General features: G+C 48.2%; 64 protein-coding genes, 14 tRNA genes, 4 rRNA genes and 1 other annotated feature (2 of these 83 running past the window's edge). Of the genes, 6 read left to right on the forward strand and 76 right to left on the reverse strand.

The window, feature by feature from the left end:
* From ppc to R70331_RS27110, 3 genes are all read right to left on the reverse strand, one after another.
* Positions 1-341 carry the start of a phosphoenolpyruvate carboxylase gene (ppc, locus tag R70331_RS27100; protein WP_042181025.1) on the reverse strand. The gene continues 2,452 nt to the left of window position 1, outside the view, so only the first 341 of its 2,793 coding nucleotides appear in the window; its start codon is at positions 339-341; its stop codon lies off the left edge, out of view.
* A 408-nt stretch (positions 342-749) separates the two neighbouring features.
* Positions 750-1,049: a hypothetical protein gene (locus R70331_RS27105; RefSeq protein WP_042181027.1), complete on the reverse strand. Its 300-nt coding sequence runs from the start codon at positions 1,047-1,049 to the stop codon at positions 750-752.
* Positions 1,050-1,307: 258 nt separating this feature from the next.
* Positions 1,308-1,808 (reverse strand): ArpU family phage packaging/lysis transcriptional regulator, encoded by a 501-nt coding sequence (locus R70331_RS27110; protein WP_042181030.1) that lies wholly within the window; start codon positions 1,806-1,808, stop codon positions 1,308-1,310.
* A gap of 295 nt (positions 1,809-2,103) precedes the next feature.
* Here R70331_RS27110 and R70331_RS27115 point away from each other — a divergent pair, with 295 nt between their 5' ends.
* A complete protein-coding gene (locus R70331_RS27115) occupies positions 2,104-2,568 on the forward strand; it encodes a helix-turn-helix domain-containing protein (RefSeq protein WP_042181032.1) in 465 nt (154 codons plus the stop codon).
* Between the two features lie 43 nt (positions 2,569-2,611).
* Positions 2,612-3,028, forward strand: coding sequence for an ImmA/IrrE family metallo-endopeptidase (locus tag R70331_RS27120; protein ID WP_042183326.1), 417 nt, complete (start codon positions 2,612-2,614; stop codon positions 3,026-3,028).
* Positions 3,029-3,131: 103 nt separating this feature from the next.
* Here the strand turns inward: R70331_RS27120 and R70331_RS27125 are convergent.
* The 20 genes from R70331_RS27125 to R70331_RS27220 all read right to left on the reverse strand — a co-directional run bounded on the left by R70331_RS27125 (position 3,132) and on the right by R70331_RS27220 (position 10,967).
* A tRNA-Pro gene (locus R70331_RS27125) sits at positions 3,132-3,205 on the reverse strand.
* Between the two features lie 16 nt (positions 3,206-3,221).
* Positions 3,222-3,295: transfer RNA gene (locus tag R70331_RS27130), tRNA-Gly, on the reverse strand.
* An 11-nt stretch (positions 3,296-3,306) separates the two neighbouring features.
* A tRNA-Pro gene (locus R70331_RS27135) sits at positions 3,307-3,380 on the reverse strand.
* A 4-nt stretch (positions 3,381-3,384) separates the two neighbouring features.
* Positions 3,385-3,461 (reverse strand) — tRNA-Arg (locus tag R70331_RS27140).
* A 7-nt stretch (positions 3,462-3,468) separates the two neighbouring features.
* Positions 3,469-3,543, reverse strand: a tRNA-Gly gene (locus R70331_RS27145).
* An 8-nt stretch (positions 3,544-3,551) separates the two neighbouring features.
* Positions 3,552-3,635: transfer RNA gene (locus R70331_RS27150), tRNA-Leu, on the reverse strand.
* A gap of 20 nt (positions 3,636-3,655) precedes the next feature.
* Positions 3,656-3,728, reverse strand: a tRNA-Lys gene (locus tag R70331_RS27155).
* Between the two features lie 5 nt (positions 3,729-3,733).
* A tRNA-Gln gene (locus R70331_RS27160) sits at positions 3,734-3,807 on the reverse strand.
* 46 nt (positions 3,808-3,853) lie between these two features.
* A tRNA-Val gene (locus tag R70331_RS27165) sits at positions 3,854-3,929 on the reverse strand.
* Between the two features lie 34 nt (positions 3,930-3,963).
* Positions 3,964-4,038, reverse strand: a tRNA-Glu gene (locus R70331_RS27170).
* An 11-nt stretch (positions 4,039-4,049) separates the two neighbouring features.
* A tRNA-Thr gene (locus tag R70331_RS27175) sits at positions 4,050-4,125 on the reverse strand.
* A gap of 1 nt (position 4,126) precedes the next feature.
* A tRNA-Asn gene (locus R70331_RS27180) sits at positions 4,127-4,202 on the reverse strand.
* Between the two features lie 9 nt (positions 4,203-4,211).
* Positions 4,212-4,328, reverse strand: a 5S ribosomal RNA gene (rrf, locus tag R70331_RS27185).
* A 75-nt stretch (positions 4,329-4,403) separates the two neighbouring features.
* Positions 4,404-7,331, reverse strand: a 23S ribosomal RNA gene (locus R70331_RS27190).
* 198 nt (positions 7,332-7,529) lie between these two features.
* Positions 7,530-7,605: transfer RNA gene (locus R70331_RS27195), tRNA-Ala, on the reverse strand.
* 27 nt (positions 7,606-7,632) lie between these two features.
* A tRNA-Ile gene (locus R70331_RS27200) sits at positions 7,633-7,709 on the reverse strand.
* A gap of 39 nt (positions 7,710-7,748) precedes the next feature.
* Positions 7,749-7,865, reverse strand: a 5S ribosomal RNA gene (rrf, locus tag R70331_RS27205).
* A 120-nt stretch (positions 7,866-7,985) separates the two neighbouring features.
* Positions 7,986-9,533: ribosomal RNA gene (locus R70331_RS27210) — 16S ribosomal RNA — on the reverse strand.
* Together the 16S, 23S and 5S rRNA genes with 14 tRNA genes alongside form the textbook arrangement of a ribosomal RNA operon.
* A 358-nt stretch (positions 9,534-9,891) precedes the next feature.
* On the reverse strand, positions 9,892-10,122 hold the full coding sequence (locus R70331_RS27215; RefSeq protein ID WP_025336637.1) for a hypothetical protein: 231 nt from the start codon (positions 10,120-10,122) through the stop codon (positions 9,892-9,894).
* Positions 10,123-10,370: 248 nt separating this feature from the next.
* A complete protein-coding gene (locus R70331_RS27220) occupies positions 10,371-10,967 on the reverse strand; it encodes a stage II sporulation protein M (RefSeq protein WP_042181034.1) in 597 nt (198 codons plus the stop codon).
* Positions 10,968-11,097: 130 nt separating this feature from the next.
* On the opposite strand from R70331_RS27220, the gene pdaB reads away from it, so the two are divergent.
* Positions 11,098-11,904 (forward strand): polysaccharide deacetylase family sporulation protein PdaB, encoded by an 807-nt coding sequence (gene pdaB / locus R70331_RS27225; protein ID WP_042181036.1) that lies wholly within the window; start codon positions 11,098-11,100, stop codon positions 11,902-11,904.
* A 45-nt stretch (positions 11,905-11,949) separates the two neighbouring features.
* Here pdaB and R70331_RS27230 read toward each other — a convergent pair whose 3' ends face one another.
* Together R70331_RS27230 and R70331_RS27235 are read right to left on the reverse strand one after the other, a co-directional pair.
* A complete protein-coding gene (locus R70331_RS27230) occupies positions 11,950-12,774 on the reverse strand; it encodes a PPK2 family polyphosphate kinase (RefSeq protein WP_042181038.1) in 825 nt (274 codons plus the stop codon).
* A gap of 169 nt (positions 12,775-12,943) precedes the next feature.
* Entirely contained in the window at positions 12,944-13,549 is a 606-nt protein-coding gene (locus R70331_RS27235) for a KinB-signaling pathway activation protein (RefSeq protein ID WP_331281491.1), read from the reverse strand.
* A gap of 121 nt (positions 13,550-13,670) precedes the next feature.
* On the opposite strand from R70331_RS27235, the gene gerD reads away from it, so the two are divergent.
* Positions 13,671-14,369: a spore germination lipoprotein GerD gene (gerD, locus tag R70331_RS27240; RefSeq protein WP_042181039.1), complete on the forward strand. Its 699-nt coding sequence runs from the start codon at positions 13,671-13,673 to the stop codon at positions 14,367-14,369.
* Between the two features lie 60 nt (positions 14,370-14,429).
* On the opposite strand, the gene R70331_RS27245 is transcribed toward gerD, so the two are convergent.
* The 40 genes from R70331_RS27245 to R70331_RS27435 form a co-directional block, all read right to left on the reverse strand.
* On the reverse strand, positions 14,430-15,539 hold the full coding sequence (locus tag R70331_RS27245) for an Mrp/NBP35 family ATP-binding protein (RefSeq protein WP_042181041.1): 1,110 nt from the start codon (positions 15,537-15,539) through the stop codon (positions 14,430-14,432).
* A 90-nt stretch (positions 15,540-15,629) separates the two neighbouring features.
* Positions 15,630-16,376, reverse strand: coding sequence for an N-acetylmuramoyl-L-alanine amidase CwlD (cwlD, locus tag R70331_RS27250; protein ID WP_042181043.1), 747 nt, complete (start codon positions 16,374-16,376; stop codon positions 15,630-15,632).
* Positions 16,377-16,453: 77 nt separating this feature from the next.
* Positions 16,454-17,623: a sulfate adenylyltransferase gene (sat, locus tag R70331_RS27255; protein ID WP_042181045.1), complete on the reverse strand. Its 1,170-nt coding sequence runs from the start codon at positions 17,621-17,623 to the stop codon at positions 16,454-16,456.
* A 45-nt stretch (positions 17,624-17,668) separates the two neighbouring features.
* Positions 17,669-18,361 carry a phosphoadenylyl-sulfate reductase gene (locus tag R70331_RS27260; protein WP_042181048.1) on the reverse strand — a complete coding sequence of 231 codons (693 nt, stop codon included), beginning with the start codon at positions 18,359-18,361 and terminating at the stop codon, positions 17,669-17,671.
* 218 nt (positions 18,362-18,579) lie between these two features.
* Positions 18,580-18,972 (reverse strand): 30S ribosomal protein S9, encoded by a 393-nt coding sequence (gene rpsI / locus R70331_RS27265; protein WP_036692433.1) that lies wholly within the window; start codon positions 18,970-18,972, stop codon positions 18,580-18,582.
* Positions 18,973-18,992: 20 nt separating this feature from the next.
* Complete coding sequence (gene rplM / locus R70331_RS27270; RefSeq protein WP_042181050.1) at positions 18,993-19,430, reverse strand: 50S ribosomal protein L13; 438 nt, start codon at positions 19,428-19,430, stop codon at positions 18,993-18,995.
* Between the two features lie 240 nt (positions 19,431-19,670).
* Positions 19,671-20,450, reverse strand: coding sequence for a tRNA pseudouridine(38-40) synthase TruA (gene truA, locus R70331_RS27275; RefSeq protein WP_042181052.1), 780 nt, complete (start codon positions 20,448-20,450; stop codon positions 19,671-19,673).
* 318 nt (positions 20,451-20,768) lie between these two features.
* Positions 20,769-21,134, reverse strand: coding sequence for a 50S ribosomal protein L17 (rplQ, locus tag R70331_RS27280; protein ID WP_019908254.1), 366 nt, complete (start codon positions 21,132-21,134; stop codon positions 20,769-20,771).
* 42 nt (positions 21,135-21,176) lie between these two features.
* Positions 21,177-22,121: a DNA-directed RNA polymerase subunit alpha gene (locus R70331_RS27285; RefSeq protein ID WP_042181054.1), complete on the reverse strand. Its 945-nt coding sequence runs from the start codon at positions 22,119-22,121 to the stop codon at positions 21,177-21,179.
* A gap of 131 nt (positions 22,122-22,252) precedes the next feature.
* Positions 22,253-22,648, reverse strand: a complete 396-nt coding sequence (rpsK, locus tag R70331_RS27290) for a 30S ribosomal protein S11 (protein ID WP_039877381.1) — start codon at positions 22,646-22,648, stop codon at positions 22,253-22,255.
* 19 nt (positions 22,649-22,667) lie between these two features.
* Positions 22,668-23,036 (reverse strand): 30S ribosomal protein S13, encoded by a 369-nt coding sequence (gene rpsM, locus R70331_RS27295; RefSeq protein WP_042181056.1) that lies wholly within the window; start codon positions 23,034-23,036, stop codon positions 22,668-22,670.
* A 19-nt stretch (positions 23,037-23,055) separates the two neighbouring features.
* On the reverse strand, positions 23,056-23,169 hold the full coding sequence (rpmJ, locus tag R70331_RS27300; protein WP_003322638.1) for a 50S ribosomal protein L36: 114 nt from the start codon (positions 23,167-23,169) through the stop codon (positions 23,056-23,058).
* Between the two features lie 53 nt (positions 23,170-23,222).
* Positions 23,223-23,438, reverse strand: coding sequence for a translation initiation factor IF-1 (infA, locus tag R70331_RS27305; RefSeq protein WP_018753971.1), 216 nt, complete (start codon positions 23,436-23,438; stop codon positions 23,223-23,225).
* A gap of 2 nt (positions 23,439-23,440) precedes the next feature.
* Positions 23,441-23,749: a KOW domain-containing RNA-binding protein gene (locus R70331_RS27310; protein WP_042181058.1), complete on the reverse strand. Its 309-nt coding sequence runs from the start codon at positions 23,747-23,749 to the stop codon at positions 23,441-23,443.
* A gap of 11 nt (positions 23,750-23,760) precedes the next feature.
* Positions 23,761-24,513, reverse strand: a complete 753-nt coding sequence (gene map, locus R70331_RS27315; protein WP_042181060.1) for a type I methionyl aminopeptidase — start codon at positions 24,511-24,513, stop codon at positions 23,761-23,763.
* 4 nt (positions 24,514-24,517) lie between these two features.
* Positions 24,518-25,162: an adenylate kinase gene (locus tag R70331_RS27320; RefSeq protein ID WP_042181062.1), complete on the reverse strand. Its 645-nt coding sequence runs from the start codon at positions 25,160-25,162 to the stop codon at positions 24,518-24,520.
* A 98-nt stretch (positions 25,163-25,260) separates the two neighbouring features.
* Positions 25,261-26,559: a preprotein translocase subunit SecY gene (gene secY, locus R70331_RS27325; protein WP_042181063.1), complete on the reverse strand. Its 1,299-nt coding sequence runs from the start codon at positions 26,557-26,559 to the stop codon at positions 25,261-25,263.
* Complete coding sequence (rplO, locus tag R70331_RS27330) at positions 26,559-26,999, reverse strand: 50S ribosomal protein L15 (RefSeq protein ID WP_020427058.1); 441 nt, start codon at positions 26,997-26,999, stop codon at positions 26,559-26,561. The genes secY and rplO overlap by 1 nt, the downstream gene beginning before the upstream one ends.
* A gap of 40 nt (positions 27,000-27,039) precedes the next feature.
* On the reverse strand, positions 27,040-27,225 hold the full coding sequence (rpmD, locus tag R70331_RS27335; protein ID WP_039877387.1) for a 50S ribosomal protein L30: 186 nt from the start codon (positions 27,223-27,225) through the stop codon (positions 27,040-27,042).
* A gap of 14 nt (positions 27,226-27,239) precedes the next feature.
* The gene (gene rpsE / locus R70331_RS27340; protein WP_036652980.1) at positions 27,240-27,737 is read right to left on the reverse strand and encodes a 30S ribosomal protein S5; all 498 of its coding nucleotides are present in this window, start codon (positions 27,735-27,737) and stop codon (positions 27,240-27,242) included.
* A gap of 26 nt (positions 27,738-27,763) precedes the next feature.
* Positions 27,764-28,132, reverse strand: a complete 369-nt coding sequence (rplR, locus tag R70331_RS27345; RefSeq protein ID WP_081947898.1) for a 50S ribosomal protein L18 — start codon at positions 28,130-28,132, stop codon at positions 27,764-27,766.
* 85 nt (positions 28,133-28,217) lie between these two features.
* Positions 28,218-28,760, reverse strand: coding sequence for a 50S ribosomal protein L6 (rplF, locus tag R70331_RS27350; protein ID WP_042181065.1), 543 nt, complete (start codon positions 28,758-28,760; stop codon positions 28,218-28,220).
* 30 nt (positions 28,761-28,790) lie between these two features.
* Entirely contained in the window at positions 28,791-29,189 is a 399-nt protein-coding gene (gene rpsH / locus R70331_RS27355; protein WP_042181067.1) for a 30S ribosomal protein S8, read from the reverse strand.
* Between the two features lie 32 nt (positions 29,190-29,221).
* Positions 29,222-29,407, reverse strand: coding sequence for a type Z 30S ribosomal protein S14 (locus tag R70331_RS31320; RefSeq protein WP_036589425.1), 186 nt, complete (start codon positions 29,405-29,407; stop codon positions 29,222-29,224).
* A gap of 46 nt (positions 29,408-29,453) precedes the next feature.
* Positions 29,454-29,996 (reverse strand): 50S ribosomal protein L5, encoded by a 543-nt coding sequence (rplE, locus tag R70331_RS27360; protein ID WP_042181069.1) that lies wholly within the window; start codon positions 29,994-29,996, stop codon positions 29,454-29,456.
* Between the two features lie 29 nt (positions 29,997-30,025).
* Positions 30,026-30,379 carry a 50S ribosomal protein L24 gene (gene rplX, locus R70331_RS27365; RefSeq protein ID WP_019908235.1) on the reverse strand — a complete coding sequence of 118 codons (354 nt, stop codon included), beginning with the start codon at positions 30,377-30,379 and terminating at the stop codon, positions 30,026-30,028.
* A gap of 114 nt (positions 30,380-30,493) precedes the next feature.
* Complete coding sequence (rplN, locus tag R70331_RS27370) at positions 30,494-30,862, reverse strand: 50S ribosomal protein L14 (protein WP_020427062.1); 369 nt, start codon at positions 30,860-30,862, stop codon at positions 30,494-30,496.
* A 38-nt stretch (positions 30,863-30,900) separates the two neighbouring features.
* Positions 30,901-31,167 (reverse strand): 30S ribosomal protein S17, encoded by a 267-nt coding sequence (gene rpsQ / locus R70331_RS27375; protein WP_039877393.1) that lies wholly within the window; start codon positions 31,165-31,167, stop codon positions 30,901-30,903.
* A 44-nt stretch (positions 31,168-31,211) separates the two neighbouring features.
* Positions 31,212-31,409: a 50S ribosomal protein L29 gene (gene rpmC / locus R70331_RS27380; RefSeq protein ID WP_019908232.1), complete on the reverse strand. Its 198-nt coding sequence runs from the start codon at positions 31,407-31,409 to the stop codon at positions 31,212-31,214.
* On the reverse strand, positions 31,399-31,833 hold the full coding sequence (gene rplP / locus R70331_RS27385) for a 50S ribosomal protein L16 (protein ID WP_039877394.1): 435 nt from the start codon (positions 31,831-31,833) through the stop codon (positions 31,399-31,401). Before rplP ends, rpmC begins: the two co-directional genes overlap by 11 nt.
* 2 nt (positions 31,834-31,835) lie before the next feature.
* Positions 31,836-32,501 (reverse strand): 30S ribosomal protein S3, encoded by a 666-nt coding sequence (gene rpsC, locus R70331_RS27390; protein WP_039877395.1) that lies wholly within the window; start codon positions 32,499-32,501, stop codon positions 31,836-31,838.
* Positions 32,502-32,514: 13 nt separating this feature from the next.
* Positions 32,515-32,847 carry a 50S ribosomal protein L22 gene (gene rplV / locus R70331_RS27395; protein ID WP_039877396.1) on the reverse strand — a complete coding sequence of 111 codons (333 nt, stop codon included), beginning with the start codon at positions 32,845-32,847 and terminating at the stop codon, positions 32,515-32,517.
* Positions 32,848-32,880: 33 nt separating this feature from the next.
* Positions 32,881-33,159, reverse strand: a complete 279-nt coding sequence (gene rpsS / locus R70331_RS27400; RefSeq protein ID WP_039877398.1) for a 30S ribosomal protein S19 — start codon at positions 33,157-33,159, stop codon at positions 32,881-32,883.
* Between the two features lie 75 nt (positions 33,160-33,234).
* The gene (rplB, locus tag R70331_RS27405) at positions 33,235-34,065 is read right to left on the reverse strand and encodes a 50S ribosomal protein L2 (protein ID WP_039877399.1); all 831 of its coding nucleotides are present in this window, start codon (positions 34,063-34,065) and stop codon (positions 33,235-33,237) included.
* Positions 34,066-34,092: 27 nt separating this feature from the next.
* On the reverse strand, positions 34,093-34,386 hold the full coding sequence (gene rplW / locus R70331_RS27410; protein ID WP_019908225.1) for a 50S ribosomal protein L23: 294 nt from the start codon (positions 34,384-34,386) through the stop codon (positions 34,093-34,095).
* On the reverse strand, positions 34,386-35,009 hold the full coding sequence (gene rplD, locus R70331_RS27415) for a 50S ribosomal protein L4 (protein ID WP_039877400.1): 624 nt from the start codon (positions 35,007-35,009) through the stop codon (positions 34,386-34,388). The genes rplW and rplD overlap by 1 nt, the downstream gene beginning before the upstream one ends.
* A 25-nt stretch (positions 35,010-35,034) precedes the next feature.
* Positions 35,035-35,658: a 50S ribosomal protein L3 gene (gene rplC, locus R70331_RS27420; protein ID WP_039877401.1), complete on the reverse strand. Its 624-nt coding sequence runs from the start codon at positions 35,656-35,658 to the stop codon at positions 35,035-35,037.
* A 41-nt stretch (positions 35,659-35,699) separates the two neighbouring features.
* Entirely contained in the window at positions 35,700-36,008 is a 309-nt protein-coding gene (rpsJ, locus tag R70331_RS27425) for a 30S ribosomal protein S10 (protein ID WP_017692074.1), read from the reverse strand.
* Between the two features lie 339 nt (positions 36,009-36,347).
* Positions 36,348-37,697 (reverse strand): globin-coupled sensor protein, encoded by a 1,350-nt coding sequence (locus R70331_RS32245; protein ID WP_042181073.1) that lies wholly within the window; start codon positions 37,695-37,697, stop codon positions 36,348-36,350.
* Positions 37,698-37,920: 223 nt separating this feature from the next.
* Complete coding sequence (locus tag R70331_RS27435) at positions 37,921-38,634, reverse strand: Crp/Fnr family transcriptional regulator (protein ID WP_042181075.1); 714 nt, start codon at positions 38,632-38,634, stop codon at positions 37,921-37,923.
* A 166-nt stretch (positions 38,635-38,800) separates the two neighbouring features.
* Between R70331_RS27435 and R70331_RS27440 the strand changes: the two genes are divergently transcribed.
* On the forward strand, positions 38,801-39,250 hold the full coding sequence (locus R70331_RS27440; protein WP_042181077.1) for a V4R domain-containing protein: 450 nt from the start codon (positions 38,801-38,803) through the stop codon (positions 39,248-39,250).
* A 37-nt stretch (positions 39,251-39,287) separates the two neighbouring features.
* Positions 39,288-39,629, forward strand: coding sequence for a cupin domain-containing protein (locus R70331_RS27445; protein ID WP_042181079.1), 342 nt, complete (start codon positions 39,288-39,290; stop codon positions 39,627-39,629).
* Positions 39,630-39,767: 138 nt separating this feature from the next.
* Here the strand turns inward: R70331_RS27445 and tuf are convergent, their stop codons facing one another.
* From tuf to rplA, 11 genes are all read right to left on the reverse strand, one after another.
* The gene (gene tuf / locus R70331_RS27450) at positions 39,768-40,958 is read right to left on the reverse strand and encodes an elongation factor Tu (protein WP_042181081.1); all 1,191 of its coding nucleotides are present in this window, start codon (positions 40,956-40,958) and stop codon (positions 39,768-39,770) included.
* Between the two features lie 109 nt (positions 40,959-41,067).
* On the reverse strand, positions 41,068-43,146 hold the full coding sequence (fusA, locus tag R70331_RS27455) for an elongation factor G (protein ID WP_042181083.1): 2,079 nt from the start codon (positions 43,144-43,146) through the stop codon (positions 41,068-41,070).
* Between the two features lie 47 nt (positions 43,147-43,193).
* Positions 43,194-43,664, reverse strand: a complete 471-nt coding sequence (gene rpsG / locus R70331_RS27460) for a 30S ribosomal protein S7 (RefSeq protein WP_020427074.1) — start codon at positions 43,662-43,664, stop codon at positions 43,194-43,196.
* Positions 43,665-43,709: 45 nt separating this feature from the next.
* Positions 43,710-44,129, reverse strand: coding sequence for a 30S ribosomal protein S12 (gene rpsL / locus R70331_RS27465; RefSeq protein ID WP_039877409.1), 420 nt, complete (start codon positions 44,127-44,129; stop codon positions 43,710-43,712).
* Between the two features lie 134 nt (positions 44,130-44,263).
* Positions 44,264-44,515 carry a ribosomal L7Ae/L30e/S12e/Gadd45 family protein gene (locus tag R70331_RS27470; protein WP_042181085.1) on the reverse strand — a complete coding sequence of 84 codons (252 nt, stop codon included), beginning with the start codon at positions 44,513-44,515 and terminating at the stop codon, positions 44,264-44,266.
* A gap of 180 nt (positions 44,516-44,695) precedes the next feature.
* Positions 44,696-48,307 (reverse strand): DNA-directed RNA polymerase subunit beta', encoded by a 3,612-nt coding sequence (gene rpoC / locus R70331_RS27475; RefSeq protein ID WP_042181087.1) that lies wholly within the window; start codon positions 48,305-48,307, stop codon positions 44,696-44,698.
* A gap of 112 nt (positions 48,308-48,419) precedes the next feature.
* On the reverse strand, positions 48,420-51,965 hold the full coding sequence (gene rpoB, locus R70331_RS27480; protein WP_042181089.1) for a DNA-directed RNA polymerase subunit beta: 3,546 nt from the start codon (positions 51,963-51,965) through the stop codon (positions 48,420-48,422).
* A gap of 412 nt (positions 51,966-52,377) precedes the next feature.
* Positions 52,378-52,983: a class I SAM-dependent methyltransferase gene (locus R70331_RS27485; protein WP_042183332.1), complete on the reverse strand. Its 606-nt coding sequence runs from the start codon at positions 52,981-52,983 to the stop codon at positions 52,378-52,380.
* 124 nt (positions 52,984-53,107) lie between these two features.
* Positions 53,108-53,467 (reverse strand): 50S ribosomal protein L7/L12, encoded by a 360-nt coding sequence (gene rplL, locus R70331_RS27490; RefSeq protein WP_042181090.1) that lies wholly within the window; start codon positions 53,465-53,467, stop codon positions 53,108-53,110.
* Positions 53,468-53,532: 65 nt separating this feature from the next.
* A complete protein-coding gene (gene rplJ / locus R70331_RS27495) occupies positions 53,533-54,036 on the reverse strand; it encodes a 50S ribosomal protein L10 (protein ID WP_042181092.1) in 504 nt (167 codons plus the stop codon).
* Between the two features lie 64 nt (positions 54,037-54,100).
* Positions 54,101-54,254 (reverse strand) — a sequence feature (ribosomal protein L10 leader region).
* A 68-nt stretch (positions 54,255-54,322) separates the two neighbouring features.
* Positions 54,323-54,878: the 3' portion of a 50S ribosomal protein L1 gene (gene rplA, locus R70331_RS27500; RefSeq protein ID WP_042181094.1), read on the reverse strand. 137 nt of this gene lie beyond the right edge of the window; 556 of the gene's 693 nt are visible here — the last part of the coding sequence; its start codon lies off the right edge, out of view — the gene reads right to left on this strand; it ends in the stop codon at positions 54,323-54,325.

The raw sequence follows: 54,878 nt of genomic DNA on the forward strand, positions 1-54,878 counted from the left end.
GTATCCCCGGCTGAGCGTTCATAATCGCGCTTACGGCGAATCCGGTGGTTCTGCTCAGCAATATTCACCAATTGAAAATAAATGGCGAACGCCCGTATCACCTGGTGGCGATTCTCAGGATCCAGTGAACTAATCAGCTCTTTAAATTCATTGTGCAGTTCAGGCAAAAATAATGAGCGCAGCGATTTACTGGTTTCGCGGATCTTCTCCACGACCTCCAGTAGTTCGTTACCGCCTTGATGTACCAAGACTTCGCCCAAGATGTTCCCCAGGAACCGTACGTCACGCCGCAGCAAGTTATTGGAATTGCTTTTGCTGACAGCTGTCGTAAGTTCGGTCATGCTGCTCCCTCCATCCTCTTCCGGATCAATGTCCTAACATTGTCTATTCGAAGCTTTCCTCATATCATACAGTAAAACCCATCGGAAATCTCCAACTTATTACGCTGTAAAGCGCTGCAGTAATTACGATTATACACCAAATTCATTCTTTATACAGTCACAAAATAGTAATGTAGCCTATTTTATTAGAATGGCTGGCTTAATACGTATTTATGTGCAAGCTTTACACGGCATGTAGGTATTGATTGCATTATACACGGATTGCGGAAGAATGGAAATTGGGGTTGCCGAAAATATTCTGTTATATATCGAAGGCCCGCTCAGGCGGGCAGGCCCATCCGACAACCCGATTACACCTGCCGCGAGGCCGGTACAGGGGTATAGACGCTAATATGCATACCCGGCAAGTTAGCTGCCCCTGCTCTCCCCGTTCCCCTCTCCCGCCTTGTGGTCAGCCTTCAACCGTTGCAGTACCTCCAAGGTCGGCGTCATAAAATCAGAGCGTTCTTTGTCCAGTATGCTCTGCAGCCGGTCCCTCTCCTCCTCAGCACGCTCCAGCAGCTCTCTAGGCACCAGATTCCCCTTTACAATCGACCTGAGCAGCACCAGAACAATCACCAGCAGCACCAAAGCTGCTATATAGGCCAGTCCATACTTGTCCGCAAGCGGCAGCAGCTTTTCGAGGTTTGCAATATCGTTACTATTCATTATCCCGCTCCTTTCTTCTGTCCTCTGAAATACAATGGGTACTAGCGGCTGTATGCAGCAGCTGATTAAATGTGCCTTCATCCTTTTGCCGCATAGGCCATGTTATAATCATACTCCCCTTCCTTTCACGTGAAGCCGATATTACACCTGATTTCAGGATGACTTTGAGCTGAGGCCGGGAGGTTAAAGGGAGGCTAAAAGCAGACGGCATGATCTTCAGCTTTTATTTGATCAGTTTCTATTAAGTATATCCGCTGGTCACTCTATACTCTCCGCTTGCCCGCTGTTAACAGCTGTCCCGCACTTCAGCAATGCTCCTAATGACAGCAGCTCCAGGTCCGCTAATGCAAGTGCCATTTTATAAAAAGCTTTGGAGCGGATCTTCACGTAGGTGTCCTTACTGACCGGAGGATCGAACACATGGTTATATATAGTGTAGTCGTAAACCCCGTCTCTTCTCATATAACGTTCATGTACAAGCTGCTGCTCTCTAGGCTCCAGCCTGTCCACCACACTCTCCAATGCAGTACAGTAGGCTCTTCTGGCAGCGGGCACATCAACGTTGTGTGCAGCAATCGGGGCGGTCTGGTCAGTAGTCCTATGTGTCGGGCCGTGGAACTTCTCTGTATTAGAGTAAGTAGAACCTGCTTCCTTCGCTTCAAAAGTTACCGTTTTAAAAATACGGTACCTCTCCAGCATATTTTCTATAGTCATCTGTGTCCGGCGGCGGTCCAGCTCAGGTAGCGTTGAAAGGTTCATTATTGTATGCACTCCTTTGATGGTAAAATGATTTTTCAATTAGCGGCAGCAATTTTCCGGAAAGTATGCTAAAATTCTTCTTGTTCGTATTTTGTTCGTATTTTTCTATAATATACCATCTTCGCATTCCAACGTAAAATCCCGTTTTCGTTCATATTCAGGTAATAGAATAAGCCAATCTCTATTTATCTTGCTCTTTGGCAATTAATTAGACATTAGTATTTACCTTTTGGCAACAATAGTTTATATTATTAGCAACGAGCTTGTGTATTTAGACGATAAGGAGTGGGTTACGATGACTGATACTTTCGGAGAATACCTGAAGCAAATCCGGGAGGCGAGAGGATTAAGCATTAATCAGCTGGCCTCCTTGGCCGGTATAAGCGGTTCACAGATCTCAAGGATCGAGAATGGGCTGCGGGGTGTGCCTAAGCCGGTGACACTTCGTAAGATTGCTGAGGCAACAGGAGTATCCTATGATCAGCTAATGGGCTATGCCGGCTATTTACCGGAGCAAGATAACAACCTCACAGAGAGTCCTGTTCCAGGATGGGCAACAAATAAGGATAAACGGGATTTTCGTAAAATGCTGGAGGATGACGGGGAGCTGATGTTCGACGGGATTCCGCTGAACAAAGAGGATAAACAGCGGATCAAGGATGTGCTGACCGGACTGTTCTGGGAAGCCAAGCAGATGAATAAGCGGAAGAAAAACAGCCCCCCTTCAGACAATACGGATCATTCGGTTACGAATAACTAGTCAGGAATAATAAACTTACTTTTACATGCTGCGGGTGAACAATATGAATGAGCTAATTAATAATCTGATTACAAAATATAAGACCAATAACCCGTTCGAGCTGGCCGATGCTATGGGCATACATATCCGGTTTATGGATCTGGGGACGGGCACAAAGGGATTATATTACCGTAAGCTGAGAAGAAGATTTATCGTCATTCATAACGGGCTTCCTGCGGAGTGGCAGCGGTTTGTTTGTGCGCATGAGCTGGGGCATGACCGTCTTCATAAAGGCATTAACCGTTTTTTTCTGGAGGAGCATTCCTTTTTCAGCCCAGGGAAGCTGGAACGCCAGGCTAATCTGTTTGCTGTAAAGCTTCTTTCAGCAGGTGCCTTGCCTGATCAGGACGAAGCCTTGAACAGCTATTATCTGCGAATCGGTATTCCCCCCGAGGTTCGCTTTTTTTTAGAGGACTATTAGGAACGTGTATTCCCATCTTTTCTTTTCTCTTAAAAGGTAAATATATGAGCATACAAAAAAACTCCTACCGAAGTAAGAGTTTCTGTCAGCCTAAGCTGAAGTATCGGGATGACACGATTTGAACATGCGACCCCCTGGTCCCAAACCAGGTGCTCTACCAAGCTGAGCTACATCCCGAAACAATATAAAATTATGGAGCGGGTGATGGGAATCGAACCCACGCTATTAGCTTGGAAGGCTAAAGTTCTACCATTGAACTACACCCGCAAAGGTGAAAATCGGGATGACACGATTTGAACATGCGACCCCCTGGTCCCAAACCAGGTGCTCTACCAAGCTGAGCTACATCCCGAAAATGGCGCGCCCTGAGAGATTCGAACTCCCGACCTTTTGATTCGTAGTCAAACGCTCTATCCAGCTGAGCTAAGGGCGCAAAATTATGGAGCGGACGACGGGAATCGAACCCGCGACCCTCGCCTTGGCAAGGCGATGCTCTACCGCTGAGCCACGTCCGCATATTAAGTGGTGCGCGTGAAGGGACTTGAACCCCCACGTCTTACGACGCCAGATCCTAAGTCTGGTGCGTCTGCCATTCCGCCACACGCGCAAGGAACTTTATAATCAAAGTGAGCCATGAAGGACTCGAACCTTCGACACCCTGATTAAAAGTCAGGTGCTCTACCAACTGAGCTAATGGCTCGCAATTGGCAGGGGATATAGGATTCGAACCTATGATGACGGAGTCAGAGTCCGTTGCCTTACCACTTGGCGAATCCCCTATAATGTAACATATCTACCACGTTCGCTTCAATAAAAAACGATTTATGGTGGAGGCTGAGGGGATCGAACCCCCGACCCTCTGCTTGTAAGGCAGATGCTCTCCCAGCTGAGCTAAGCCTCCATATGTATAACCAAAAGCATTAAAGCTAAATAAGTGGTGACCCGTAGGGGATTCGAACCCCTGTTACCTCCGTGAAAGGGAGGTGTCTTAACCCCTTGACCAACGGGCCTAAAAAATTTGTGGAGCTCTCAACCGGATTCGAACCGGTGACCTCTTCCTTACCATGGAAGCACTCTACCTGCTGAGCTATGAGAGCATGGCTCCCCGAACAGGACTCGAACCTGTGACAACTCGATTAACAGTCGAGTGCTCTACCAACTGAGCTATCAGGGAATATTATCCGCTTGGCAGCGTCCTACTCTCCCAGGACCCTTCGGTCCAAGTACCATTGGCGCTGGAGGACTTAACGGTCGTGTTCGGGATGGGTACGCGTGGAACCCCTCCGCCATCGCCACCAAACGGGCATTTACAGCGTAAATGCTTCAGGAACTTAATTCCTGAAAACTGAATCCGAAACGAATCTGCGAATTAATATTGGATAAGCCCTCGACCGATTAGTATTGGTCAGCTCCATGCATTACTGCACTTCCACCTCCAACCTATCTACCTCGTCGTCTCCAAGGGGTCTTACTAATTGGGAAATCTCATCTTGAGGGGGGCTTCACGCTTAGATGCTTTCAGCGCTTATCCCGTCCGTACGTAGCTACCCAGCCATGCTCCTGGCGGAACAACTGGTGCACCAGCGGTACGTCCATCCCGGTCCTCTCGTACTAAGGACAGCTCCTCTCAAATTTCCTGCGCCCACGACAGATAGGGACCGAACTGTCTCACGACGTTCTGAACCCAGCTCGCGTACCGCTTTAATGGGCGAACAGCCCAACCCTTGGGACCTACTTCAGCCCCAGGATGCGATGAGCCGACATCGAGGTGCCAAACCTCCCCGTCGATGTGGACTCTTGGGGGAGATAAGCCTGTTATCCCCAGGGTAGCTTTTATCCGTTGAGCGATGGCCCTTCCATGCGGTACCACCGGATCACTAAGTCCGACTTTCGTCCCTGCTCGACTTGTTGGTCTCGCAGTCAAGCTCCCTTATGCCTTTGCACTCTTCGAATGATTTCCAACCATTCTGAGGGAACCTTTGAACGCCTCCGTTACTCTTTAGGAGGCGACCGCCCCAGTCAAACTGCCCGCCTGACACGGTCCCCGTACCCGTTAAGGGCACCAGGTTAGAACCTAGATACGATCAGGGTGGTATCCCAACGGCGCCTCCACAGAAGCTTGCGCTCCTGTTTCTACGGCTCCCACCTATCCTGTACAGATCGTACCCAAATTCAATATCAAGCTGCAGTAAAGCTCCATGGGGTCTTTCCGTCTTGTCGCGGGTAACCTGCATCTTCACAGGTATTAAAATTTCACCGGATCTCTCGTTGAGACAGCGCCCAAGTCGTTACGCCATTCGTGCGGGTCAGAATTTACCTGACAAGGAATTTCGCTACCTTAGGACCGTTATAGTTACGGCCGCCGTTTACTGGGGCTTCGGTTCATAGCTTCGGATTGCTCCTAACCACTCCCCTTAACCTTCCAGCACCGGGCAGGCGTCAGCCCGTATACTTCGCCTTGCGGCTTCGCACAGACCTGTGTTTTTGCTAAACAGTCGCTTGGGCCTTTTCACTGCGGCCCCCTCGGGCTATTCACCCTACCGAGGCACCCCTTCTCCCGAAGTTACGGGGTCATTTTGCCGAGTTCCTTAACGAGAGTTCTTCCGCGCGCCTTAGAATTCTCTTCTCGCCTACCTGTGTCGGTTTGCGGTACGGGCACCTTCTCCTGGCTAGAGGCTTTTCTTGGCAGTGTGAGATCATGACCTTCGCTACTACAATTTTCGCTCCCCATCACAGCCTGGCCTTAACAGTGTGCGGATTTGCCTACACACCAGCCTCACTGCTTAGACGGACATCCATCAGTCCGCGTCACTACCCTCCTGCGTCACCCCATCGCTCATAGCGGATTACGGTGGTACAGTAATTTCAAACTGTTGTCCTTCGACTACGCCTATCGGCCTCGCCTTAGGTCCCGACTTACCCTGAGCGGACGAGCCTTCCTCAGGAAACCTTGGGCTTTCGGCGGATCAGATTCTCACTGATCTTTTCGTTACTCATACCGGCATTCTCACTTGTATGCTGTCCAGCGCTCCTTACGGTACACCTTCAACCCACATACAACGCTCCCCTACCCCAGATACATACGTATCTAGCCATAGCTTCGGTGGTGTGTTTAGCCCCGTTACATTTTCGGCGCAGAGTCACTCGACCAGTGAGCTATTACGCACTCTTTAAATGGTGGCTGCTTCTAAGCCAACATCCTGGTTGTCTGTGCAACTCCACATCCTTTCCCACTTAACACACACTTGGGGACCTTAGCTGATGGTCTGGGCTGTTTCCCTTTTGACAATGGATCTTAGCACTCACTGTCTGACTCCCGGCAAGAAGTTAATGGCATTCGGAGTTTGACTGAGCTTGGTAACCCTTGCGGGCCCCGCACCCAATCAGTGCTCTACCTCCATCACTCCATTCACCGAGGCTAGCCCTAAAGCTATTTCGGGGAGAACCAGCTATCTCCGAGTTCGATTGGAATTTCTCCGCTACCCCCACCTCATCCCCGCACTTTTCAACGTACGTGGGTTCGGGCCTCCAGTGCGTGTTACCGCACCTTCACCCTGGACAGGGGTAGATCACACGGTTTCGGGTCTACGTCCACATACTAAATCGCCCTATTCAGACTCGCTTTCGCTGCGGCTCCGGCTTCTCACCTTAACCTTGCATGTTAAACGTAACTCGCCGGTTCATTCTACAAAAGGCACGCCATCACCCATAGATCGGGCTCTGACTTTTTGTAAGCACACGGTTTCAGGTTCTATTTCACTCCCCTTCCGGGGTGCTTTTCACCTTTCCCTCACGGTACTGTTTCACTATCGGTCGCCAGGTAGTATTTAGCCTTGACAGATGGTCCTGCCGGATTCATACGGGGTTTCACGTGCCCCGCACTACTCGGGATCCGTCTCGGAGAGAACACAGTTTAGGCTACAGGGCTTTTACCTCTATCGCGGGCCTTTCCAGACCTCTTCGCCTACCATATTCCTTTGTAACTCCATGTGAGACGTCCCACAACCCCAAGGAGCAAGCTCCTTGGTTTAGGCTGTTCCGCGTTCGCTCGCCGCTACTGACGGAATCACTATTGTTTTCTCTTCCTCAGGGTACTTAGATGTTTCAGTTCCCCTGGTCTGCCTCTACGCATCCTATGTATTCAGATACGAGTAACTGCGAATTACCACAGCTGGGTTTCCCCATTCGGACACCCCCGGATCAAAGCTTGCTTACAGCTCCCCGAGGCAGTTTCGTTGTTCGCCACGTCCTTCGTCGGCTCCTGGCGCCTAGGCATCCTCCGTGTGCTCTTATTAGCTTAACCTCGATTTTTCCTTCAGGAAAATATCGGACATTGAATCACTCCAAAGCCTTTATTTCCATTCAGATCATCGTTAGCATCGCCATTAATTTTAAACTTGTTTACACAAGTTCAGCTTAAAGGAATGTTCTAAAACGCAAATTCGTTTCGGTATCCAGTTTTCAAGGATCAAGATATTACATTATTCAAGTAAATCAATTATGGTGGAGCCAAGCGGGATCGAACCGCTGACCTCCTGCTTGCAAGGCAGGCGCTCTCCCAGCTGAGCTATGGCCCCATAAAGTATAGAGTTGTAAATGTTATATGGTGGGCCTTGGTGGACTCGAACCACCGACCTCACCCTTATCAGAGGTGCGCTCTAACCAACTGAGCTAAAAGCCCATATAACATAACATGGTTTCAACCATAGAATGGTTGTCCGCTTGGCAGCGTCCTACTCTCCCAGGACCCTTCGGTCCAAGTACCATTGGCGCTGGAGGACTTAACGGTCGTGTTCGGGATGGGTACGTGTGGAACCCCTCCGCTATCGCCACCAAACGGTTATGAAAGGATTGACCTTTCAAAACTGAACACGAGTGAGTGTTCGAACCCGAAGGTTCTAATTGAAGTTAAACTTCCGATTTGAATGTTCTCATTGCAGAGAACGATTCTCCATAGAAAGGAGGTGATCCAGCCGCACCTTCCGATACGGCTACCTTGTTACGACTTCACCCCAATCATCTACCCCACCTTCGGCGGCTGGCTCCCTTGCGGGTTACCCCACCGACTTCGGGTGTTGTAAACTCTCGTGGTGTGACGGGCGGTGTGTACAAGACCCGGGAACGTATTCACCGCGGCATGCTGATCCGCGATTACTAGCAATTCCGACTTCATGCAGGCGAGTTGCAGCCTGCAATCCGAACTGAGACCAGCTTTGCTGGGATTGGCTCCACCTCGCGGCTTCGCTTCCCGTTGTACTGGCCATTGTAGTACGTGTGTAGCCCAGGTCATAAGGGGCATGATGATTTGACGTCATCCCCACCTTCCTCCGGTTTGTCACCGGCAGTCACTCTAGAGTGCCCAGCTTAACCTGCTGGCAACTAAAGTCAAGGGTTGCGCTCGTTGCGGGACTTAACCCAACATCTCACGACACGAGCTGACGACAACCATGCACCACCTGTCTCCGATGCTCCGAAGAGGGGCACTATCTCTAATGCTTTCATCGGGATGTCAAGACCTGGTAAGGTTCTTCGCGTTGCTTCGAATTAAACCACATACTCCACTGCTTGTGCGGGTCCCCGTCAATTCCTTTGAGTTTCAGTCTTGCGACCGTACTCCCCAGGCGGAGTGCTTACTGTGTTAACTTCGGCACCAAGGGTATCGAAACCCCTAACACCTAGCACTCATCGTTTACGGCGTGGACTACCAGGGTATCTAATCCTGTTTGCTCCCCACGCTTTCGCGCCTCAGCGTCAGTTACAGCCCAGAAAGTCGCCTTCGCCACTGGTGTTCCTCCACATCTCTACGCATTTCACCGCTACACGTGGAATTCCACTTTCCTCTTCTGTACTCAAGCCACCCAGTTTCCAGTGCGACCTCAGGTTGAGCCCAAGGTTTAAACACCAGACTTAAATAGCCGCCTGCGCGCGCTTTACGCCCAATAATTCCGGACAACGCTTGCCCCCTACGTATTACCGCGGCTGCTGGCACGTAGTTAGCCGGGGCTTTCTTCTCAGGTACCGTCACTCCGGTAGCAGTTACTCTACCGGACGTTCTTCCCTGGCAACAGAGCTTTACGATCCGAAAACCTTCATCACTCACGCGGCGTTGCTCCGTCAGGCTTTCGCCCATTGCGGAAGATTCCCTACTGCTGCCTCCCGTAGGAGTCTGGGCCGTGTCTCAGTCCCAGTGTGGCCGTTCACCCTCTCAGGTCGGCTACGCATCGTCGCCTTGGTGAGCCGTTACCCCACCAACTAGCTAATGCGCCGCAGGCCCATCCCTTAATGACAGATTGCTCCGCCTTTCATTCTCTCTTCAGGAGAAAAAAGAAATTATCCGGTATTAGCTACCGTTTCCGGTAGTTATCCCAGGTTAAGGGGCAGGTTGCCTACGTGTTACTCACCCGTCCGCCGCTAAGCTTACCCTGAAGGATAAACTCCGCTCGACTTGCATGTATTAGGCACGCCGCCAGCGTTCGTCCTGAGCCAGGATCAAACTCTCCAAATTGGTATTTAGAAAGAGCGATTGCTCATTTTGAAACATCTGACGAGAATTTGCATTCTCTACTTTTGAAATCACCGAGGTGATTTCCACTCACTCGTTGTTCAGTTTTCAAAGACCAATTCAGTGCTTTTCTTTGTCGTCGTCTTTGTCAGCGGCGACTTTTATAATATATCACAGCGTTGTTCGTTTTGGCAAGTGTTTTTTTGAAAAAAGTTTTTTTCGTTTTTCCTTGCCGTGCATACTCTCTTTTAAAATCAAAAGGAGCGCGAGATATAATTTATCACGCACGCTCCTATTAAGTCAACCCTTTTTAAAAAATTATTGGCCAAGCACACATATTTATAGGCAGCAGCTCAATACTTTAATGCTTGAACTGGGACGACCGGCCGCCCCATGCGTATTTGGACAACTCCTTTTGCGGAGCAAACCGTGCGTACATACGGAAAACGGTTTTATATCGGTTAGCAATTGCATGCCTGATATTTTGGTCCAAGCGCTGATCGCTTAAATCAAGAAGCATTTCGTCGAGCTCTTTTCGCAGAACATAATCCAGCTCCTTACATTCCTTTTCATTGAACAACATCCCCAACATATGCTTGGCCTCCTTCATCATATTTTAAGTTTCGAAACCTTAAGCGCTGCTGTTTGTGTGTTAGAAGTTAGTCCATTGATGGAGATCCTGCGCGTATACCCGCTTACACTAGATTAACCGGAGCATAGGAACTATAACCATAATTGCTAAAATTATCTTTATAGTCCGCATATACTCGAGTGAGTTGTCTGATGTAAAGAATCTCCATATCTTAATGGCCTTAATGGTATGCTCAATTTTTAGAAATTTTATGATAAAAGCGCTAATGTAATTGTACTCTCGATAATTGCGGCAAGCAGGAGCAGGAGCACAATCCAGACTGAAGCCGTCAATGTCTGCCGCATAAATTCAGGCCAGCTGTTGTCCCGGATTCTTCCGATCATACTCTTTACAACCCTGCCGCCAAAATGAAGCCCGAATGCGCAAGCGATAATAATAGCCGGAATTTCAATGATCCCGTGTGGAAGCAGCCCTTTTACTATAAGGTCGAACAAATCTACTCCCTGCTGGGCTGATAAATGAATCAGATAGCCGATAACTGCACCGTTTATCAATAAAAAGAACGCAGGTATGATACCAAACAGCGCACCCAAAAAGATAACTGCTACACTTTTAATGCTATTGTTCAAAAAAATAAAGGTGAAGAAGCTCCATTCCGGATTGTCCGAATCCATAAGCTTTCCGCTGATGCTGCTTAACCCTTCAAGCTGCTGTGCTAGCAGCCTTTGCAGACTGTCGGTGCCGATCCAGCCGAGCACTCCTCCTGCCAGAAAGAGTATTAGCGCCAGAAGCAGCGCCTTACGGATTGCTCCCAGATCTTTGATAAACCTTGTAAACGCAAACATAAAGGCCCCCTGTATTATGTAGTACAAGCTGTGAAAGAGATTTCTAGTCCGGTTGAGGTCATAAGCGTTAGGTACGAGCATACATTTAGAACAAACAAGCCATTTCGTATGGGAGAGGAGCGCTGCTAGTATGAATTCTTTTTATGTATTCAGCGGCAAAAAGATAAAACGGTTCATTTACATCTTTGCCGCTGCGCTTCTGGCCGCTGGTGTTGTATACGTGGAAAGGGGTAACATTACCGTATTCTCTGATGCCCAAGCCCCGTCTGCCATTTACAGTGTGCCAACGCAAAAGAAGCTGATCGCTTTAACCTTCGACATTAGCTGGGGTGAAAAGCGGCCTGAACCGATCCTGAAGGTGCTGGAGGATAAAAAGGTAGACAAGGCCACCTTCTTCCTCTCCTCACCGTGGAGCAAAACGCATCCGGAAATCGTCACCAGCATTAAGGATTCAGGCTTTGAAATCGGAAGTCACGGGCATAAGCATGTTAATTACAGCACCCTCAGCAATGAGGAAATCCGCACACAAATTTCAACTGCCCACACTGTATTGACTGAATTAACAGGCAAAGAGCCTAACCTGATCCGTATGCCGAATGGTGATTTTGATAAAAGGGTGCTTCAGGTCGCCACCGATCTGGGCTACAAGGTCATCCAATGGGATACAGATTCTTTGGACTGGAAAAACATCGGTGTAGACAATATCGTCAACCGGGTTACGAGCAAGGCTCATCCGGGGGATATTATCCTCCTGCATGCCAGTGACTCCTGTAAGCAGACCCATGAGGCTCTACCGCAGATCATTGATAACCTCCGCAGCCAGGGATATGAATTCGTCACTGTATCTGAGCTGATCAGCCAGAGCAGCGCCGAAGGCACAGAAGTCCGTGATTCCGCTTCACTGAATCAGGGACTCGAAGACGCCGCCGGAATGTAGCTTTATCGTATCATTCATCCGTACCGCATTGTCTGGCTTCTCCCTTTAGTGGCGCGGGGATATGAGTTCTGATATCTCAGGCGTAGGCGTATCCAGTTTTGGATAGCTGAGGTCGAGACTCTCCAGTGTTTGAACTACAATGGACAATGCCAGATAGTTGCGGTACCAGCGGTGATTAGCCGGAATCCAGTACCAGGGTGCCTGCTCAGTGCCGGTTTCCCGGAAAACATCCTCATAAGCCTTTTGATAATCGTCCCAGTATTCCCGCTCCTGCAGATCACTGGCGTCAAACTTCCAGTGCTTAGTCGGATCATGAAGCCGCTCCTGGATTTTCTCCAGCTGCTTCTCCTTCGAGATATGCAGGAACAGCTTGATTACTGTCGTGCCCTCTTCCACCAGCATATCCTCAAACTGGCGGATGTAGCGGAATCGCCGTTTCATGTCTTTCTTCTTGAGACTGCCGTGTACCCGGGGTACAAGGACATCTTCATAATGGGAGCGGTTGAAGGCAGCGATATAACCCTTGGGCGGGGTCTTCATATGCACTCTCCACAGAAAATCATGTGCCTCCTCCTCAAGAGACGGCTTTTTGAAGCTGGTAACAATAAATCCCTGGGGGTTAATGCCGGAAAAGATATGCTTCACTGTTCCATCCTTTCCGCTTGAATCCATGCCCTGCAGAATAACCAGCAGTGAATGCTTCTTTTGGGCGAATAGGATATCCTGCAGCTCGGCAAGGCGCTCCTTCAGCTTCTCCATTTTGGCTGCAGCTTTTTCTTTGGAGTCAAAGTCACCGCGTTCTGACGGATCGAGCTGGCTCAGAATGTTGTTTTCACTTGTGTCTTTTATCATATAACGCTTGATGTTCATATATGCCCCTCCTTGCTTAACTGATTTCATTGACTTCCGGCGGTACAATCGTTGCTTATTTTGTGTAAGCTGTTCTTTAAGATTAACCTTTCTGATTTCATTTTAATCGCGCTGGAATGAACAAGAAAACCCCGGTCTCTTTCTTAGAGCACTGGGGTTTTGGTATGGATTACTGAAATGACGGCTGCGGTTTAAGAATATGGTGCAGCCGTAAAATCTGGAACGCATTGCAGGCAATCAGCGGAAGAACAATAAACACAGTGGCATTATCTACACCGATCTGAAGCACACCTATCGTCTCCACAATGGTAATGGCAGTCATGAAGAAAAAAGTCGGAATCGCTGCGGCAGCTTTTGTGCTGCGTACTTTGAAATACGATACGGCCGCAGCTGCAATCAGAATTCCACTCCCCAGGACCAGGTCAGCTCCGCCGGCTCTTTCTCCTCCGAGAAAGGCCCTCAGGAAAACCAGCTCAAGCAGGGCCACCGCAGCCAGTACCAGCTGTATATACTGCCACGTTTTGCGGGAAAATACGCCGTTCCCCATGTAATTGAGGATCAGGTAAGCAAAAAAACCCAGCTGTGCGTAAACGCTCACAAGCATTCCGGAACCAAGCAGTATAAGAAGGTACAGAAGCAGATCTGCCGCGCTTTTGAAGCTTATACCGCCATTAACGGTCTGCAGTACAAGTCCGGTCAAGCCGGCCGCGGCAGCGCCTATCAGAAGTGTGGTCCAGAACAGGTGATACCATTTCCTTATACTCAGCCACTCCACCTCCCCTGTGTCAGATTTATTTTACCAAGCCTGCCGTCAAAAAACCATCATGTCTGCGTTATAACCTGTGACCCCGTGCGGCATACTACCCTCAGGATTCCTATAAAGGAGGGCAGCGCCAATGAAGTGGAGGAGTTTGTTGTCTGGAGGCCTGGCACTAAGCCTGGTACTCAGCTTAACAGCCTGCGGAGGAGAACAGAGCAGTTCTTCCAGCCAGATGGGATATAAGGAAATGAAGACGATGGTTGTTGATATATTAAAAAGCGATGAAGGTAAAAAGGCGGTCGAGGAAGCTTTGACCACCGGCTCCGGTTCTGAAGGCAGCAGCGTTAGCGGGCTAAGCATGAAAATGATGCCGCTGCAGACAACGGAACAGATCCGGATTGCGGTTAAAGATACCATCACTGCCCCCGAGTACCAGAAGGAAATCGAAAAAATTATGACTGATCCGACCTTTGCGGGCGAATTCGCCAAAGCCATCAACAGCCAGAGCAAAGAGCTGCACCTGCAGCTGATCAAGGATCCGACTTATCAGAAATCGATCGAAGAAATTATGAAGTCGCCTGAAATGATGAAAATGTTCCTGGATCTTACCAAGACTTCCGATTACCGCAAGCAGTCCATGACCATTATGCAGGAAGCGATGCAAAACCCGCTCTTCCGTATGGAAGTGCTGGGATTGCTTAAAACAGTTGTCCAGGACGAGCTCCAGCCTAAGGTTCAGAAAAAGGGTGAGGAGAAGGAGGGCGGGTCCGGCGGCGCTCAGGAGAGCGGCGGGGACAGCTCGAAGCAGGAGGGCGGAGACGATTCCGGCTCTTAATCAAAAGAGGCTTATCCCTATATTGCGGATAAGCCTCTTTTTTAGGTTCTTGCGTAGTGCTTATTGTTCGTATTTGGCAATCAGTCTGTCTGCAACCTCCGCAAACAGCTGTGCCGTCTTAGTCTCCGCTTTGTATACGGAAGGTGAAAAGTCCGGCTCTGAAATATGGTTGTCCGGTGCGCCAAGCGGTATCTGGGCCAGCAGCTCCGCATGAAGCGTCTCTGCCAGCCTGGCTCCGCCGCCGCGTCCGAAGATATACTCCTTCTGCCCGCAGGAGGAGCATTCATAATAAGCCATGTTCTCGATGACGCCCAGTACCTCGTGATCAGTCTGAAGCGCCATAGAACCCGCTCTGGCCGCTACAAAGGCTGCTGTGGCATGCGGGGTAGTCACAATAATCTCTTTGCTGTGCGGAAGCATCTGGTGCACGTCCAGCGCCACATCGCCTGTACCGGGCGGAAGATCAAGCAGCATATAATCAAGCTCGCCCCAGCCTACATCGCTGAAGAACTGGCGGAGCATTTTGCCCAGCATCGGCCCTCTCCAGATAACCGGACTATTCTCACGTATGAAAAAGCCCATCGACATTACTTTTACTCCAAAACGTTCCACCGGAATAATGGTTCCGTCCTCTACAACCGGACCTTCTTCTATCCCCATCATATCCGGAATGCTGAAGCCGTAGATATCGGCATCAATCAGCCCTACCTTCTTGCCCTTGCGCGCCAAAGCTACTGCAAGATTGACGGTTACGGTCGACTTGCCGACTCCCCCCTTGCCGCTGGCCACTGCAATGAACTTCACACCCGAGTTCTCATCCAGCAGCTCATGGTCCTCAAGGCCTGCTGCGTGTCCCTTCAGTGCCGTACCCTGCTCTTGCTCCTGCTTGTCCGGTGTGCTCTCTCCGCGCAGAAGAGAACGCTCATAATCAGTTGCATCACGCAGCCTGATATGAATGTTCTGTACTCCTCCTCCGGTCAGCAGATCACGCACCTGCTGCTCCAGCTCCATCCGGCTTGCTTCGTCTTCTTCAAGACAGACAATCGATAAGGATATTCTGTCTTCTTTAATCATAATGTCACGAATCAGCTGCAAATCAATAAGGCTTTTTCCGGATTCCGGGTCGGTAAGCGGCTGCAATAGTTCCTGAATTTGTTCCCTGGTCTGCATGGAAAGCACCTCTGTTTCTTTCCGGAAGGGTAAGGCTCCGGTTTTTGGTCTTATTATAGCATTACCCTTTAACTGATGAGTAGTCCCAGCTCACGGCTGCTCCGCTGCATATGCCAGAATTCCCCGGTAAATACTCGTAGCAACCTTCCGCTGGTACACATCATCTCCAAGCAGGACGGACTCCCCGGGATGCGAGAGAAAACCCACCTCAACAAGTGCCGCCGGCATTTTCAGCATTTTCAGCAGATAGACTGTATTTACTGTTTTGGCGACACGGTTGGTATTCTCCAGCGTCGTGCGCAGCTCATCCTGAATAAATCCGGCCAATGCTTTGTTGCCTTCATTGTTCGGGTAAAAAAAGGTCTGCGCGCCGCTCCAGCGGTTTGAAGGCACACTGTTCATATGTACGCTTATGAAAAGATCTGCCCCTTCCTCTTCAATACTGCGGACCCTCTGCTTCAGATCTTCCGTTTTCCGCTTTGAATAGCCTTTTGTTGCTTCTCCGGCAAGATCATAGTCCCCTTCCCGGGTCATAACTACGATTGCTCCAGCCTGCTGCAGATAGTCCCGCAAATACAAGGAGACCGACAGGTTGATATCCTTCTCGATTAACCCGTTCTTGCTGACCGCCCCTCCGTCGGGGCCGCCGTGTCCGGCATCGATAGCGATTATTTTACCGGACAGCGGCAGGCTCCAGTAATTCAGCGTCTTCGCGGTAGGCATATCATAGGCTATGATGCCGATCATCACGGCCAGCAGCAGCATTCCGAGCACACTCTTTTTCACACTGCTCCAGGCAATCCAGACCGAGACCTTTCCTTCCTTTCGGCCAGACATAACAAAGACCCCCTCGTCCCTATAGATTCTACTCATCTATATGGGACAAGAGGGCCAAATAGTACCGGCTCTTTAATTTAGACGTTTACCTGCTCAGACATACCCTCAATCAGAATCTCTGCAACTTCAGGCCGGGTGAATTCCGGAGGAGGGCATTTCCCTTCACGGAGCAGTCCGCGCACTTTGGTACCGGATAATGTCAGATGCTGATCTGCCGGATGCGGGCAGGTTTTGCTGGAAGCCATATTTCCGCATTTCACGCAGAAAAAGCTGTGTTCGAAAAAGAGCGGGGTAATTCCCAAATCCTCTGCCGTAAAGTTGGAGAAAATCTCCTGTGCTTCATAGGTACCATAGTAGTCGCCTACCCCGGCGTGATCCCGGCCGACAATAAAATGCGTGCAGCCGTAATTTTTGCGGACCATGGCATGGAAAACTGCTTCTCTCGGACCTGCATAACGCATCGCTGCCGGGAATACGCCCAGGAAGGTGCGGTCAGCAGGATAGTAGTTCTCCAGCAGCGCCAGGTAGCTCTTCATCCGCACATTGGCAGGAACGTCATCCGATTTGGTCTCACCCACCAGAGGATTGAGGAACAGGGCGTCTACAACCTCCATAGCGCACTTCTGGATATACTCATGGGCACGATGCACAGGATTACGTGTCTGGAAGCCTACAACGGTTCTCCATGCCTTCTCAGCGAAGATCCTACGGGTCTCAGCAGGGTCAAAATAGAACTCTCCGAACTTCTCCGGCTGCGGACGGTTAAGCACTCTGATCGGTCCTCCTACATAGGTAGACGGACGGGCCAGCAGTTTGCTGACACCAGGATGTGCGGGATCGGTAGTTTTGAATACATTCTGAGCTTCGGCCTGCTGGTCTACACTATAGATACTCTCAACAGCGAGCAGACCATAGATGACCCCATCTTCCTCACCGATAAGAGAGACTGTATCCCCTACCGCAAGGCCGGAAGCAACCTCCTCTTCTACAGCCAAAGTAATAGGAATACTCCACACTGTGCCATCAGAAAGGCGCATATTGTTCACAACTGAATGGTAGTCCGCTTCATTCAGGAAGCCGGTAAGCGGTGAAAAGGCTCCAACCCCAATCAGATCGAGATCAGATATCGTCCATGTATTAATTGCAATCGACTTGTTCTCTGAGGCTTGCTGCAGCAGCTCTTCTCTCTGCGCTCCCTCCACAATACGCTGAATCAGTGTTCCTCCGTGTGGAAGTATAGACGTCATCTGGGTACTCTCCTCCTGTGTATTAACATTTATATGAGTGCCTGATTATTTATGCAATCCGCATTCTGTCTTCTCATTACCTGACCATCTGCCGGCACGAGGGTCTTCACCAGGCATTACAGCCCGGGTGCACTGCTCACAGCCGATACTCGGGAAGTTACGGTCATGCAGCGGGTTATAGACTACATTGTTAGCACGGATATAATTCCATACATCCTCAGAAGTCCAGTCAGCAATCGGATTAAACTTTACCAGACCAAATTTATAATCGTACTCCACTTTTTTTGAGTTGGCACGGGTCGGAGCCTGGTCACGTCGGATACCGGTAATCCATGCTTCATACTGGGAGAGGATCCGGGTAAGCGGCTCTACTTTGCGGATGGCGCAGCATTGATTAGGATCAACACTCCAGAGATTATCACCATATTGCTTAATCTGCTCATCAACAGAGATCTGCGGAGATACCCGGACAAACTCCAATCCGTATTTATCCGCCATAACATCTCTGGTCTCATACGTTTCTTTAAAATGGAAGTCTGTATCCAGATAGAATACATCTGTTGACGGGCTTACCTTCTGAAGCATATCGACAAGCACTACATCTTCAGCACCGAAGCTGCAGGCAAATGTAATGTTAGGAAAAGTCTCTACCGCCCAGCGGATAATTTCTTCGGGTGAAGCGCTCTCCAGTTCCTCAGCCTTAACCTTAATCAGATCCTCTTTCTCAAGCAGATTCATTATTGTATTCCTCCATCCTAATATCTGAAAAGTGCCTGTTCCGTCAATTCCAACTATTCTTATATGGAATAGTATAAGCGATGCACCGCTGAAGTCAATACTTTTTTCCATTATGGGTTAAAGCCGCTGGCAGGAATAAATCGGAAGCTGCAGGAGAATATAAAAAGCCTCTGACCCAAAAGGGCCAGAGGCTTGAAATCCTTGAAAGAAAAGGAATATTAACGTTTCGAGAACTGTGGAGCGCGACGAGCAGCTTTGAGGCCGTATTTCTTACGTTCCTTCATACGTGGGTCACGAGTCAGGAAGCCGGCTTTCTTCAGCGTACCGCGATATTCAGGGTCTACTTTGAGCAATGCACGGGAGATCCCGTGACGGATTGCGCCAGCTTGACCGGAAATGCCGCCACCGTGTGCAAGTACGATTACATCGTAGCTGCCCAGTGTTTCAGTCAGGTTCAAAGGTTGTCTTACGATCATCTTCAGTGTTTCTACACCGAAGTACTCATCCATCTCACGTTTGTTAATGACAATGCGTCCTTCACCCGGTACAAGGCGAACACGTGCTACCGAATGTTTACGACGACCTGTCCCATAGTATTGTACTTGTGCCATGAAACTGTCCTCCTCTATTCTTATCCGCGAAGTTCGTAAACTTCAGGTTTTTGTGCTGCATGTGGATGCTCTACGCCTGCATAAACTTTAAGTCTCAGCTTCATGTGGTCGCCTTGACGAGTCTTAGGAATCATACCGTGTACAGCAGATTCAATTACGCGCTCAGGTTTAGTCTTCAGCAGCTGATCAGCAGTTGTTACTTTCAGACCGCCTGGGTGCATCGAGTGACGGTAGTATTTCTTGTTCTGCAGTTTCTTACCTGTCAGGTGAATCTTCTCAGCGTTGATAACAATTACGAAATCACCAGTATCAACGTGTGGAGTGAATTGCGGTTTGTGTTTGCCACGGATCAGAGCAGCGGCTTCGCTAGCCAGACGACCAAGTGTTTTGCCTTCGGCATCAATAATGTGCCAAGTGCGTTCAACTTCGTTCGGCTTCGCCATATAGGTGGTACGCATGAATGTTTCCTCCTTGTTCTCGTACGAAAATCATCTGTTTCGTATATCTAATTTCTCATTGGAATTACGATTAAGTTAGTTAAGTAAAGCTTGTTTGGTTGGCATTTTCTTGATCGGGGCTGTGGGATAGCCATCAAGAAAACACAACTTTTATATTACAGCATAAACATGACAAGTGCAAGTGATTTTTAATCCAGATCTCATTTATTTTCTGTTAGAAGATAATGGTCTACCGAACGTTTATTCATTGTCCTCATCATATTCCACACTCCATAGTGCAAGCCCCTTGGCAACAGCCGTTGGACCTGCCGCAGCGCGGTCGCATGCAGCCAGAATATCCGCCACTTTGTCCGCCTGGTACTTACGTTCACCCACCTGAATCAGCGTTCCCATAATAATACGGACCATGTGCTGCAGAAATCCGCTGCCGGTAATAAAAGTATGAATAACTCCCTGATCATCCGAGCCGGGCCGGCACATACTGCGGTCAATCTCCATATGAGCTTCATAGATCGTCCGTACATGGGAGGTCTTGGTAGACTTCCGCGAAGCAAACGAAGTGTAGTCATAGGTACCCACTAGATGCGCCAATCCCTGCTGCATAGCCGTTACATCCAGCTTCAGTGGATGATGCTGCTGCCAGCGCCGCTGGAACGGGTCGGGAAACCGGTTCCCGTTAATCGTGTACCGGTAGGTTTTACGCTTAGCCCCCCTGCGTGAGTGGAACGATAGCGGAACCTCCTTCGCCTCAGTAACAACGATATCCTGCGGTAATCTGGCGTTAAGCGCCAGACACCAGCGTTCCAGCGGAATTTGTGAGGAAGTCAGGAAGTTGAACGGCTGGCCGTAAGCATGAACTCCCGCATCTGTCCGTCCCGAGGCTGTAATCTTCAGCGCATCACCGGTCAGATGAAGAATTGCCTGCTCCAGCCGATCCTGAATCGTATTGCCCTGAGGCTGGGTCTGAAAGCCATCATAATGGGTTCCGTCATAATTGACCTTCATCAATAGATTGCGCATTCCATTCTTCCTTTCAAGCTGCTGCTCAGCTCACTTAACCGTAATTCATTATCACAAGTAGAAACGGCTTATCCGTCCTAACAGGACGGTAGCCGTTTCTGCAAGAAATATAAGGATGATTTACAGCGTAAAACATCCTTATATTTAAAAAAAAGAGCCCCGGCGGGAGCTCCTTCTACTCTTTACAAGGTGATTCCCGCGGTTATTGGGACAGCAGGGTCTTAACGCCCCTGCAGCACAATAACAATAATACTTACTGCTCATTCTCCGGAGATCATGAACTTAAAGAGTACAAATCGGAAATCATGACTTGTATTACTACGCGCGGTCTACCAGTTCAAGATAAACCATAGGCGCAGCGTCGCCACGGCGAGGTCCCAGCTTCAGGATACGAGTGTATCCGCCTGGACGCTCTGTGTAACGAGGAGCAATATCAGAGAACAATTTTTGGATTGCATCTTGTTCACCATCTACAGTCTCACGACGAACAAAAGCAGCTACTTGACGGCGAGCATGAAGATCGCCCTTCTTAGCTTTAGTGATCAGTTTCTCAGCGATGGAACGAACTTCCTTCGCTTTGGCTTCCGTTGTCTGGATGCGCTCGTATAGGAACAGATCCGTTACCATGTCACGGAACAATGCTTTACGTGCACTGGAATCACGGCCCAATTTTTGGTATGCCATTTGTTTTCCCTCCTTCACTCAAGTACTCAAGCAATTGAATTACTATTCTTCTGTACGCAGACCCAAACCAAGCTCTTCAAGCTTCTCTTGAACTTCTTCCAAAGATTTGCGGCCCAGATTACGAACCTTCATCATATCTTCTTCAGTTTTCGTAGTAAGCTCTTGTACGGTATTAATACCGGCACGTTTGAGACAGTTGTAGGAACGGACAGAAAGATCAAGCTCTTCGATTGTCATCTCAAGCACTTTTTCTTTTTTGTCTTCTTCTTTTTCTACCATAATTTCGGCGTCCTTCGCTTCATCCGTAAGACCTACGAATAAAACAAGGTGTTCGTTCAAAATTTTGGCTCCGAGGCTTACTGCCTCTTCCGGTCTGATACTGCCATCTGACCAAACTTCCAGCGTCAGCTTGTCATAGTTAGTCACTTGTCCGACACGAGTGTTATCAATGACATAGTTTACGCGGGAAATCGGAGTGTAGATAGAGTCAACCGGAATTACACCGATTGGCTGATCGTCGCGTTTGTTCCGGTCTGCTTGGACATAGCCGCGACCACGGCCTGCAAAAATGCGCATGTGAAGTCTCGCGCCAGGTCCCAGCGTTGCAATATGAAGATCCGGGTTGAGGATTTCAACATCGCTGTCCGCACGGATATCACCTGCGGTAACAATGCCTTCACCCTCAGCATCAATCTCGAACACTTTCTCTTCGTCTGAATGAATCTTCAGGGAAAGAGCTTTTAGGTTCAGGATGATTTCCGTCACATCTTCCATTACGCCAGGAACGGTCGAGAACTCATGCAAAACGCCGTCAATTTGGACCGAAGTCACTGCGGCTCCCGGTAGGGAGGACAGCAGAATCCGGCGAAGTGAGTTCCCCAGAGTCGTGCCATATCCACGTTCCAGCGGTTCAACTACGAATTTCCCATAGGTTCCTTCATCATTGGCTTCTACGGTCTCAATCTTCGGCTTTTCGATTTCTATCACGAGTGTACCCCTCCTTCAAACGTCGCTCCTATATGAAACTGTCACCCCATCAGGTGTATCATGTAGTATGCCTAAACACCTATTATTAGCAGATGCGTCAGAATTATACCACAATCACAATTCTGATTTCACTATACGCGACGACGTTTTGGCGGACGGCATCCATTGTGAGGAACCGGAGTTACGTCTTTAATGAGGTTTACTTCAAGGCCAGCGGCCTGAAGGGAACGGATGGCAGCTTCGCGGCCCGCACCCGGTCCTTTAACCATAACTTCAACGGACTTCATGCCGTGTTCCATAGCTGCTTTAGCAGCAGATTCGGCTGCCATTTGCGCTGCAAATGGAGTCGATTTACGGGAACCTCTGAATCCTTGACCACCGGAGCTTGCCCAGGAAATTGCATTTCCGTGAGGGTCCGTGATCGTAACGATAGTGTTATTGAACGTGGAACGGATATGTGCCACGCCAGACTCGATATTTTTCCGGTCGCGACGTTTTGTACGTACGACTTTTTTCGGTTTAGCCATTGTCTCTTATCACCTCTTCTTATTTCTTTTTGTTTGCTACCGTACGGCGCGGGCCTTTACGGGTACGAGCATTGGTTTTAGTGCGTTGACCGCGAACAGGCAATCCACGACGGTGACGAACACCGCGGTAACACCCGATCTCAGTAAGACGCTTAATATTCAAGGAAATTTCACGACGCAGGTCACCTTCAACCTTGACCGATTTGTCGATCGTTTCACGCAGTTTGCTGACTTCATCTTCCGTCAAATCACGGACACGTGTGTTAACGTTAATGCCTGTTTCATTAAGAATTTTCTGGGAAGTCGTTTTACCGATTCCGAAAATATAAGTCAAGGCGATCTCAACGCGTTTGTCACGTGGCAAATCCACACCAGCTATACGAGCCATTTTACGCTACACCCCCTTCTTAACCTTGTTTTTGTTTGTGTTTCGGATTTTCGCAAATTACCATAACAGTCCCTTTGCGGCGGATGACTTTGCATTTTTCGCAAATGGGCTTCACAGAAGGTCTTACCTTCATGTTAATTACCTCCTCAAAGTTTTGCGACGCAAAACTTTCGTTGTAGTTCCCATCTATTTACGGTAAGTTATACGGCCTTTTGATAAATCATAAGGCGATAACTGCACGACCACTTTGTCTCCGGTTAGGATACGGATAAAGTGCATCCGCAATTTCCCGGACACATGGGCAAGAATTTGATGACCGTTCTCAAGCTCAACCTTAAATGTTGCATTCGGCAACGGCTCAATGACCGTTCCTTCTACCTCAATGACATCTTCTTTAGCCACAGTTAGTCTCCTTTCTCATAAGCACTTATTCCAGCTGGATTGCCATATTTCATCACTGCGAACCGCAGTTTTCCATTGGTTACCCGGCCGGTTTCTTCCAAACTGTTCACAACCTCACTGCTTATGAAGGGTATGAGCTCCAGATGATGAATATTCTTCTTCTTCGGCCCGTCAAACTTTCGTTTGTCCCCGTCAGCAATGAATACAAACCTGCTGTCAACAACTGCGATAACAACGGCAGCCTCTCCGGCATCCTTGCCTTTGAGAATTCTCACGATCTGACCAACCTGCGGGCTGCTCCCGGTACTCACGTGAAGATCACCTACGCATTCAGTTTTGTGAAAATTTCCATGCCGTCCGGTGTAACTGCTACTGTATGCTCAAAGTGGGCACAGAGTGAACCGTCTACCGTAACGACCGTCCAGTTATCTTCCAGAGTTCTGACATATCTGTCCCCTGCGTTTACCATCGGCTCAATCGCGAGTACCATACCCGGCTTCAGACGTGGCCCGCGGTCCGCTATGCCATAGTTCGGAATTTGCGGTTCTTCATGCAGTTTTGCCCCGATGCCATGGCCAACATACTCGCGCACGACGGAGAATCCGGCGTCCTCGATGTACTGCTGGATCGCATGGGAAATTGTAAACAAGCGCACATCCGGCTTGACTAACGCCAGTCCTGCGTACAAGGAGCCTTCTGTGACATCCAGCAGACGCTGGGCCTCATCAGAAATGCTGCCTACTCCGTAGGTCCAAGCGGAGTCACCGTGATAACCGCGGTACTCAGCACCAATGTCCAGCGTAACAATGTCGCCTTCGATCAGTTTGCGTTTGCCCGGAAATCCATGCACCAATTGTTCGTTGACTGAAGCGCAAATGCTGGCAGGAAAACCGTTGTAACCTTTGAAAGACGGCACTGCACCTTGACTGCGAATGTATTGATCGGCGATTCTGTCGAGCTCTCCGGTGGTGATTCCAGGCTCAATGGCCTTGGCAATCAACCGGTGACTCTCGGCAACAATTCGACCAGCTTCCCTCATAAAGGCAAGTTCCTGTTCGGATTTACAAATGATCATTACATTAACCCCGCAGTAAAGATACAATTTCGGAAGTAACGACGTCGATTTCGTTCTCTCCGTTTACCTGGCGCAACAGACCTTTATTCTCATAGAATGCAAGCAAAGGCGCTGTCTTATTATCATACTCATCCAGGCGCTTGCCTACACTCTCTTCGTTGTCATCCGGACGTTGATACAGTTCCCCGCCATCAATATCGCAAATGCCTTCTTGCTTCGGCGGATTGAAAATCAGATGGTAGGATGCACCGCAAACCTTACAGATCCGGCGTCCGGTAAGACGCGCCATCAGCAGTCCACGGTCCACATTCAGGTTGATCACATGATCCAGTGAAGTGCCGGCACGGCTTAAAAGCTCTTCCAGCGCTTCCGCTTGCGAAAGGGTTCTTGGAAAACCATCCAATAAGAAACCTTTTTCGCAATCGGACTGCTGGAGCCGTTCCTCAACGATTCCAATGGTCACATCATCAGGTACAAGCAAGCCTTGATCGATATAGGACTTGGCTTTCAGCCCGACGGGTGTCTGCTCCTTAATTGCTAACCGGAACGCGTCGCCTGTCGAAATATGCGGAATACCAAGTTCTTTTACAATGACAGCTGCCTGTGTTCCCTTGCCTGCCCCAGGAGGGCCCATGAATAAAATGTTCACGTTTCTCTCTTCTCCCCCCAAAAGTTCGCCACCAAGCAAGAAACAGCACAATAGGTGCCGGCAAGTAAGTAGACCTTAGCTTCACCGGAACCTATCGCCTATTTGTTGATGAAGCCTTTGTAATGGCGTTTGATCAATTGGCTCTCGATCTGTTTCATCGTATCCAGTGCTACACCGACCACGATCAGCAGTGCGGTACCGCCAATCTGTACTTCACGTGGCAACCCGGATAGTGAACCAAAGAGTACCGGCATTACAGAGATCACTGCCAGGAACAACGCACCGGACATAGTCAGACGCGACATTACTCTAGTCAGATATTTCTCAGTTGCTTTACCTGGACGAATACCCGGAATGTATCCACCATTCTTTTTCATGTTGTCAGCCATTTGCTGCGGATTCATCTGAACAAACGTGTAGAAGAACGTAAATCCGATGATCATGATCACATAAAGGACCATACCGAGCGGCTTATCATGAGCAAGGTTGTTGGTGATCCATTTAGCCCATTCATGGGTTGACCAGAAGCTTGAAATTACAATTGGGAATTGAAGCAATGATACAGCGAAGATTACCGGAATAACACCTGCCGCATTGATTTTAAGCGGAATATGTGTATTCTGTCCACCGTACATTTTGTTACCGACTACTCGTTTGGCGTATTGCACAGGAATCTTACGAATCCCTTGCTGTACGAAGATAACTCCGACAACAATTGCCACAAGCACAATCAGTACGATAACGACTTTAAGAATATTCAGGAACATCTGATCCGGCTGAATAAAGCTTGATTGCGCCGTAGTCGTGATATATCCCGGAATGGCGGCGACGATCCCCGCAAAAATCAGGATCGAAATCCCGTTTCCTATTCCCTTTTCAGTGATCTGCTCACCAAGCCACATCAGGAACGATGTACCTGCAGTCAGTATGATCGCAATCAGCAGGTAATCAGCAAAGGTTGCATTTGGAATCATCTCAGTGCCGTAAATCCGGTTAAACCCGATGGAGGTCGCAAACGCTTGAATCAGACCGAGTACAACTGTACCGTACCGGGTGATTTGTGCCAGTTGTTTTTTCCCGTGCTCCCCTTGCTTAGCCCATTCGGCAAACTTGGGAACAACATCCATCGAGAGCAATTGCACGATGATGGATGCTGTAATGTACGGGTAAATACTAATCGCAAAAATCGAGAAGTTTTTGAGCGCTCCGCCCGAGAAGGTGTTCAAAAGACCCATCAAGGCTTCGCCGCCCTGATTTGCTGTCTCCAGTACTTCTTTGTTCACACCGGGAACCGGTACAAACGAACCGATGCGGTAGATGATCAGAACGAACAGGGTAAACAGGATCTTTTTGCGCAAATCTTCAACATGCCATATATTCTTAAGCGTCTTGAACATTAGATCACCTCGGTTTTACCGCCGGCAGCCTCGATTTTCTCTACCGCAGATTGAGAGAACTTATTTGCTTGTACAGTCAATTTAACGGCCAGTTCGCCATTGCCGAGGATCTTGATGCCGCTCTTGGAATTCTTGACAACACCAGTTTCAATCAGCAACTGTGGAGTCACTTCAGTTCCTTCAGCAAAGCTGTTCAGATCTTCCAGGTTCACAATCGCATACTCTTTACGGGTAGGATTGATGAAACCACGTTTAGGCAGACGACGATAGAGCGGGTTTTGACCACCCTCGAAGCCAGGACGAACACCACCGCCTGAACGGGAGTTCTGACCTTTATGACCGCGTCCGGACGTTTTACCGTTACCGCTACTTGGTCCGCGACCAACGCGGTTGCGTTCTTTACGGGATCCAGGAGCTGGAGCAAGTTCATGTAACTTCATCGTTTGCACCTCCTTATGTTTGTTAATTTATGCGAGGCATTTAGCCTTCAATTTCTGTTACGGACAGCAAGTGGCCCACTTTGTTGATCATTCCGCGAATTGCAGGAGTGTCATTGTGAACCACGGTCGAGTTGGTTTTGCCCAGGCCGAGCGTCTTAACAGTAACACGTTGTGTCTGTGGACGACCGATTACACTGCGAACGAGGGTGATTTGCAATTTAGCCATTGACGTTCCCCTCCTTAACCGCGTAATTCTTCGACAGATTTGCCGCGAAGTTTCGCGACTTCTTCAATGCGCTTCAGACGGGAAAGACCCTCTAAAGTTGCATTGACCATGTTCATGGAATTCGAAGAACCCAGAGATTTTGTCAAAATGTCGCCAACGCCTGCCAATTCCAATACTGCACGAACAGGACCGCCGGCGATAACGCCAGTACCTTCGGAAGCTGGTTTCAGCAGCACGCGTCCTGCGCCGAAATGTCCAGTAACGAGGTGAGGAATCGAAGTTCCTACGATTGGAATGTGAATCAGGTTTTTCTTAGCGTCTTCAATGCCTTTACGGATGGCATCCGGAACTTCACCGGCTTTACCGATACCCGCACCGACATAGCCGTTGCCGTCGCCCACAACAACAAGTGCACTAAAGCTGAAACGGCGTCCGCCTTTTACAACTTTTGCTACACGGTTAATGTGTACAACTCTTTCTGTCAGCTCTAAACTGTTCGGATCTACACGCAAGTCGTTAACCTCCTTTTAGAAATATTCTAGAATTCAAGACCAGCTTCGCGAGCTGCATCAGCCAAAGCCTGAATCCGTCCATGGTACAAGTATCCGCCGCGGTCAAATACAACCACTGCATAACCCTTTGCTTTAGCGCGCTCAGCGACCAGTTTACCCACTTTGCTTGCAGCTTCAACGCTGCCGCCATTGCCGATTGTTGCGCTCAGTTCTTTATCTTGAGTGGAGGCAGATACGATTGTAACGCCTGTCACGTCATCGATCAGTTGAGCATAGATGTGTTTCGAAGAACGGAACACGTTCAAACGTGGACGCTCAACAGTTCCTTGGATCTTTTTACGTACCCGCAGGTGTCTTTTGAGACGAGCCTTGTTTTTGTCCTCTTTTGTAATCATGACTTCCATTTCACTCCCTTCAGTTTGCTGCATAGCAGCTTCACTTTACGATGCACGGGGTATCTTATGAAGAAGAGTAAGCCGATTATTTCTTCTTACCGGCTTTACCTTCCTTACGGATAATACGTTCGCCTTCGTACTTAATACCTTTACCTTTATACGGTTCTGGTTCACGTACGGAACGGATCTTAGCAGCATAAGCACCAACGCGTTCTTTATCGATACCTCTAACGATGATTTTCGTGTTCGCAGGAACTTCGAACTCGATACCAGCTTCCGGTGTAATTTCAACCGGGTGGGAGTAACCAACGTTCAGAACGATTTTATCTCCGGATTTGCTTGCACGATATCCGACCCCAACCAGCTCCAGAGATTTCGAGAAACCTTCAGTCACACCGCTCACCATGTTGTTGACAACGGAGCGGGTTGTGCCGTGAAGTGAACGATGCAATTTGTTGTCCGACGGGCGAACAACGGTAATTTCGTTATTTTCAACTGTAACCTTCATGTCTTTATGAAGTTCACGAGTCAAAGTGCCTTTAGGACCTTTTACTGTAATAACGGCGTTGTCTAAAGTGACATCTACACCGCTAGGTACTGCGATTGGTTTGCGACCAATACGAGACATGTGTTGCACCTCCTTATCTTGTGACGTTTATTACCATACGTAGCAGACAACTTCTCCGCCGGATTTGGATTGACGAGCTTCTTTGTCGGTCATAACTCCCTTAGAAGTGGAGATAATCGCGATTCCCAGGCCACCAAGTACACGAGGCACTTCGTTGCTCTTCGTGTAAACACGAAGACCTGGCTTACTGATTCTCTTCAGACCAGTGATAACGCGCTCCTGGTTAGGGCCGTATTTCAAGAAGATACGGATAATCCCTTGTTTGCTGTCTTCAACGAATTCCGCATCACGGATGAAGCCTTCACGCTTCAGGATGTCCGCGATTTGTTTTTTCATAGTAGAAGCAGGCATTTCTACTGTCTCGTGACGCACAATGTTAGCGTTACGAATACGAGTAAGCATATCTGCAATAGGATCAGACATAGTCATGTGTGTAAACCTCCTTCCCGGTTATAAACTTCTTACCAACTTGCTTTTTTCACGCCAGGGATCTGGCCTTTATAAGCTAACTCACGGAAACAAATTCTGCAAATTTTGAACTTTTGCAGTACCGAATGTGGACGACCGCAACGCTCACAACGTGTATATGCACGCACTTTGAACTTAGGTTCGCGTTGTTGTTTGACTTTCATCGAAGTTTTTGCCACTTTAGCCTGACACCTCCTAAACAGTTTCGGAGAAAATGGATATTTGTTACTTAGCGAAAGGCATTCCCAGCTGATTCAGCAGCTCACGGGATTCCTCATCCGTCTTTGCAGTAGTTACGATAACGATGTCCATACCGCGCACCTTATCCACTTTGTCATACTCGATTTCCGGGAAGATCAGTTGTTCTTTAAGACCAAGCGTGTAGTTACCACGGCCGTCGAAGGCTTTGGTGGATACACCGCGGAAGTCACGTACGCGTGGAAGCGTTACGTTGAACAATTTGTCCAGGAAGTAGTACATGCGCTCGCCGCGCAGTGTAACTTTAACCCCGATCGGCATGTTTTCGCGCAGTTTGAAACCGGCGATGGATTTCTTTGCTTTAGTGATTACTGGCTTTTGACCAGAGATCAATTGCATGTCGTTAACTGCAGCATCCAGTACTTTGGAGTTCTGAACAGCGTCACCCACACCCATGTTGATGACAACCTTCTCGATCTTAGGTACTTGCATAACAGTTGTATAGTTGAACTTCTGCATTAGAGCAGGTGTAATTTCATTCAAATAACGTTCTTTCATTCTTGCTGCCATGAAGATTTACCTCCTTTCTTTAGGACTAATTAGTCGATAATCTCTCCGGATCTCTTAGCTACCCGAACCTTCTTACCGTTATCGAGCACTTTGTAACCGATACGTGTTACTTTACCGCTCTTCGGATCGATGTGCATTACGTTGGACACATGGATCGAAGCTTCCTGCTCGATGATTCCGCCTTGCGGATTCAGCTGGTTAGGCTTCTGGTGTTTTTTCACCATGTTTACGCCTTCTACCAGAACGCGGTTTTCGCGAGGATAAGCAGCGATGACACGGCCTTTTTTACCTTTGTCTTTCCCGCTGATCACAAGCACCACATCATCTTTTTTCACGTGCAGTTTATTGTTATGGGATTCCAGAACTTTTTTCACTCTAGGCATTGATTACACCTCCTATAACTGACCTTCTCAATAAAGAGCCGTGGGAGTCTTTGGGGCCCCCGAAAAGTAATCGGTATTCACCTCAGAGCTTCACGTCACTTTTTGGGGAATATTTTAGATTACTTCCGGTGCCAAGGAAACGATCTTCATGTAGTCCTTATCGCGAAGTTCGCGAGCAACTGGTCCGAAGATACGTGTTCCGCGTGGGCTTCTGTCGTCTTTAACAACAACAGCTGCGTTTTCGTCAAAAGAAATGTATGAACCGTCTTTACGGCGTACAGAACGTTTAGTACGAACGACTACCGCTTTAACAACATCACCCTTTTTGACAACGCCGCCTGGTGTTGCTTGTTTAACGGAACAAACAATCAGATCACCGATTGCTGCTGTACGGCGTCCAGTACCACCCAGTACGCGGATACACATCAGTTCCTTCGCACCAGAGTTGTCAGCCACATGCAAACGTGTAAATGGTTGAATCATTATTAATTTCCTCCTTCCGGAAAAACTGTCTGATTATCTTAGATGATAACCGCTGCTTCTACCACTTCAACAAGTCTCCAACGTTTGTCCTTAGACAATGGACGAGTTTCCATGACTTTCACAACATCACCAATTTTCGCAACGTTACCTTCATCATGTGCCTTGAATTTCTTCGTGGACTTGATGCGTTTGTGGTACAGGTTGTGCTTTTTATAGGTTTCAACAGCAATTACAATGGTTTTATCCATTTTGTCGCTGACTACTTTACCGATCAGCACTTTACGTGCGTTACGTTCTTCGCTCATAGTTAGCCTCCTTCCTGATTACGGATCTGGTGATCCGCCCTCACTTAACTAATCCCAAGTACTCTTTGATGGATAACGGTTTTAGCACGAGCTATTTCCTTGCGCACATCACGAATCCGAGTAGGGTTATCCAGCTGACCGGTAGCCAATTGGAAACGGAGATTGAAAAGTTCTTCTTTGAAACCAGCGATCTTTTGTTCAATCTCGGCAGTGGTTAAGTTGCGAAGTTCATTAGCTTTCATTTGCTTCACCACCCACTTCTTCACGTTTCACAAACTTAGTCTTTACAGGCAGCTTGTGAGCGGCAAGACGCATCGCTTCACGAGCGATTTCTTCCGACACGCCTCCGAGTTCGAACATAATCTTACCCGGTTTAACTACTGCTACCCATTTCTCAACGTTACCTTTACCACTACCCATACGAACCTCAAGAGGCTTCTGAGTAATTGGCTTATCCGGGAAAATCTTAATCCAGACCTGACCACCACGTTTGATGTAACGTGTCATTGCAATACGGGCAGCTTCGATCTGACGGTTAGTGATCCAAGATGGTTCCAGAGCTTGCAGGCCGAATTCGCCGAAGTTAAGTTCTGTACCGCCCTTAGCCATACCCTTCATGTGACCGCGTTGTTGCTTGCGGTGTTTAACGCGTTTTGGTACCAACATGATTAGTTGCCTCCTTCCTGAGCAGCTTGTTTCTTAGCTGGGGGAAGAACTTCTCCACGGTAGATCCATACTTTTACACCGATACGGCCGTAAGTAGTATGTGCTTCAGCCGTTCCGTAGTCGATATCGGCACGAAGCGTATGAAGTGGAACTGTTCCTTCGCTATAACCTTCTGAACGGGCAATCTCAGCGCCGCCAAGACGTCCGCCAACCTGAGTTTTGATTCCTTTTGCACCGGAGCGCATAGTTCTTTGAATTGCTTGTTTCAGAGCACGACGGAACGATACACGACGCTCCAGCTGTTGTGCAATGCTTTCAGCTACAAGAATAGCATCCAATTCAGGGTGCTTAATTTCGTTGATGTTGATGTGAACCTTTTTGCCACCGGCGATAGCTGTAACTGCGTTGCGAAGTACTTCTACTTCTGCTCCGCCTTTACCAATTACCATACCTGGTTTAGCAGTGTGAATTGTAACATTCACTCGGCTTGCCGCTCTTTCGATCTCGATGCGGGAAACAGAGGAATCCTTCAATTTTCCTTTAAGGTATTCACGGATTTTGACGTCTTCCATTAAAAGAGTACCGAAATCTTTGCCTGCATACCATTTAGATTCCCAATCGCGAATGACACCGATTCGGAGTCCGACTGGATTTACCTTTTGACCCACGTGTTATCCCTCCTTATTTCTCAGATACCACCAAAGTAATGTGGCTGGTACGTTTATTGATCCGGCTTGCACGGCCCATGGCGCGCGGACGGAAACGTTTCATAGTAGGACCCTGGTTAACGAAAATCTCGCTAACGAACAGACTGTTTACGTCCATGGAGTAGTTGTGCTCAGCATTGGCAATCGCCGAGTTAAGCAGCTTTTCAACTACCGGAGAAGCGGATTTTGGAGTGTGGCGAAGAATTGCAATTGCTTCCCCCACTTGCTTGCCGCGAATCAAGTCAACAACCAGTTTCGCTTTACGAGCAGAAATCCGCACCGATCTAGCATGTGCTTTTGCTTCCATTTATTTTCCCTCCTCTCGAACGAAGACCTGTAATTATCTTCTTGTTTTCTTATCGTCACCCGCATGGCCTTTGTAAGTACGTGTTGGCGCGAACTCGCCCAACTTGTGACCTACCATATCTTCCGTTACGTATACTGGCACGTGCTTACGGCCGTCATATACACCAAACGTATGTCCGATAAACTGAGGGAAAATTGTTGAGCGACGGGACCAGGTTTTTACTACAACTTTCTTCTCTGATGCGTTCAGTTCCTCAACTTTTTTCAGCAGGTAGCCATCGATAAACGGCCCCTTTTTTAAACTGCGACCCATGTATGAATCCTCCCTTCATCCGGTTCTTCAAACCGCGAATCGACGCTTCGCGCTTGTCTTAATGCCAGAAGCGTCTTATTTCGTGCGGCGGCGAACGATATATTTATCAGATGCCTTGTTTTTCTTACGCGTTTTGTAGCCAAGGGTTGGTTTGCCCCATGGAGACATAGGCGATTTCCGTCCGATTGGAGCGCGGCCTTCACCACCACCGTGTGGGTGATCGTTAGGGTTCATTACTACCCCGCGAACTTCAGGACGTTGGCCGAGCCAGCGACTGCGTCCGGCTTTACCGATTTTGATCAATTCATGATCTTCGTTACCCACGGATCCGATTGTTGCACGGCAAACGCTCAGAATTCTGCGAACTTCACCGGAGTTCAAACGAACGGATACGTATTTTTCTTCTTTACCGAGCAATTGAGCTTCTGTACCAGCAGCACGAACCAACTGTCCGCCTTTGCCTGGTTTCAACTCAATGTTGTGGATAACTGTACCGACTGGAATGTTAGCCAGTGGAAGTGCGTTACCAACTTTGATATCCGCTGCAGGGCCGGATTCTACTTTATCCCCAACTTTAAGGCCTTTTGGAGCGATAATGTAACGTTTCTCTCCGTCAGCATAGTGGATCAAAGCAATGTTGGAAGTACGGTTCGGGTCATACTCGATTGTAGCAACGCTACCTGGTATGCCGTCTTTAGTCCGTTTGAAATCGATAATACGGTATTTACGTTTGTGTCCGCCGCCATGGTGACGAACCGTAATTTTACCTTGGTTGTTGCGGCCGGCTTTTTTGCTCAGCGGTGCAAGCAACGATTTCTCTGGCTGGTTTGTTGTGATTTCTTCAAACGTAGACACGGACATAGCGCGTCTTGCCGGAGAGGTCGGTTTGTACTTTTTGATTGGCACTGTAGTTTCCTCCTTACTTCAAGAGTATTATTCTACCGCTTCAAAGAATTCAAGCGGTTTGCTGTCCGGGCTAAGTTTAACGATGGCTTTTTTCCACTCTGGAGTGTATCCGGAGTATTTGCCATAACGTTTCAATTTACCAGGTACGCGCATTGTGTTCACACTAACGACTTTTACTTTAAAAATAGCCTCGACAGCTTTTTTGATTTCGGTCTTGTTAGCACGGATATCCACTTCAAAAGCGTATTTCAATTCGCTCATGTATTCGGATGTGCGTTCCGTAATCACCGGACGTTTGATAATATCACGAGGATCTTTCATTACGCGAACACCTCCTCTACCTTCAGAACTGCTTCTTTAGTGATGATCAGTTTGTCGTACGTCAGTACGTCAAGAACATTAATGCCGTCAGCCGCTACGAATTTCACCCCAGGGATGTTACGAGCGGAAAGCGCTACGTTATCATCATAGCTTGGAGCTACGATCAACGCTTTGCTGTCTACCTTCAGGTTGTTCAGAATGGCTGCGAATTCTTTCGTCTTCGGAGCATTCAGTGTCAGGCTATCAAGCACGATAATGTCATTCCCGATAACTTTCGAGGACAACGCGGATTTGATGGCCAAACGGCGAACTTTCTTAGGCAGTTTCCAGGAATAGCTGCGTGGAGTTGGTCCGAAGACTACGCCACCGCCTTTCCATTGTGGAGAACGGATGGAGCCTTGACGAGCGCGACCTGTACCTTTTTGTTTCCAAGGCTTACGTCCGCCGCCACGAACTTCAGAACGTCCTTTAACTTTGTGCGTACCACGACGAAGGGAAGCTCTTTGCATAAGTGCAGCTTCGTGCAGGACATGCACGTTCGGTTCGATACCGAACACTGAATCACTCAGTTCAACTTCGCCAACTTCGTTACCACTGATATTAAAAAGTGTTACTTTTGGCATTTCATGTTCCTCCTTTCTTGGGTAATTATTTCTTAACAGTTTCTTTAACTTTCACGAAGCTGTTCTTAGGTCCTGGAATTGCACCTTTAACCAGCAGTACGTTACGTTCAACATCCACTTTGATGATTTCAAGCTTCTGAACCGTTACGGTTGTGTGACCCATGTGACCCGGAAGGCGTTTGCCCTTAGGAACACGGTTAGCTTGAATGGAACCCATGGAACCAGGTCTTCTGTGGTAGCGCGAGCCGTGAGACATTGGTCCGCGGCTTTGACCCCAACGTTTGATGTTACCCTGGAATCCCTTACCTTTGCTAGTACCAGTTACGTCAACAAATTCGCCTTCAGTGAAGATATCAGCCTTCAGCTCTTGTCCAACCTCGAGTGCCCCGAGGTCAACACCGCGAATTTCGCGAACGTAGCGCTTAGGTGTAGCATTTGCCTTTTTGGCGTGACCCTGTTCAGGCTTGTTGGAGCGGCTTTCCTTCTTATCGGAAAAACCCAACTGCACTGCTTCATATCCGTCGATATTCAGGTCTTTCTTTTGCAGTACCACACAAGGTCCAGCTTCGATAACCGATACTGCGATCACGTTACCTTCTGGAGTAAACACTTGAGTCATACCGAGTTTTTTTCCTAAGATACCTTTCATGTTGACACCTCTTTTCTTTTCCTAATTACTTATTGTTGGAATTACAATTTGATTTCGATATCTACACCGGACGGTAGATCCAAGCGCATCAAGGCATCCACAGTTTGTGGTGTTGGATTCACAATATCGATCAGACGTTTGTGAGTCCGCTGTTCAAACTGTTCACGGGAATCCTTGTACTTGTGTACCGCACGGAGAATGGTAATAATTTGCTTCTCAGTTGGCAGCGGGATCGGCCCGGATACACCAGCACCCGAACGTTTTGCTGTTTCAACGATTTTCTCTGCGGATTGATCAAGAATTCTGTGGTCGTATGCTTTCAAGCGGATACGAATTTTTTGCTTTGCCATTTTAGTCCCTCCTTCTATCGCCCAATTTATTATCGGACATACTCCGTGAAAATTTTCCGACGTCGACCTCATGGCAAAGGGGCCGGGTGTGTCAGTAACCTCTCACATCATCGCAACGTCTCAGAACAACATTTATTATTATATATAATAGTTGCCTACTTTGCAAGCGAAAATAGAAAACAGTACGATTTTATTTTCAAAATGCAATTCAGTTATGTACCGCACGATTCATGGCCCTTCCTTATCGCAAAACCGGCTGTGTCATCCTTTTCAGGACGCCCCAGCCGGTTCTTTTTGCACATTGTTTTCTTCTATATAAATAAGGTTCATTATGCCTGACTAAAGATTATCGGTAGCCGACTTAAAATACTCCGCTGACGCAGCACTTTGCGCCGTAGTTGAGCCTATTCCTTCTATTGTCTGTATTAATACTTTGATCTCTTCTTCAACTACCACGATTTCCTGTGTACTGGCCTGCATGGAGTCAACGATTACACTGAACAACCTGCTGGTCTCGACTGACTGCTCTTTGCCGCTCCTTGTCAGCTCCTGCACCTTGCGGATCTCCTGGACTACCTGGTTGGTCAGCTCGGCTGATTGCTGAGTTAAATCGCCGATCCGCACAACCGTGCTTTTGGTATCCTCAGCCAGCCGGCTGACTTCACTCGCCACTACACTGAACCCCCTGCCATGTTCTCCGGCGCGCGCTGCTTCAATTGTAGCGTTAAGTGAAAGAATTTTGGTCTGATCGGCGATATCCTGCACCGCAGCCACAATCCGCTGAATCTGCCGGGAAGAGCTGTTAAGCTCATTCACTGAACGTTCCATCTCATTCGTGCTCTCATATATAAGGTTAATCTGGCCGCTCAGGCTGCCGAGCTGCCCTTGTCCATCCTTAGCCATCTCACGTGACTCCACAGCTGTAGAAGCTGTGCGGCGGAAGGTGTTATTCACTTCATTGCTGCTGGCCACCAGCTGCTCTACAGCGGCGTTAGTATCCATGCTGAGATCAATCAGTTCACCGCTGAATTCAGCAATCTTCTGCTTTAGTTCATTCTTTACCACAAGGTATTGCTCTTCCTTCTCCCTGATGTTCTCCTTCTCATAGGCTTCAAGCACGAGCTGCTGCTCCAGATTGAGAAGTTTTGTCAGGGTCTGAACCACTTTAAGCCGTTCGTTATCCTTAAGGCTCTCTCCATACATCACTGTTATAAAAACGTTCTGAAGGTTCTGGAATGCCGAGAGATACCATTTAGGCTCTAGCCCCACCCTTTTATGAATCTTGGCTATCATCAGCCGTTTGGCAATATACTGTTCATCCACATTCCCGTCGAATATCTCAATAATATGCAGCTTTAATGTTTTTTTCAGACGTTCGATGCTGCTGTGCTCAAGAATGATCGTCTCGAGCTTATCTACACCGAGTACAGTGTTGTAGAACTGGTCGGTAATATAGTCTATTTCTCTTTCCACCGTAGGCTTCATCAAGCGTAAGAGGCTTAGATCTTCCTCAGTAAGGTCAATCATTCGCATCTGTTCATTCAGCTCATCATGCCCGTTCAGTGTATGAAAAGCTGGTGTGGAGAGGGGGGCGATAGGCTTGCTGTCCTTGGAGTGTGCGTCGGGAGGTTCTTCATTATTCTTACTTGATTGAATGCCATGCATAAAAGAAAAAGGACATTTCCCCATACTTCCACTCTCCCTGAATTCCTAAAAATCAGCATTGCAAATATAGCAATATTCTAACCTATGGGAGAGATAATTGTAAAGAATTTTAAGTATTATTTTGTAGAATAATGTTGGATATACTGCGGTTTCACGCAGAATAATGTCGCTTTATGTCGTTTTATAGAATGATAGAGTTTGATCATCGATGTTCATCAGATAAACTCGCGGAACAGGAACATACATTCTATTCGGTGATTTCCGCAATTTGCGACAGAGCCAGTATATCCAAAATCATTACAGTTCGGTTGTTTACCCTAATCAGTCCCAGCGACTCCAGCTGATTCAGCTTACGGCTAAGTGTTTCAGGCGTCGTGCCGATCATCGCTGCGAACTCTTTTTTGGCCGCCGGCAGATGAAGCATTGGGTACTCCTCTTCCCCGCCGGAAGATAGCGACCGTCTGGAATATAGATGCAGCAGCAACCGTGCAAGTCTTTTTTCCGCTTCAAAAATATGCAGTGCCCCAGCCAGCTCATCCGCCTGCTGCAGCTGCTCACTGACGGACTTCAGAAAGCTGAAAGCAAGATTCGCATTGCTTGCTAGCAAAGGCATGAAATCCTCCCTCCGCATCCGGCAGATATATCCGCCCTCCACCACTTCGGCTGTAGCATAATGCTGTTTATTATGAAGCAGGGCAAACTGGCCAAAGTAATCCCCCGGAAAAAGAAAGCGGAGAATATGCTGTTTCCCTTCTTTGCTGGTTTGGGTCAATTTTATCAACCCGTTATTAACAACAAATAAAGATTCAGACTGCTCTCCTTCCCTAAACACCACACTGCCCTTTGTATAATACTCAGACTCTATGATGGATTCGACCTTAAGCAGCTCGTGATCAGGCAAAGCAAGAAACACCGGCACCTGACGAATACAGGAATCTTTATGGCACGTATTGCATTTCATCTCTTATCGTTCCTCCCTGACTACCTGAAGCTAACATATCAGGATTACATAAGCCGCCCGGTGACTCCAATCACAATAATGTTGAAAACTTGATCTGCATCAAGGATTTTATGACTCATTTCCTGCACAATATTGTTAGAGAGAGAAGAAGAGGAGATGGACAGCTATGCAGCAATATACATTTGAGGATATGCAAAAGATGGATAGATCCAGACTAGGTAACATGGTACCGCTGGAGCTATTCCGGACAATCAGACTTATCGGCATGAACCAAGGTCTCCCTATGGGCGGAAAAGGCACAACTCTTACTGTAGGAAGAAAAATTGGAGAAAGCCTTCCGGTAAAAAGTGTGGATGAGCTGCTGGCTCTTTTTGAAGAACTGAAAATCGGCATCCCGCAGATCGTCTATTCCGACGAGCACAAGATAAACATTGCTGTTGAGGACTGCTTCTGCAAGGGCCTGCCGACTTTGGAAGAAGAAAAAATGATATGTGATTTAGAAGGAGCCATCCTGGAAGGAGCATTGACTAAACTGTATGGCCGTAGAGTAAGTGTAAGAGAAATTAAATGCAATGCGACCGGCGATGAATATTGCGAGTATGAAGTGAAGCTCTAACCCTTAGGGGAAAACCAAATGAAAGCAGGAGATTACTATGGAAAAGAAAAATATCAGTGAAGCTATCCAACATCTGGAGGAGCGTTTTACGAAAAAAGTACTGTTTCAAAAGGGAGACAGTGTAGTGTTCGTGCTTAATTTCATGCCAGGCCAAAAGCTTCCGGCACATACTCACCCCGGAGCAGATGTGTACATTTATGCCATCCAGGGTACAGGCACCATTACTGTGAATGATGCCGATCAAAGATTTGGAGAAGGCGAAGTTATCCACATTGCCGACGATGAAGTATTTGCATACCGTAACAGCGGAGACACTCCGTCCAGCCTTTATGTCGCAATTTCAAAGCTGCCAAGCGCAGCCTACGCCAAAGAAATTTAACATCCTCCGAACATTAGCTCTACCCACTGAAGAATTTTCTCTGGGTAGAGCTTTATTTGTAATATAAAAAAAACAGGAGCTCTTCCGAAGAAGAACTCCTGCTCTTATATACGTTCTATCCAAATGGATAGAGCGATATTATTTTTGGATGGATGCTACGGAACCTGCACCAACTGTACGTCCGCCTTCACGAATGGAGAATTTAGTACCTTCTTCAATCGCGATTGGGGAGATCAGTTGTACGGTTACAGTGATGTTATCACCAGGCATAACCATTTCAGTACCTTCTGGCAGGTTGATGATGCCAGTTACGTCAGTTGTACGGAAGTAGAACTGTGGACGGTAACCAGTGAAAAATGGTTTGTGACGTCCGCCTTCTTCTTTAGTCAGAACGTAGATCTGAGCACTGAACTCAGTGTGTGGCTTAACGGAGTTTGGCTTAGCCAATACTTGACCGCGCTCGATGTTGTTACGGTCAACACCACGCAGCAATGCGCCGATGTTGTCGCCAGCTTGAGCGGAATCCAGCAATTTACGGAACATTTCAACGCCCGTAACTACGGATTTCTTAGTTTCTTCGTGAATACCAACGATTTCGATTTCTTCTCCGACTTTAACTGTTCCGCGTTCTACACGGCCAGTTGCCACGGTACCGCGGCCAGTGATGGAGAATACATCTTCGACTGGCATCAAGAAAGGCTTGTCAGTCTGACGCTCAGGCAGTGGGATATAAGTGTCGATAGTTTCGAACATTTCGACAATCTTAGCAGCCCATTCGCCGTCTGGGTTCTGCAGCGCTTCACGAGCGGAACCACGAACGATTGGAGTGTCATCGCCTGGGAAGTCGTATTCGCTCAGCAGATCGCGAACTTCCATTTCAACCAGTTCCAACAACTCTTCGTCTTCAACCATGTCGCATTTGTTCAGGAATACAACGATGTAAGGAACGCCTACCTGACGGGAGAGCAGGATGTGCTCGCGAGTCTGTGGCATTGGGCCGTCAGCTGCGGATACAACCAGGATCGCTCCGTCCATCTGCGCTGCGCCAGTGATCATGTTTTTAACATAGTCGGCGTGTCCAGGGCAGTCTACGTGTGCGTAGTGACGGTTAGGAGTTTCATATTCAACGTGAGCTGTGGAGATAGTGATACCACGTTCGCGCTCTTCTGGAGCTTTATCGATTTGGTCGAAAGCTACAGCTGCACCGCCGTATTTTTTGGACAATACAGTAGTGATTGCAGCAGTCAGAGTCGTTTTACCATGGTCGACGTGACCGATAGTACCGATGTTAACGTGTGGTTTGTTACGTTCAAACTTTGCCTTTGCCATTTGAACAGTTCCTCCTTTAATGTGGGTTCCTTATATTTGAGCCGCCCGCCTATATGCAATTCTTAGATGACTTAAGTGTAATATCCGGACGGCAAGTTAAAAATGGTGATTATTCTCCACCCTTGTTCTTGGAAATGATTTCTTCAGCAATGGATTTAGGTACTTCCTCATAGTGAGAAAGCTCCATTGAGAATACGCCACGTCCTTGAGTACCGGAACGGAGAGTTGTGGAGTATCCGAACATTTCGGACAAAGGCACCTTAGCACGGATAATCTGCGCACCACCACGGGAATCCATACCTTCGATTCTGCCGCGACGGGAGTTCAGCATACCCATAACATCGCCCATGTATTCCTCAGGAACAGTTACTTCCACTTTCATGATTGGTTCAAGAAGAGCAGGCTTACACTTTTCTTTAGCCGCTTTGAGCGCCATCGATCCGGCAATTTTGAATGCCATTTCGTTGGAGTCAACATCATGGTATGAACCATCAACGATGGTTGCCTTAACGTCTACAAGCGGGAAGCCTGCAATAACGCCGTTTTTCATTTGCTCTTCAATACCGGCAAGTGCAGGAGCGATGTATTCTCTTGGTACAGAACCACCGACAACTTTACTTTCGAATTTGCTGCCAGTACCCGGCTCGAGAGGTTCAAATTCAACCCATACGTGACCATACTGACCGCGACCGCCGGATTGGCGAACGAATTTACCTTCAACACGTGCTGGTGCTTTGAATGTTTCGCGGTAAGCAACCTGTGGTTTACCCACGTTGGTTTCTACTTTGAATTCGCGGCGCATACGGTCGATGATAATATCAAGGTGAAGCTCACCCATACCTGCCAGGATGGTTTGGCCAGTTTCTTCATCAGTATGCGCACGAAGAGTTGGATCCTCTTCAGTCAGCTTACCGAGAGCAACGCCCAGCTTATCTTGGTCGGCTTTGGTTTTTGGTTCAACTGCGATTTCGATAACCGGATCAGGGAAGTTCATTGATTCCAGGATTACCGGGTGTTTCTCATCGCAAAGAGTATCGCCAGTACTTGTGTCCTTCAGACCAACAGCTGCTGCGATATCACCAGCGTAAACGATGGAGATTTCTTGACGGCTGTTAGCATGCATCTGCAGAATACGGCCGATACGCTCACGTTTGCCCTTAGTAGCGTTAACTACGTAAGAACCAGATTCCAGAATACCGGAGTATACACGGAAGAACGTAAGTTTACCAACATAAGGATCTGTCATGATTTTAAATGCCAGTGCTGAGAAAGGCTCTTCGTCCGAAGAGTGACGAATTGCTTCAGTTCCGTCATCCAGATGACCTTGAATAGCAGGTACATCTACTGGGGATGGCAAGTAATCAACGACAGCGTCCATCATCAGCTGAACGCCCTTATTGCGGTAGGAGGATCCAACGATTACAGGGAAGATCTTAACTTCTACTACGCCTTTGCGCAGAGCAGCCTTGATCTCATCAACTGTAATTTCTTCACCTTCCAGGTACTTCATAGTCAGGTCTTCGTCAAGTTCTGCTACTTTCTCGATCAGCTCGAGACGCAGAGTCTCAACTTGTTCCAGATAATCAGCCGGAATTTCCGTTACTTCGATGTTTTGACCCAGATCATCTTTAAAGATGTGAGCTTTTTGCTCAACCAGGTCAATAATACCTGTGAAGTCGTTCTCAGCGCCAATTGGCAATTGAATTGCAACTGCATTGGCTTGCAGGCGGTCACGCATGCTCTCAACAACGTTAAGGAAGTCCGCACCAATGATATCCATTTTGTTTACATATGCGATACGAGGTACGCCGTACCGGTCAGCCTGTCTCCATACAGTTTCAGACTGAGGCTCAACGCCTTCTTTCGCACTGAAAACACCAACTGCTCCATCCAATACACGAAGGGAACGTTCAACTTCAACAGTGAAGTCAACGTGTCCTGGAGTATCAATGATATTGATACGGTGACCCTTCCACGCAGCAGTTGTAGCAGCGGATGTAATGGTGATTCCGCGCTCTTGTTCTTGTTCCATCCAGTCCATTGTAGCTGCACCCTCGTGAACTTCACCGATTTTGTGCGTACGGCCTGTGTAGAAAAGAATCCGCTCTGTGGTAGTGGTTTTACCAGCATCAATATGTGCCATGATCCCAATATTACGTGTATTTTTTAAGGAGAACTCTCTTGCCATGAAATGGGTCTCCCTTCAAAATCTGAGTTATTTTAACAGCTATGATCCTACCAGCGGTAGTGAGCAAACGCTTTGTTCGCTTCAGCCATCTTGTGTGTATCTTCGCGTTTCTTAACAGAAGCGCCTGTGTTGTTGGAAGCGTCGATGATCTCAGCCGCCAAACGCTCTTCCATAGTCTTCTCACCGCGGTTGCGTGAGTAGTTCACGAGCCAACGTAATCCCAGAGCAGTACGTCTCTCAGGTTTAACCTCGATAGGTACTTGGTAGTTAGCACCGCCGACACGGCGAGCCTTAACTTCCAATACTGGCATGATATTCTTAATGGCAGCTTCGAAAACTTCCATCGGTTCTTTACCAGTACGTTCTTGGATCAATTTAAACGAATTGTACAGAATGCTTTGAGCGACACCTCTTTTACCACCCAGCATAATGCGGTTGATCAAACGAGTAACCAACTTGCTATTATACAATGGATCTGGCAATACATCTCTCTTAGTAACTGGACCTTTGCGTGGCATGGATATCCCCCTTTCTTAAATGTTTATTATTCAAGTATTGTAATCTTATTTCTTAACCTTAGGACGTTTCGCACCATACTTAGAGCGAGCCTGCATACGGTTAGCTACGCCTGCTGTATCCAGAGCGCCGCGAACGATGTGATAACGAACTCCCGCAAGGTCCTTAACTTTACCTCCGCGCAGCAATACTACGCTGTGCTCCTGAAGGTTGTGTCCGATACCCGGAATGTAAGCAGTCACCTCAAGACGGTTCGTCAAACGAACACGGGCATACTTACGAAGTGCGGAGTTTGGTTTACGTGGTGTCATAGTACCTACACGAGTGCAGACACCGCGTTTTTGCGGAGCGCTCAAATTTGTACTCTCACGCTTGAGGGCGTTAAACCCTTTTTGAAGAGCGGGAGACTTCGATTTCTCGATTTTGGCTTGACGGCCCTTACGAACCAGTTGATTAATAGTTGGCATTTGTTGTGCCACCCCCTTCCTGAAATAGTAATCCATTTACGAACTTTAAGTCCACAGACCCAGGCGGTTCATAAAAAGACAAATGAAAAGTCTTTGCTGCCGAAGTACACCCCGGTACAAAAACATCTTTCGTGCTATTGTTTTAAGACGGCTGCCATAGCAGCACCAACTTCGATACCACAGGCCTTGCCCAAATTCAGCATTGTATCTACATAAGTGATCTTCACACCTTGTTTGTTGCAAAGCATAACAATTCTGGAAGTAATCCGTTGATCTCCGTCCTCTGCCACATAGACTTCTGCGGCCTGGCCCAATTCCACCGCCTTAACGGTTTGCTTGGTACCGATCTTGACCTGAGCATCCTGTAATCCTCTGTCATCAGTCATAATATCCATTACCTCCAATGAACAAGAATAACAAGGCCACTCACGCACCTTAGACATATTAGCATTATCAGAAGATGAAGTCAAGCAATTCAGCAATAAATTTATAAAAATCCACAGCAGTCAGCCGCGCTGCGGAGCATTACGCTCCGCGCGCGGAATCTGCATGCCGTGATTATTACATTACTCGGCTGGAACCGTTTCTAGAGCCTCTTGCTCACTCTCTGCATTCGGATCACTCAGCTTCACATTACGGTAGCGGTTCATACCAGTTCCCGCAGGAATCAGCTTACCGATGATAACATTTTCTTTCAGTCCAAGAAGTTTATCCACTTTACCCTTAATTGCTGCATCGGTCAGGACGCGGGTAGTTTCTTGGAAGGATGCTGCAGACAGGAAGGAATCCGTCTCCAGGGAAGCCTTGGTAATACCGAGCAGTACTGGTTTGGCAACTGCCGGCTCCTTACCGGAAAGGATAGCTTCCTTGTTGGCTGCTTCAAATTCCTGAATATCCGCAAAGGCACCCGGAAGAAGAGTAGTCTCTCCGGCGTCGATAATACGGATTTTGCGCAGCATCTGCTTAATCATAACTTCAATGTGCTTATCGTTAATTTCTACGCCCTGGTTACGGTATACGCGCTGTACTTCCTGCAGAATGTAATTCTGCACCCCGCGGATACCCTTAATGCGCAGCATTTCTTTAGGGTCAATAGAACCGTCTGTCAGCTCATCCCCGGCTTCAATCTCCTGGCCTTCACTGACACGCAGACGCGAACCGTAAGTGATGGAGTACGTCTTGGATTCTGCTTCACCTTGAACCTCGATTTCACGGCGGTCCTTCGTTTCGCGGATTTCCTTAATTACCCCGTCAATCTCACTGATTGTAGCCTGACCCTTAGGGTTACGGGCCTCGAACAACTCCTGGATACGCGGCAAACCTTGCGTGATGTCATCACCGGCAACACCCCCGGTATGGAAGGTACGCATGGTAAGCTGGGTTCCCGGCTCACCGATGGATTGAGCGGCAATAATGCCGACAGCTTCACCGATTTCCACGAATTTACCTGTTGCCAGGTTACGTCCGTAGCATTTTTTGCAGACACCGTGACGGGCACGGCAGCTCAGTACAGAGCGGATCTGCAGCTTAGTTACACCAGCATTTACGATTTCTTCAGCCTTATCAGAGTCAATCAGATCGTTACGGTGAACGATGATTTCCTTAGTCTCCGGATGACGGACAGTTTCGAAAGAGTAGCGGCCTTCAATACGGTCGTACAGATCCTCAATAACTTCCTTACCATCCTGGATACGGCTTACTGTAAAGCCTTTATCAGTACCGCAATCTTCTTCACGTACGATTACGTCTTGGGCCACGTCTACGAGACGGCGGGTCAGGTAACCGGAATCCGCTGTACGCAGCGCTGTATCGGCAAGACCTTTACGCGCTCCGTGCGTCGAGATAAAGTACTCGAGGACGGTCAGACCTTCACGGAAGTTCGCTTTAATCGGTAATTCAAAGATACGGCCGGATGGTGTCGCCATCAGTCCGCGCATACCGCCCAGCTGGGTGATCTGCGATTTGTTACCGCGCGCCTTGGAATCAACCATGAGCATGATCGAGTTGAAACGGTCCATCGACTTCAGCAGGATGTTCGTAAGTTCATCCTTAGTCTTCGACCAGATTTCAATAACACGGTCATAACGCTCGTCATTGGTGATCAGACCACGGCGGTACTGGTTGGCAACCACATTAACCTTAGCATCCGATTCTTCAAGAATCTTAGTCTTTTCTTCAGGTACTACAACGTCTGATACGGCAACTGTTACACCGGAACGTGTGGAATACGTGAATCCGAGCTGTTTGATTTTATCCAGAATCATGGATGTTTTGGTTGTGTGGTAGGTCTCGAAGCAGCGTGCAATAATCAGACCGAGATATTCCTTACCTACAGCACTTGCATCCTCAGCACTCATGATGCGTTCACGGATATCGGCGCCTTTTTCGTAGATGAAGTATTTCTCAGGTGTTCCTTGCAGCAGGTTTGCTTTGGTTGCTTCGTTGATATATGGGAAACTGCTCGGATAAATTTCATTGAAGATAATTTTACCGATTGTTGTAATCAGCATTGCATTCTGCTGTTCTTCTGTAAAGTTGGTTTTACCCAGTGCTTTAACAGGAATAGCCACACGTGCATGCAGACCTGCAGTTCCGCGCTGATAAGCTGATACGGCCTCATTCACATTACGCAGGATCATACCTGTGCCTTTTTCTTCCTTGTTGTCCATAGTCAGGTAAAATGTACCTAAGACCATATCCTGGGAAGGAGTAACAACCGGCTTACCATCCTTAGGGTTAAGGATATTACCGGATGCAAGCATCAGGAGACGCGCTTCCGCCTGGGCTTCAGCTGACAGAGGAACGTGCACCGCCATCTGGTCACCGTCAAAGTCGGCGTTGTAAGCCGTACATACGAGCGGGTGAAGACGGATCGCATGACCTTCTACCAGAATCGGTTCAAAAGCCTGGATACCGAGTCTATGCAGCGTAGGGGCACGGTTCAGCAGAACCGGATGCTCTCTGATTACTTCTTCAAGGACATCCCATACTTCAGGGCTTACGCGTTCAACCTTGCGCTTAGCACTCTTAATGTTGTGGGCAAGACCTTTATTAACCAGCTCTTTCATAACAAACGGCTTGAAAAGTTCGAGAGCCATTTTCTTAGGAAGACCGCATTGGTACATCTTCAGATATGGTCCTACAACGATAACGGAACGTCCGGAGTAGTCAACACGTTTACCGAGCAAGTTCTGACGGAAACGTCCCTGTTTACCTTTCAGCATATGGCTGAGGGATTTGAGCGGACGGTTACCAGGACCTGTTACAGGACGGCCGCGGCGGCCGTTGTCGATCAGAGCATCGACAGCTTCCTGAAGCATACGTTTTTCGTTCTGCACGATGATGTCAGGAGCACCCAGATCCAGCAGTCTCTTAAGACGGTTATTACGGTTGATTACACGGCGGTACAGGTCATTAAGGTCAGACGTAGCAAAACGGCCGCCATCCAGCTGAACCATCGGACGAAGCTCCGGCGGAATTACCGGGAGTACATCCATGATCATCCAGTCAGGTTTGTTGCCGGAGTTACGGAAGGCTTCAATAACTTCAAGGCGTTTGATTGCCCGGTTACGGCGCTGGCCTTGAGCCGTGCGCAGTTCTTCCTTGAGGAATTCCAATTCCTTCTCGATATCGATATCCTGGAGCAGTTTTTTGACTGCTTCAGCACCCATACCTGCCTGGAATCCGTAGCCGTATTTTTCACGATAGCTGCGGTATTCTTTTTCGGACAGGAGCTGCTTCTTCTCCAGCGGTGTTTCGCCTGGATCTGTTACAACATAGGATGCGAAATAGATGATCTCTTCAAGCGATCTTGGGGACATATCCAGAGCAAGACCCATACGGCTTGGAATGCCTTTGAAATACCAGATATGAGATACCGGAGCTGCCAGCTCGATATGGCCCATACGTTCGCGGCGCACTTTAGCGCGGGTAACTTCCACGCCGCAGCGGTCGCAGACAACGCCCTTATAACGGACGCGTTTGTATTTACCACAGTGACATTCCCAGTCCTTTTGCGGTCCAAAAATACGCTCGCAGAACAAGCCTTCTTTTTCCGGTTTTAACGTGCGGTAGTTAATGGTTTCCGGTTTTTTTACTTCTCCGCGGGACCAAGAACGAATTTTTTCCGGAGAAGCAAGCCCGATTTTCATAAATTCAAAATTGTTAACGTCCAACAAGGAGCAACCCTCCTTAACCTATATCCTGAATTAGTACCGGAGGCCCTCCCTTGACGGTTACATCAAAAGAGGGCACGGTCCTTTTAAATACAATTTATATCTCGACTATGGATTAATCGGCACCGACTTCTGCACCCTCTAAATTAAGGCTCAGCTTGTCGCCTGACGTCTCGTCTTCATCGTCCAGTTCCTTCATCTCGATCTCCTGCTCGTCGCCGCTGAGGATTTTGACGTCCATACCAAGCGACTGCAGCTCCTTGATGAGTACCTTGAACGATTCCGGAACACCCGGTTCTGGAACATTTTCGCCTTTGACGATCGATTCGTATGTTTTCACACGACCGACCACGTCATCGGACTTCACGGTTAAGATCTCTTGCAGCGTATATGCGGCACCGTACGCCTCAAGCGCCCATACTTCCATTTCCCCGAACCGCTGTCCGCCGAACTGAGCTTTACCGCCGAGCGGCTGCTGCGTAACGAGGGAGTAAGGTCCTGTGGAACGGGCATGGATTTTATCATCAACCATGTGCGCCAGCTTGATCATGTGCATGACACCGACAGTAACCTCGCGCTCGAAGCGCTCGCCTGTACGTCCGTCATACAGCACTGTCTTACCGTTACGCTGCATGCCTGCTTCTTCCATAGTGTCGAACACGTCGTTCTCACGCGCCCCGTCGAATACCGGAGTAGCAATGTGGATACCCAGCTGCAATGCAGCCATACCGATATGAACCTCAAGCACCTGTCCGATGTTCATACGGGAAGGTACGCCCAGTGGGTTCAGAACTACCTGCACAGGTGTACCATCCGGAAGGAAAGGCATATCCTCTTCAGGCATGATACGGGCAACGACACCTTTGTTACCGTGACGTCCCGCCATCTTGTCACCCTCAGAAATCTTACGTTTCTGGGCGATATAGACGCGGACCAGCTGATTAACGCCCGGAGGCAGCTCATCGCCGTTCTCACGGGTGAAGACCTTAACGTCAACAATGATACCGTCACTGCCGTGAGGAACGCGCAGCGAGGTGTCACGCACTTCGCGGGCCTTCTCACCAAAGATCGCATGCAGCAGGCGTTCTTCAGCTGTCAGTTCCGTTACACCCTTAGGAGTAACCTTACCGACAAGAATATCGCCAGCATTGATTTCGGCACCGATGCGGATAATACCGCGCTCGTCAAGATTGCGCAGAGCCTCTTCACCCACGTTAGGAATGTCGCGGGTAATCTCTTCAGGTCCAAGCTTCGTGTCACGGGCTTCGGATTCATATTCCTCGATGTGGATCGAAGTGTATACATCTTCCTTAACCAGCTTTTCACTCAGCAGAATGGCATCCTCATAGTTGTAGCCTTCCCATGTCATGAACGCAACAACTACGTTGCGGCCCAGAGCCAATTCGCCCATTTCAGTGGAAGGACCGTCTGCCAGAATGTCACCTTTTTTAACAATGTCCCCTCTTTTAGCCAGAGGACGCTGATTAATACAGGTACCTTGGTTCGAACGCATAAATTTGTGTAATTTATATTTAACGATATCGCCTTTAACTTCCTTGCCGTCAACAGACTCAACGCGGCGCAGCCAAATTTCGTTGGCAGAGGAGCGTTCAATGATACCGTCATACTTGGAAACAATACATACGCCTGAATCTTTAGCGGATTTATGCTCCATCCCTGTGCCGACAAGCGGTGCTTTCGGAATCAGAAGCGGAACGGCCTGACGCTGCATGTTCGATCCCATCAGTGCGCGGTTGGAGTCATCGTTCTCCAGGAACGGAATGAGCGCCGTAGCGACCGATACAACCTGTTTTGGCGAAACGTCCATGTAGTCAACGCGATTACTAGGCATTGTAGTAATGTTGTCGGAGTCTTTGTTGTAACGGACGATAACCATATCTTCTTTGAACGCACCATCTTCATCAATCAGTACATTCGCCTGGGCTACGACATAGTTATCTTCTTCATCGGCAGTCAGATAGTCAATCTGCTCGGTAACCTTGCCTGTCTTAGGATCCACCCAACGGTACGGTGCTTCAATGAAGCCATACTCATTGATGCGGGCAAAGGTGGACAAGGAGTTGATCAGACCGATATTCGGACCTTCCGGTGTTTCGATTGGACACATACGGCCGTAGTGACTGTGATGAACGTCGCGGACTTCAAAGCCTGCGCGCTCACGGGTCAGACCGCCGGGTCCGAGTGCCGATAGACGGCGTTTGTGCGTAAGTTCTGCAAGCGGGTTCGTCTGATCCATAAACTGGGACAGCTGCGAACTTCCGAAGAACTCTTTAATGGACGCAATCACGGGACGTATGTTGATCAGAGCCTGCGGAGTAATCGCATTGGCATCCTGAATCGACATTCTCTCGCGCACTACGCGTTCCATACGGGATAAACCGATACGGAACTGGTTCTGCAGCAGCTCACCCACTGAGCGCAGACGACGGTTACCCAAGTGGTCGATATCATCCGTGTTGCCGATACCGTGCAGCAAATTAATAAAGTAGCTGATCGAGGAAATAATATCAGCCTGGGTAATATGCTTGACCGATTTGTCGATGTTGCCGTTGGCAATCAGCTTGATAACCCGTCCTTCTTCGATCGGCGAGAACACATCGATCGTCTGCAGAGGAATATCCAAGCTGTCCATAACTCCGCCCGTTACACGGTAGTTCTTGGCAGCAACGTTTTTCTCGAAATAAGGAATCAGCTCATCAAGCAGACGGCGGTCAACCATTTGACCGGACTCCGCCAGAATCTCACCCGTAGCTTCATCAACGAGCGGCTGAGCCAGACGCTGATTAAACAGGCGGTTCTTGATGTGCAGTTTTTTGTTGATTTTGTAGCGGCCGACATTGGCCAGATCATAGCGCTTCGGATCAAAGAAACGTGCGACCAAAAGGCTCTTGGCATTGTCAAGTGTCGGAGGTTCGCCCGGACGGAGCCGCTCATAAATTTCGATAAGCGCTTTTTCCGTAGAATCCGTATTGTCTTTATCCAGCGTATTGCGAATATATTCATCATTACCAAGCAATTCCAGAATCTCGGCATCGCTACCGAAACCAAGAGCACGCAGCAGCACGGTAACCGGAATTTTGCGTGTACGGTCAATCCGGACATACATAATATCCTTAGCATCCGTTTCAAGCTCCAGCCAGGCTCCTCGGTTAGGAATCACTGTGGCGGTGTAGGTTTTTTTGCCGTTTTTATCCACTTTTGTGCTGAAATAGACGCTTGGAGAGCGAACCAACTGGCTGACAATAACCCGTTCCGCACCATTGATAATAAAAGTGCCGGTCTCCGTCATCAGCGGGAAATCTCCCATGAACACTTCCTGCTCTTTGACCTCACCGGTCTCCTTATTAATGAGCCGTACCTTAACCCGCAGAGGAGCCGCATATGTTACGTCCCGCTCTTTAGCGTCGTCAACCGTATACTTCGGTTCACCCAGGCTGTAATCAATGAACTCTAGTACCAAATTACCCGTGAAATCCTGGATCGGCGAGATGTCCTGGAACATTTCCCGCAATCCTTCCTCCAAAAACCAATCATAAGATTTTTGTTGGATCTCGATCAGGTTCGGGACCTCGAGTACCTCGTTAATTCTCGCATAGCTCCGCCGAGTGCGTCGACCATACTGAACAAGATGTCCTGCCAACTTTACTCACCCCTCATGTCTACTCACTTAAAAATTGATTGCGAACCCTTGTTTGGACCCGTATAATGGAACCATAACATAAGGATTCGACCATAAATAAAGAAAAGCCCTTATCGAAATCTTCGAAAAAAGAGCGCATCTATCCATGGCCAAAATACTCCTCATCCAGTAGATTTGCCCAAAACGTACATATTATACGTCACCAAGCAACGGTTTATGCGCTATTACCTATTATCCCGGCGACCTTCGCCGTGACAGTAACATAGAGAACTGAATTCGCACAAACTTGCCTAACGGCTTGCGCTTGCCGGCGACAATATATTACTTGACATTTCAGCAAACTAAAGACATGGAGCCTAGGTTAATACTGACATTTTATAATAATACCACTATCAAAAGCCCATGTCAATATTTAATTAACAGATTTCTGAGCTTTAATAATACGGTATCCCTTATCTTTCCCCGCTTCTTCCACAACCGTGAACAGGCTTTCCAGCTTAGCCGCCGCCGAAGGTGCTCCTTGTTTCTTTTGAATCACAACCCAAAGTATCCCGTTCTCATTCAAATGCTCAAACGCTTGTTCAAATATTTGATGCACTACAGCTTTACCCGCCCGGATCGGAGGATTCGTCAGAATCACATCGAACTTCTGCCCCTGCACAGCGGACAGTACATCACTCTCTTTTACTGTAATGTTCTTGACGCCGTTGTTCACGGCATTCTCACGGGCAAGCTCCACTGCGCGGCTGTTGATATCAATCATTGTGACATGACCTTTAGGAGATAGAAGCGCAGCGCTAATTCCAATAGGGCCATATCCGCAGCCTACATCGAGCACAGCCGCCCCGTCCGCAATTTCCATTGTTTCAATTAGAACACGACTCCCGTAGTCGATATCTCCTTTCGAGAAAACACCGGCATCGCTGGTAAATCGGAGGTTTTTTCCCCTCAGCACCGTATCGATCGTCCGTCTGTCATGACGTGCATCCGGCTGCTGAGAGTAATAATGCTGCGACATAAGATCCTCCCTTTCCATTTCCGTAAAGATGTCTTTATACAGCAACCCCCTTGAACAAGTTCAAGGGGGTTGCATAAACCGGGAAGAATTACTCCCGCCCGGGGCATTGCTTTATGGAAGCGAATTACTTCACTTCTACGCCAGCGCCTGCTTCTTCCAATTTTGCTTTGGTAGCATCGGCTTCTTCTTTGCTTACTTTTTCTTTGATTGCTTTAGGAGCGTTGTCTACGAGGTCTTTAGCTTCTTTCAAGCCCAGGCCTGTGATTTCGCGAACGATCTTGATAACGTTGATCTTGGAAGCGCCAGCGCTTGTCAGGATTACGTCGAATTCGGATTGCTCTTCTTCTACTGCTGCTACTGCACCGCCAGCTGCTACTGGAGCTGCTGCAGTTACACCGAATTCTTCTTCGATTGCTTTTACCAGGTCGTTCAGTTCCAGTACGCTCATGCCTTTAATTTCTTCTAAGATTGTTTCTTTGCTCATGATTGAACCTCCATTTTATATTAGAATTTGTTTGTGGTCTTGATTACGAGACTAGAATCAAAGGCTTACGCGCTTTGTTCTTCTTTCTCTGCAACAGCTTTAACTGCAAGCGCGAAGTTGCGCATTGGAGCTTGAAGCACACTAAGCAGCATGGAGAGCAAACCTTCGCGTGAAGGAAGTTCTGCCAGTGCTTTCAGTTGATCCGCATCGATGACTTTGCCTTCAACAACGCCGCCCTTCAGTTTCAGAGCATCGTTCTTCTTTGCGAAGTCGTTCAAAATTTTGGCTGCTACTACCGCATCAGTTTCACTGAATGCGATCGCTGTAGGACCAGTCAGGACAGCGTCCAGATCAGTCAGCTCAGCTGCAGCAGTTGCGCGGCGAAGCAATGTGTTTTTCAGGACTTGAAAATCAACACCAGCTTCACGAAGCTGCTTACGCAGTTCAGTTACCTGGGCAACGTTCAATCCGCGGTAGTCCACAACAACAGTAGAGATATTGTTCTGCAGTTTGCCGGTAACAACATCAACCGCATCCTGTTTAGCTTGGATTACTTTTGCATTTGCCAATTGTATACACCTCCTGAAAATTTATGTGACGGCGTCTTTTCCGAAAAATCCCCGCCGTTCCTACGCAGGCATTAGAAAAGCCTCCGCAGAATCACGAAGGCTTGATAAAAGGAAAGCGGCTCAGGCAGCGCCCGGCACTTCTTATTTCTATCACAACACCTCGGTAGGGAATTAAGCCTTGCGGCACCTACTGTCTACGGTAAGCATATTCAAGTTCAAGAATGATCACCTTAAAGTTCACAACTGTTATAGATTATCAAAGATAACTCAAAGAGTCAACCCCTAATTATCTGAATGCAGCTGCATTTACACGAGCGCTAGGTCCCATAGTGGACGAAATTGCGATGCCTTTAAGGTATACACCTTTAGCAGCAGCTGGTTTCGCACGGTTCAGAGCGTCCATAAGAGCTTTAAGATTTTCGTTCAGTTGTTCAGGAGCAAAAGACACTTTGCCGATTGGCGCGTGAATTTGACCTGCTTTATCGAGACGGTATTCGATTTTACCGGCTTTGATTTCTTGCACAGCCTTGGTAACGTCGAAAGTAACTGTACCTGCTTTAGGGTTAGGCATGAGGCCTTTACCACCGAGCAGACGACCCAGTTTACCGACTTCGCTCATCATATCAGGTGTAGCTACGCAGACATCGAATTCAAACCAGCCCTGTTGGATTTTGTTGATCATATCAGCATCACCAACATAATCGGCACCGGCAGCTTCCGCTTCCTTCGCTTTTTCACCTTTTGCAAATACAAGCACGCGTTGTGTTTTGCCTGTGCCGTGTGGCAGGACAACTACACCACGAACTGCTTGGTCTTGTTTACGCGGGTCTACACCCAGACGA

Source organism: Paenibacillus sp. FSL R7-0331, assembly GCF_000758645.1.
GTDB lineage: Bacteria > Bacillota > Bacilli > Paenibacillales > Paenibacillaceae > Paenibacillus_AQ > Paenibacillus_AQ camerounensis.

Excerpts from the sequence above, each read along its gene's own strand:
- rplP (WP_039877394.1), bottom strand. The coding sequence starts at position 31,833 with ATGTTGGTACCAAAACGCGTTAAACACCGCAAGCAACAACGCGGTCAC.
- rplQ (WP_019908254.1), bottom strand. The coding sequence starts at position 21,134 with ATGGCATACCAAAAATTGGGCCGTGATTCCAGTGCACGTAAAGCATTG.
- rpsH (WP_042181067.1), bottom strand. The coding sequence starts at position 29,189 with ATGACTATGTCTGATCCTATTGCAGATATGCTTACTCGTATTCGTAAC.
- rpsS (WP_039877398.1), bottom strand. The coding sequence starts at position 33,159 with ATGGGTCGCAGTTTAAAAAAGGGGCCGTTTATCGATGGCTACCTGCTG.
- cwlD (WP_042181043.1), bottom strand. The coding sequence starts at position 16,376 with ATGTCTGGCCGAAAGGAAGGAAAGGTCTCGGTCTGGATTGCCTGGAGC.
- sat (WP_042181045.1), bottom strand. The coding sequence starts at position 17,623 with ATGACGTCTATACTTCCACACGGAGGAACACTGATTCAGCGTATTGTG.
- rpsG (WP_020427074.1), bottom strand. The coding sequence starts at position 43,664 with ATGCCACGCAAAGGTCCAGTTACTAAGAGAGATGTATTGCCAGATCCA.
- rpmD (WP_039877387.1), bottom strand. The coding sequence starts at position 27,225 with ATGGCTAAATTGCAAATCACCCTCGTTCGCAGTGTAATCGGTCGTCCA.
- R70331_RS32245 (WP_042181073.1), bottom strand. The coding sequence starts at position 37,697 with ATGGGGAAATGTCCTTTTTCTTTTATGCATGGCATTCAATCAAGTAAG.
- R70331_RS27110 (WP_042181030.1), bottom strand. The coding sequence starts at position 1,808 with ATGAACCTTTCAACGCTACCTGAGCTGGACCGCCGCCGGACACAGATG.
- rpsQ (WP_039877393.1), bottom strand. The coding sequence starts at position 31,167 with ATGAGCGAAGAACGTAACGCACGTAAAGTGCTGATCGGTAAAGTAGTC.
- rpsM (WP_042181056.1), bottom strand. The coding sequence starts at position 23,036 with ATGGCTCGTATAGCTGGTGTGGATTTGCCACGTGACAAACGCGTTGAG.
- R70331_RS27435 (WP_042181075.1), bottom strand. The coding sequence starts at position 38,634 with ATGAAATGCAATACGTGCCATAAAGATTCCTGTATTCGTCAGGTGCCG.
- rplO (WP_020427058.1), bottom strand. The coding sequence starts at position 26,999 with ATGAAGTTACATGAACTTGCTCCAGCTCCTGGATCCCGTAAAGAACGC.
- gerD (WP_042181039.1), top strand. The coding sequence starts at position 13,671 with ATGAAGTGGAGGAGTTTGTTGTCTGGAGGCCTGGCACTAAGCCTGGTA.
- R70331_RS27445 (WP_042181079.1), top strand. The coding sequence starts at position 39,288 with ATGGAAAAGAAAAATATCAGTGAAGCTATCCAACATCTGGAGGAGCGT.
- tuf (WP_042181081.1), bottom strand. The coding sequence starts at position 40,958 with ATGGCAAAGGCAAAGTTTGAACGTAACAAACCACACGTTAACATCGGT.
- R70331_RS27440 (WP_042181077.1), top strand. The coding sequence starts at position 38,801 with ATGCAGCAATATACATTTGAGGATATGCAAAAGATGGATAGATCCAGA.
- rplR (WP_081947898.1), bottom strand. The coding sequence starts at position 28,132 with ATGATTACAAAAGAGGACAAAAACAAGGCTCGTCTCAAAAGACACCTG.
- R70331_RS27485 (WP_042183332.1), bottom strand. The coding sequence starts at position 52,983 with ATGTCGCAGCATTATTACTCTCAGCAGCCGGATGCACGTCATGACAGA.
- rplX (WP_019908235.1), bottom strand. The coding sequence starts at position 30,379 with ATGCCTAGAGTGAAAAAAGTTCTGGAATCCCATAACAATAAACTGCAC.
- R70331_RS27220 (WP_042181034.1), bottom strand. The coding sequence starts at position 10,967 with ATGTTTGCGTTTACAAGGTTTATCAAAGATCTGGGAGCAATCCGTAAG.
- R70331_RS27120 (WP_042183326.1), top strand. The coding sequence starts at position 2,612 with ATGAATGAGCTAATTAATAATCTGATTACAAAATATAAGACCAATAAC.
- rplD (WP_039877400.1), bottom strand. The coding sequence starts at position 35,009 with ATGCCAAAAGTAACACTTTTTAATATCAGTGGTAACGAAGTTGGCGAA.
- truA (WP_042181052.1), bottom strand. The coding sequence starts at position 20,450 with ATGCGCAATCTATTGATGAAGGTCAATTATGACGGAACCCATTATGAT.
- R70331_RS27245 (WP_042181041.1), bottom strand. The coding sequence starts at position 15,539 with ATGCAGACCAGGGAACAAATTCAGGAACTATTGCAGCCGCTTACCGAC.
- R70331_RS27115 (WP_042181032.1), top strand. The coding sequence starts at position 2,104 with ATGACTGATACTTTCGGAGAATACCTGAAGCAAATCCGGGAGGCGAGA.
- rpsI (WP_036692433.1), bottom strand. The coding sequence starts at position 18,972 with ATGGCACAAGTACAATACTATGGGACAGGTCGTCGTAAACATTCGGTA.
- map (WP_042181060.1), bottom strand. The coding sequence starts at position 24,513 with ATGATCATTTGTAAATCCGAACAGGAACTTGCCTTTATGAGGGAAGCT.
- rplW (WP_019908225.1), bottom strand. The coding sequence starts at position 34,386 with ATGAAAGATCCTCGTGATATTATCAAACGTCCGGTGATTACGGAACGC.
- rplE (WP_042181069.1), bottom strand. The coding sequence starts at position 29,996 with ATGGCAGCAAGAATGAAAGAACGTTATTTGAATGAAATTACACCTGCT.
- R70331_RS27230 (WP_042181038.1), bottom strand. The coding sequence starts at position 12,774 with ATGAACATCAAGCGTTATATGATAAAAGACACAAGTGAAAACAACATT.
- rplN (WP_020427062.1), bottom strand. The coding sequence starts at position 30,862 with ATGATTCAACCATTTACACGTTTGCATGTGGCTGACAACTCTGGTGCG.
- secY (WP_042181063.1), bottom strand. The coding sequence starts at position 26,559 with ATGTTCAAGACGCTTAAGAATATATGGCATGTTGAAGATTTGCGCAAA.
- rpmJ (WP_003322638.1), bottom strand. The coding sequence starts at position 23,169 with ATGAAGGTAAGACCTTCTGTGAAGCCCATTTGCGAAAAATGCAAAGTC.
- rpsK (WP_039877381.1), bottom strand. The coding sequence starts at position 22,648 with ATGGCTAAACCGAAAAAAGTCGTACGTACAAAACGTCGCGACCGGAAA.
- rpsL (WP_039877409.1), bottom strand. The coding sequence starts at position 44,129 with ATGCCAACTATTAATCAACTGGTTCGTAAGGGCCGTCAAGCCAAAATC.
- rplC (WP_039877401.1), bottom strand. The coding sequence starts at position 35,658 with ATGAAAGGTATCTTAGGAAAAAAACTCGGTATGACTCAAGTGTTTACT.
- rplM (WP_042181050.1), bottom strand. The coding sequence starts at position 19,430 with ATGCGTACCACCTATATGGCGAAGCCGAACGAAGTTGAACGCACTTGG.
- rplF (WP_042181065.1), bottom strand. The coding sequence starts at position 28,760 with ATGTCTCGTATTGGTCGCAAACCAATCGCAGTACCTAGCGGTGTAGAT.
- R70331_RS27260 (WP_042181048.1), bottom strand. The coding sequence starts at position 18,361 with ATGAATCTGCTTGAGAAAGAGGATCTGATTAAGGTTAAGGCTGAGGAA.
- R70331_RS27470 (WP_042181085.1), bottom strand. The coding sequence starts at position 44,515 with ATGACTGATGACAGAGGATTACAGGATGCTCAGGTCAAGATCGGTACC.
- R70331_RS27215 (WP_025336637.1), bottom strand. The coding sequence starts at position 10,122 with ATGTTGGGGATGTTGTTCAATGAAAAGGAATGTAAGGAGCTGGATTAT.
- rpmC (WP_019908232.1), bottom strand. The coding sequence starts at position 31,409 with ATGAAAGCTAATGAACTTCGCAACTTAACCACTGCCGAGATTGAACAA.
- R70331_RS27105 (WP_042181027.1), bottom strand. The coding sequence starts at position 1,049 with ATGAATAGTAACGATATTGCAAACCTCGAAAAGCTGCTGCCGCTTGCG.
- fusA (WP_042181083.1), bottom strand. The coding sequence starts at position 43,146 with ATGGCAAGAGAGTTCTCCTTAAAAAATACACGTAATATTGGGATCATG.
- pdaB (WP_042181036.1), top strand. The coding sequence starts at position 11,098 with ATGAATTCTTTTTATGTATTCAGCGGCAAAAAGATAAAACGGTTCATT.
- rplV (WP_039877396.1), bottom strand. The coding sequence starts at position 32,847 with ATGGAAGCAAAAGCACATGCTAGATCGGTGCGGATTTCTGCTCGTAAA.
- rplL (WP_042181090.1), bottom strand. The coding sequence starts at position 53,467 with ATGAGCAAAGAAACAATCTTAGAAGAAATTAAAGGCATGAGCGTACTG.
- rpsJ (WP_017692074.1), bottom strand. The coding sequence starts at position 36,008 with ATGGCAAAGCAAAAAATTCGTATCCGCTTGAAAGCATACGACCACAGA.